54 protein-coding genes, 1 tRNA gene and 1 pseudogene (1 of these 56 cut by a window edge) are annotated in these 55,301 nt (G+C 59.3%); 46 read left to right on the top strand and 10 right to left on the bottom strand.

The window, feature by feature from the left end:
* Positions 1-1,327 precede the first annotated feature (1,327 nt).
* Positions 1,328-2,662 carry a tRNA (N(6)-L-threonylcarbamoyladenosine(37)-C(2))-methylthiotransferase MtaB gene (gene mtaB / locus RBT76_01025; protein MDX9856353.1) on the bottom strand — a complete coding sequence of 445 codons (1,335 nt, stop codon included), beginning with the start codon at positions 2,660-2,662 and terminating at the stop codon, positions 1,328-1,330.
* 158 nt (positions 2,663-2,820) lie between these two features.
* On the opposite strand from mtaB, the gene RBT76_01020 reads away from it, so the two are divergent.
* The 3 genes from RBT76_01020 to RBT76_01010 are packed head-to-tail and all read left to right on the top strand — an operon-like array spanning position 2,821 to position 4,712.
* Positions 2,821-3,861: a tetratricopeptide repeat protein gene (locus RBT76_01020; GenBank protein MDX9856352.1), complete on the top strand. Its 1,041-nt coding sequence runs from the start codon at positions 2,821-2,823 to the stop codon at positions 3,859-3,861.
* A gap of 35 nt (positions 3,862-3,896) precedes the next feature.
* Positions 3,897-4,184: a hypothetical protein gene (locus RBT76_01015; protein MDX9856351.1), complete on the top strand. Its 288-nt coding sequence runs from the start codon at positions 3,897-3,899 to the stop codon at positions 4,182-4,184.
* 51 nt (positions 4,185-4,235) lie between these two features.
* Complete coding sequence (locus RBT76_01010) at positions 4,236-4,712, top strand: TspO/MBR family protein (protein ID MDX9856350.1); 477 nt, start codon at positions 4,236-4,238, stop codon at positions 4,710-4,712.
* A gap of 193 nt (positions 4,713-4,905) precedes the next feature.
* Here RBT76_01010 and rpsA read toward each other — a convergent pair whose 3' ends face one another.
* The 4 genes from rpsA to cmk form a co-directional block, all read right to left on the bottom strand.
* Entirely contained in the window at positions 4,906-6,930 is a 2,025-nt protein-coding gene (gene rpsA, locus RBT76_01005; GenBank protein MDX9856349.1) for a 30S ribosomal protein S1, read from the bottom strand.
* Between the two features lie 202 nt (positions 6,931-7,132).
* A complete protein-coding gene (locus RBT76_01000; protein ID MDX9856348.1) occupies positions 7,133-7,756 on the bottom strand; it encodes a lysophospholipid acyltransferase family protein in 624 nt (207 codons plus the stop codon).
* A 352-nt stretch (positions 7,757-8,108) separates the two neighbouring features.
* The gene (locus RBT76_00995; protein MDX9856347.1) at positions 8,109-9,203 is read right to left on the bottom strand and encodes a hypothetical protein; all 1,095 of its coding nucleotides are present in this window, start codon (positions 9,201-9,203) and stop codon (positions 8,109-8,111) included.
* 77 nt (positions 9,204-9,280) lie between these two features.
* The gene (gene cmk, locus RBT76_00990; GenBank protein ID MDX9856346.1) at positions 9,281-9,970 is read right to left on the bottom strand and encodes a (d)CMP kinase; all 690 of its coding nucleotides are present in this window, start codon (positions 9,968-9,970) and stop codon (positions 9,281-9,283) included.
* Between the two features lie 261 nt (positions 9,971-10,231).
* Here cmk and RBT76_00985 point away from each other — a divergent pair, with 261 nt between their 5' ends.
* The 30 genes and pseudogenes from RBT76_00985 (at position 10,232) to RBT76_00840 (ending at position 35,688) form a co-directional block, all read left to right on the top strand.
* The gene (locus RBT76_00985) at positions 10,232-11,026 is read left to right on the top strand and encodes a hypothetical protein (GenBank protein ID MDX9856345.1); all 795 of its coding nucleotides are present in this window, start codon (positions 10,232-10,234) and stop codon (positions 11,024-11,026) included.
* Positions 11,027-11,028: 2 nt separating this feature from the next.
* On the top strand, positions 11,029-12,711 hold the full coding sequence (locus RBT76_00980; protein MDX9856344.1) for a flagellar hook-length control protein FliK: 1,683 nt from the start codon (positions 11,029-11,031) through the stop codon (positions 12,709-12,711).
* An 11-nt stretch (positions 12,712-12,722) separates the two neighbouring features.
* The gene (locus tag RBT76_00975) at positions 12,723-13,427 is read left to right on the top strand and encodes a flagellar hook capping FlgD N-terminal domain-containing protein (protein MDX9856343.1); all 705 of its coding nucleotides are present in this window, start codon (positions 12,723-12,725) and stop codon (positions 13,425-13,427) included.
* Positions 13,428-13,463: 36 nt separating this feature from the next.
* The gene (locus RBT76_00970; GenBank protein MDX9856342.1) at positions 13,464-13,859 is read left to right on the top strand and encodes a TIGR02530 family flagellar biosynthesis protein; all 396 of its coding nucleotides are present in this window, start codon (positions 13,464-13,466) and stop codon (positions 13,857-13,859) included.
* Positions 13,860-13,961: 102 nt separating this feature from the next.
* A complete protein-coding gene (locus tag RBT76_00965) occupies positions 13,962-15,971 on the top strand; it encodes a flagellar hook-basal body complex protein (protein MDX9856341.1) in 2,010 nt (669 codons plus the stop codon).
* A 134-nt stretch (positions 15,972-16,105) separates the two neighbouring features.
* Complete coding sequence (locus RBT76_00960; protein ID MDX9856340.1) at positions 16,106-16,666, top strand: flagellar basal body-associated FliL family protein; 561 nt, start codon at positions 16,106-16,108, stop codon at positions 16,664-16,666.
* Between the two features lie 12 nt (positions 16,667-16,678).
* Positions 16,679-17,701 carry a flagellar motor switch protein FliM gene (fliM, locus tag RBT76_00955; protein ID MDX9856339.1) on the top strand — a complete coding sequence of 341 codons (1,023 nt, stop codon included), beginning with the start codon at positions 16,679-16,681 and terminating at the stop codon, positions 17,699-17,701.
* Positions 17,702-18,047: 346 nt separating this feature from the next.
* Positions 18,048-18,308: pseudogene (gene fliN / locus RBT76_00950) on the top strand (flagellar motor switch protein FliN).
* Positions 18,295-18,855, top strand: coding sequence for a flagellar biosynthetic protein FliO (locus RBT76_00945; GenBank protein MDX9856338.1), 561 nt, complete (start codon positions 18,295-18,297; stop codon positions 18,853-18,855). The pseudogene fliN and the gene RBT76_00945 overlap by 14 nt, the downstream one beginning before the upstream one ends.
* A gap of 79 nt (positions 18,856-18,934) precedes the next feature.
* A complete protein-coding gene (fliP, locus tag RBT76_00940; protein ID MDX9856337.1) occupies positions 18,935-19,687 on the top strand; it encodes a flagellar type III secretion system pore protein FliP in 753 nt (250 codons plus the stop codon).
* 13 nt (positions 19,688-19,700) lie between these two features.
* Positions 19,701-19,970: a flagellar biosynthesis protein FliQ gene (gene fliQ / locus RBT76_00935; protein ID MDX9856336.1), complete on the top strand. Its 270-nt coding sequence runs from the start codon at positions 19,701-19,703 to the stop codon at positions 19,968-19,970.
* 214 nt (positions 19,971-20,184) lie between these two features.
* The gene (fliR, locus tag RBT76_00930; GenBank protein ID MDX9856335.1) at positions 20,185-20,973 is read left to right on the top strand and encodes a flagellar biosynthetic protein FliR; all 789 of its coding nucleotides are present in this window, start codon (positions 20,185-20,187) and stop codon (positions 20,971-20,973) included.
* 6 nt (positions 20,974-20,979) lie between these two features.
* Positions 20,980-22,053 carry a flagellar biosynthesis protein FlhB gene (gene flhB / locus RBT76_00925; GenBank protein MDX9856334.1) on the top strand — a complete coding sequence of 358 codons (1,074 nt, stop codon included), beginning with the start codon at positions 20,980-20,982 and terminating at the stop codon, positions 22,051-22,053.
* A 3-nt stretch (positions 22,054-22,056) separates the two neighbouring features.
* Entirely contained in the window at positions 22,057-24,141 is a 2,085-nt protein-coding gene (gene flhA / locus RBT76_00920; GenBank protein MDX9856333.1) for a flagellar biosynthesis protein FlhA, read from the top strand.
* Positions 24,131-25,318, top strand: a complete 1,188-nt coding sequence (locus RBT76_00915) for a hypothetical protein (GenBank protein ID MDX9856332.1) — start codon at positions 24,131-24,133, stop codon at positions 25,316-25,318. The genes flhA and RBT76_00915 overlap by 11 nt, the downstream gene beginning before the upstream one ends.
* The gene (locus RBT76_00910; GenBank protein ID MDX9856331.1) at positions 25,311-26,159 is read left to right on the top strand and encodes an AAA family ATPase; all 849 of its coding nucleotides are present in this window, start codon (positions 25,311-25,313) and stop codon (positions 26,157-26,159) included. Before RBT76_00915 ends, RBT76_00910 begins: the two co-directional genes overlap by 8 nt.
* Before the next feature lie 7 nt (positions 26,160-26,166).
* Complete coding sequence (locus RBT76_00905) at positions 26,167-27,033, top strand: FliA/WhiG family RNA polymerase sigma factor (protein MDX9856330.1); 867 nt, start codon at positions 26,167-26,169, stop codon at positions 27,031-27,033.
* Positions 27,034-27,060: 27 nt separating this feature from the next.
* Positions 27,061-27,390, top strand: a complete 330-nt coding sequence (locus RBT76_00900) for a hypothetical protein (protein MDX9856329.1) — start codon at positions 27,061-27,063, stop codon at positions 27,388-27,390.
* Between the two features lie 23 nt (positions 27,391-27,413).
* Positions 27,414-27,827 carry a hypothetical protein gene (locus RBT76_00895; protein ID MDX9856328.1) on the top strand — a complete coding sequence of 138 codons (414 nt, stop codon included), beginning with the start codon at positions 27,414-27,416 and terminating at the stop codon, positions 27,825-27,827.
* A 20-nt stretch (positions 27,828-27,847) separates the two neighbouring features.
* Positions 27,848-29,029, top strand: a complete 1,182-nt coding sequence (locus tag RBT76_00890; protein MDX9856327.1) for a DUF2225 domain-containing protein — start codon at positions 27,848-27,850, stop codon at positions 29,027-29,029.
* Between the two features lie 24 nt (positions 29,030-29,053).
* On the top strand, positions 29,054-29,806 hold the full coding sequence (locus RBT76_00885; GenBank protein MDX9856326.1) for a PilZ domain-containing protein: 753 nt from the start codon (positions 29,054-29,056) through the stop codon (positions 29,804-29,806).
* A 1-nt stretch (position 29,807) separates the two neighbouring features.
* On the top strand, positions 29,808-30,572 hold the full coding sequence (locus RBT76_00880) for a PilZ domain-containing protein (protein ID MDX9856325.1): 765 nt from the start codon (positions 29,808-29,810) through the stop codon (positions 30,570-30,572).
* A gap of 18 nt (positions 30,573-30,590) precedes the next feature.
* On the top strand, positions 30,591-31,112 hold the full coding sequence (locus RBT76_00875) for a PilZ domain-containing protein (protein MDX9856324.1): 522 nt from the start codon (positions 30,591-30,593) through the stop codon (positions 31,110-31,112).
* An 11-nt stretch (positions 31,113-31,123) separates the two neighbouring features.
* A complete protein-coding gene (locus tag RBT76_00870) occupies positions 31,124-31,723 on the top strand; it encodes a hypothetical protein (protein MDX9856323.1) in 600 nt (199 codons plus the stop codon).
* On the top strand, positions 31,724-32,629 hold the full coding sequence (locus tag RBT76_00865; GenBank protein MDX9856322.1) for a GAF domain-containing protein: 906 nt from the start codon (positions 31,724-31,726) through the stop codon (positions 32,627-32,629). It abuts the gene before it with no gap.
* Between the two features lies 1 nt (position 32,630).
* Positions 32,631-33,002: a hypothetical protein gene (locus tag RBT76_00860; protein ID MDX9856321.1), complete on the top strand. Its 372-nt coding sequence runs from the start codon at positions 32,631-32,633 to the stop codon at positions 33,000-33,002.
* Positions 33,003-33,126: 124 nt separating this feature from the next.
* The gene (locus tag RBT76_00855) at positions 33,127-33,543 is read left to right on the top strand and encodes a response regulator (GenBank protein MDX9856320.1); all 417 of its coding nucleotides are present in this window, start codon (positions 33,127-33,129) and stop codon (positions 33,541-33,543) included.
* 68 nt (positions 33,544-33,611) lie between these two features.
* A complete protein-coding gene (locus RBT76_00850) occupies positions 33,612-34,025 on the top strand; it encodes a response regulator (GenBank protein MDX9856319.1) in 414 nt (137 codons plus the stop codon).
* A gap of 7 nt (positions 34,026-34,032) precedes the next feature.
* The gene (locus tag RBT76_00845; protein ID MDX9856318.1) at positions 34,033-35,436 is read left to right on the top strand and encodes a FapA family protein; all 1,404 of its coding nucleotides are present in this window, start codon (positions 34,033-34,035) and stop codon (positions 35,434-35,436) included.
* A 162-nt stretch (positions 35,437-35,598) separates the two neighbouring features.
* A tRNA-Ser gene (locus RBT76_00840) sits at positions 35,599-35,688 on the top strand.
* Between the two features lie 169 nt (positions 35,689-35,857).
* Here the strand turns inward: RBT76_00840 and RBT76_00835 are convergent.
* Complete coding sequence (locus tag RBT76_00835) at positions 35,858-36,961, bottom strand: FlgD immunoglobulin-like domain containing protein (GenBank protein MDX9856317.1); 1,104 nt, start codon at positions 36,959-36,961, stop codon at positions 35,858-35,860.
* Between the two features lie 258 nt (positions 36,962-37,219).
* Between RBT76_00835 and RBT76_00830 the strand changes: the two genes are divergently transcribed.
* Together RBT76_00830 and RBT76_00825 are read left to right on the top strand one after the other, a co-directional pair.
* On the top strand, positions 37,220-37,657 hold the full coding sequence (locus RBT76_00830) for an RDD family protein (protein MDX9856316.1): 438 nt from the start codon (positions 37,220-37,222) through the stop codon (positions 37,655-37,657).
* Between the two features lie 90 nt (positions 37,658-37,747).
* The gene (locus RBT76_00825; protein MDX9856315.1) at positions 37,748-38,284 is read left to right on the top strand and encodes a DinB family protein; all 537 of its coding nucleotides are present in this window, start codon (positions 37,748-37,750) and stop codon (positions 38,282-38,284) included.
* Between the two features lie 136 nt (positions 38,285-38,420).
* Here RBT76_00825 and RBT76_00820 read toward each other — a convergent pair whose 3' ends face one another.
* Entirely contained in the window at positions 38,421-39,290 is an 870-nt protein-coding gene (locus RBT76_00820; protein ID MDX9856314.1) for a hypothetical protein, read from the bottom strand.
* A gap of 433 nt (positions 39,291-39,723) precedes the next feature.
* Here RBT76_00820 and RBT76_00815 point away from each other — a divergent pair, with 433 nt between their 5' ends.
* On the top strand, positions 39,724-40,578 hold the full coding sequence (locus tag RBT76_00815; GenBank protein ID MDX9856313.1) for an SPFH domain-containing protein: 855 nt from the start codon (positions 39,724-39,726) through the stop codon (positions 40,576-40,578).
* A 2-nt stretch (positions 40,579-40,580) separates the two neighbouring features.
* Positions 40,581-40,772, top strand: coding sequence for a hypothetical protein (locus tag RBT76_00810; GenBank protein MDX9856312.1), 192 nt, complete (start codon positions 40,581-40,583; stop codon positions 40,770-40,772).
* Between the two features lie 85 nt (positions 40,773-40,857).
* Here RBT76_00810 and RBT76_00805 read toward each other — a convergent pair whose 3' ends face one another.
* Positions 40,858-41,415 (bottom strand): hypothetical protein, encoded by a 558-nt coding sequence (locus tag RBT76_00805; protein ID MDX9856311.1) that lies wholly within the window; start codon positions 41,413-41,415, stop codon positions 40,858-40,860.
* A 187-nt stretch (positions 41,416-41,602) separates the two neighbouring features.
* Positions 41,603-45,898, bottom strand: a complete 4,296-nt coding sequence (locus RBT76_00800) for a LamG-like jellyroll fold domain-containing protein (protein ID MDX9856310.1) — start codon at positions 45,896-45,898, stop codon at positions 41,603-41,605.
* A gap of 408 nt (positions 45,899-46,306) precedes the next feature.
* Here RBT76_00800 and RBT76_00795 point away from each other — a divergent pair, with 408 nt between their 5' ends.
* Together RBT76_00795 and RBT76_00790 are read left to right on the top strand one after the other, a co-directional pair.
* The gene (locus RBT76_00795) at positions 46,307-46,948 is read left to right on the top strand and encodes a DUF2569 domain-containing protein (protein ID MDX9856309.1); all 642 of its coding nucleotides are present in this window, start codon (positions 46,307-46,309) and stop codon (positions 46,946-46,948) included.
* Between the two features lie 219 nt (positions 46,949-47,167).
* Positions 47,168-47,635: a hypothetical protein gene (locus RBT76_00790; protein ID MDX9856308.1), complete on the top strand. Its 468-nt coding sequence runs from the start codon at positions 47,168-47,170 to the stop codon at positions 47,633-47,635.
* A gap of 63 nt (positions 47,636-47,698) precedes the next feature.
* Here RBT76_00790 and RBT76_00785 read toward each other — a convergent pair whose 3' ends face one another.
* A complete protein-coding gene (locus RBT76_00785; GenBank protein ID MDX9856307.1) occupies positions 47,699-47,956 on the bottom strand; it encodes a hypothetical protein in 258 nt (85 codons plus the stop codon).
* A gap of 496 nt (positions 47,957-48,452) precedes the next feature.
* Between RBT76_00785 and RBT76_00780 the strand changes: the two genes are divergently transcribed.
* From RBT76_00780 to RBT76_00750, 7 genes are all read left to right on the top strand, one after another.
* Entirely contained in the window at positions 48,453-50,003 is a 1,551-nt protein-coding gene (locus RBT76_00780; protein ID MDX9856306.1) for an acyl-CoA carboxylase subunit beta, read from the top strand.
* A gap of 12 nt (positions 50,004-50,015) precedes the next feature.
* A complete protein-coding gene (locus RBT76_00775; GenBank protein ID MDX9856305.1) occupies positions 50,016-50,360 on the top strand; it encodes an OadG family protein in 345 nt (114 codons plus the stop codon).
* Positions 50,361-50,427: 67 nt separating this feature from the next.
* A complete protein-coding gene (locus RBT76_00770; protein ID MDX9856304.1) occupies positions 50,428-50,820 on the top strand; it encodes a biotin/lipoyl-containing protein in 393 nt (130 codons plus the stop codon).
* Positions 50,821-50,848: 28 nt separating this feature from the next.
* Positions 50,849-51,973, top strand: coding sequence for a sodium ion-translocating decarboxylase subunit beta (locus tag RBT76_00765; protein ID MDX9856303.1), 1,125 nt, complete (start codon positions 50,849-50,851; stop codon positions 51,971-51,973).
* 376 nt (positions 51,974-52,349) lie between these two features.
* A complete protein-coding gene (locus RBT76_00760) occupies positions 52,350-53,867 on the top strand; it encodes a hypothetical protein (protein ID MDX9856302.1) in 1,518 nt (505 codons plus the stop codon).
* A gap of 308 nt (positions 53,868-54,175) precedes the next feature.
* Positions 54,176-55,219 (top strand): hypothetical protein, encoded by a 1,044-nt coding sequence (locus RBT76_00755; protein MDX9856301.1) that lies wholly within the window; start codon positions 54,176-54,178, stop codon positions 55,217-55,219.
* A gap of 41 nt (positions 55,220-55,260) precedes the next feature.
* Positions 55,261-55,301, top strand: partial view of a hypothetical protein gene (locus RBT76_00750; protein MDX9856300.1) — the 5' portion only. Its footprint extends 622 nt past the window's final position; only the first 41 of its 663 coding nucleotides appear in the window; it begins with the start codon at positions 55,261-55,263; its stop codon lies off the right edge, out of view.

Raw genomic sequence — 55,301 nt, 5'->3', positions numbered from 1 at the left:
CGAACCGGCCCCACTGCACCTCGGGGCCGGTTTAATTTTTGGGAGGGGACTGCACGTACCATGTGCAATCGTGCGAGGACGATAGTGATAATCTTGTAGGGGTGTTGGGGGGAGTCGACCCCACCCCGGAGGGGGTGGGCTACTCGGTTGCCCGTGTGACCGGGTTGTATCTTTTCCGAAGTCCCACCCGACGTTCGCCGCCGGCGAACTCCGGGTGGGCCACAGGTGGGCAGGAGGTGATGGATGTCAGCACCGTTTGCGGGAGAGGTTTGTTTTGTTTGACGAGTTGGTGGATGTGCAAACGGAGCTGACCTACGGCTCACATGGCGGGTTCGAAGACGGAGCTGCCCTACAGCGCTTCTTTCAATGTTTTGGCTTGTCGCAGTCGACCGAGCATGGGGGAATGATTCTGAAAGACAATGAGATGCCGTCGGGTGTCGTTCGCCTTCGGCGGACTAGCACCCGACGGAACTTCTTTGCGGGATTACTCGGTTTGGGCGAGTCGATCCCACCCCAGAGGGGTGGGCTACTCGGCTGGGGCCTTATGCGGGTGGTGCACGGGGACGTACACCACGCACGGAAGTGGTTTCGCGGTGCGGGTGGATCCCACCCCAGAGGGGTGGGCTACTCGGTTACCCGTGTGACCGGGTTGTATCTTTTCCGAAGTCCCTCCCGACGTTCGCCGCCGGCGAACTCCGGGTGGGCCACAGGTGGGCAGGGGATGATGGATGTCAGCACCGTTTGCGGGAGAGGTTTGTTTAGTTTGACGAGTTGGTGGATGTGCAAACGGAGCTGACCTACGGCTCACATGGCGGGTTCGAAGACGGACCCGCTCTACTGCGCTTCTTTCAATGTTTTGGCTTGTCGCAGTCGTCCGAGCATGGGGGAATGATTCTGAAAGGCCATGAGATGCCGTCGGGTGTCGTTCGCCTTCGGCGGACTAGTACCCGACGGAACTTCTTTGCGGGATTACTCGGTTGGGGGGAGTCGATCCCACCCCGGAGGGGTGGGCTACTCGGTTGGGGCCTTATGCGCGTGGTGCACGGGGACGTACACCACGCACGGAAGTGGTTTCGCGGTGCGGGTGGATCCCACCCCGGAGGGGTGGGCTACTCAGTTACGGGTGTGACCGGGTTGTATCATTTCCGAAGTCCCTCCCGACGTTCGCCGCCGGCGAACTCTGGGTGGGCCACAGGTGGGCAGGGGGTGATGGATGTCAGCACCGTTTGCGGGAGAGGTTTGTTTAGTTTGACGAGTTGGTGGATGTGCAAACGGAGCTGACCTACGGCTCACATGGCGGGTTCGAAGACGGAGCTGCCCTACTGCGTTACGCGACGGATGCCGTCGAGTCTCGAGTAATCTCGCCGATGAGATGGTCTTCCCGTCGCTCGGTGATGCGGACATCGATGATCCGTTTGCCGGACTCGAAGTTGTCGGGGAGGCGAACTTTCATGTAGTTGTCGGAGACGCCAAAATGGAAGCGGTTTTTGACTTTGCGATACTCGGAGATAACGCCGAGTGTCCGGCCCACCTGACGTTGCATCGCCTCACGACGAATCCGTTTGGAGATACGCGTCAGGATGGTGTTGCGTTCTTTGATGACTTCGGGGTTGACTTTGTCCGGCATCTCAGTCGCGGTGGTGCCGGCGCGGTCGGAGTAGCTGAAGACATGCAGGTAGTCGATCAGTCCCGATTCGCACACGCCTCTGGTCTTTTCAAAATCCTCGTCGGATTCGCCGGGGAAACCAACGATAACGTCGGCGCCGATGATCGTCTCAGGCACGGCCCTTTTGACTTCTTCGAGCCGGCCGAGATACATCGCCTGATTGTACGGGCGACGCATCGCCTTGAGAATGCGTGATGAACCTGACTGCAGCGGAAGGTGCCAGTGTCGGCAGACACGGCCGCTGGAGGTTGCGTACAGCTCCAGCAGTTCATCGCGAACGGTCTGCGGTTCGATAGAGCTGACTCGGACGCGTTTGAGGTCGGTCTCGCGAAGGATCATCTTGATCAGGCCGGCGAGGTTTTTGACCTGCGGTTCAACCTTGCGGTTTTTGTAATGGCCGATATGAATTCCGGTCAGCACGACCTCTTCGTACCCCTTCGCGACCAGTCCGTTGATTTCATCGATAATCTCGATAGCCGGGCGGTTTGTCAGGCGGCCCCGGACGGTAGGGAGGATGCAGAACGAGCACCACTGGTTGCAGCCGTCGGAGATTTTGATCCAGGCCCGGTTGTGGTGGTAGAAATCGGCGATTGTACCTGAACAGCCCTTATCCGGCTCGTCACAGTCTTCGAATAACTCAGGGAGGTGACGGGGGAGGATGCGGGTGATGTCTTCTTTGTCGGTGTTGGGGATCAGGACGTCGACTCCCTCCATCCCGGCTACGGTTTCGGGGTCCGAGTCGACGTAGCATCCGGCCACCACGATCCGGCCGTCGGGGTTCTCCCGCGCCGCCCGGCTGATCAGGTTGCGGCTGGTGGAGTCGGCCCGGTGGGTGACGGTACAGGTGTTGATGAGGTAGAGGTCGGCTTTTTCGCCTTTTTCGGCACGGACAAAGCCGTAGCGATAGAGCTCGGCGGCCATGCGTTCGGACTCATACTGGTTGAGCCGGCAGCCGGTGGTAGCAACGGAGAGTTTTCTGATCTTCGATTGTGCCATAGACACAGAATATACGCGGAAAAGCGGGAAGGGGAAGGGGGAAAATGGGTAAGACTGGAGACATCACTAACTTGACAAACTGGTCTCTGGTTCGTCTTTATTGTAGAGTCTGGATGGCCGGGGAGACGGCTCTGCTCAATACAACGCGGGGGTGGCAAATGAGAACTTTTAACGACCTGATGAAACGCCTGATCATCACGGTTATTCTGCTGGTGGGGTGCGTTTCGAGCGCCGATGCGCAGGACGACACGACCGAGATAATCATCGATGGTACCATACATTACGGGAACGAACTCTACAGTCTCGTGGAGAGATCGAATATCACGTATCTGTGGGATATCACCGACTCGATCGATAGTATTCTCGGCAAACTGGAGCGACCAGTCCTTCCGCCCGCTCTGGGTACTTTCGAGACGGAGCGAGGCAGGGTTTTGGATCTCTACCCGTTTCCTGACACCGTGGTGTTCCTGATGGATGTAGCTCGGTTTGCATTCAAAAGGAATGAGTATCTCGGGGCGATACATTTCTATCGCAAGGCGGCCGAACTCGCTCCCGATATGTCCACCCCACTGGCGCAGCTGGGGAACTGCTACTACACGATACAAGAATTTGACAGCGCTCGGGCTGTTCTCCTTCGGGCTATCGACATCAATCCTCATGATTTCACGGCGTACTGGGTTTTGGCAGACACGTACCACCGGATGGACTCGTTGGATCGTGCGTGGGATCACCTGTTGATGACCCACCTTTTGAATCGGAATGAAGAGGACATTCGAAAGGCCTTGTTCCGCTATCGAGCCGACATGGGAATGAACTGGGACAACTGGGAGTTTATCCCGCGCTACCACGCTTATCGCGACTCAGCCGATTCGATGCTTGTACACGTCACTTCTCACCCTGTCTGCGCAGGCTACGCTCTTGCCAAAGCGTTTTGGGAGTTCGAGCCGGGGTATCGCGAAAACATGGCCCCCGGGGCGGACGTGATCGCCGGTGTAAACATGACGGAGGAAGTGGAGGCCTTTCATATGGCATACCCACTTCTTCGCGATTCACTGCCCATCGACGACATCCTGTTTGCCGGATATCTGCATGAGTTCATAGTTTATGAGATGATTGCGCCGAAGCACCCCGTGATCCTCCTCACGATTGATCCGGCATCTCGTCAACGAGTGGCCGAGTATGTGAACAGGTTCCATTGAGGGGGATGGTAGTTGTGGAGAAGAGCGAGAAGACAATGCGTAAGTGGTTTGCGGGGCTGATTGCATTCTTCTTCATTGGCAACGTACTGCTGTTCTATCTGTTTTACGGACTGGCAAGCCTTTGGCCACGGGCCGGGATGTGGCTGTTGACAACCGGAAAGCTGGTCCTGTTGATATTGCTCTTCTTGATACCTGCTGGGGGAGTTCTGATTGCCAGACGGGGATGCCTGCTCAAGGGAGAGTCATCCTTGAGGCCGCTCGCATGGGCTGTGATATTCATCTATCTCCTCGTTCCGGCGTCATTGCTGGTGGCTGTTCGATGAAGTGCAATCTTCTATCTTGCATACTTACTCAACACTGTCTTCCTTTCTCTCATGAAACCCCGCACCACATCACAGGCTGTGCTCGGTATTGTCGGGTGGCTGGTACTCACGTTCGCGGTGGCGCTGTTTGGCGCGCAGTTTGAACCGGGAGAGTGGTACGCGTCACTCGACAAGCCGTCGTGGACCCCGCCCAGCTGGTTGTTTGGGCCCGTCTGGACTCTTCTCTACGCCTTGATGGCTGTCGCCGCTTTTCTGGTCTGGCGGCAGTGCGGGTTTACGGGCGCCCGTGCCGCGCTGTCGCTGTTTATCGCACAGCTTGTGGTGAACGGGCTCTGGTCGTGGTTCTTTTTCGGAATGCATCGAATCGGTCTGGCGTTTTTCGATATCATCGTGCTGTGGTTTCTTATCGCCGCGACGATCATGGCCTTCTACAAGCTCAACAAGGTCGCAGGGTGGATGTTGATTCCGTATCTGATGTGGGTCAGTTATGCGGCCGGGCTCAATTTTGCGCTCTGGCGCATGAATTGACGCAATTGCACGGCGTTCGCACCGGGTGGGGCGCGGCGTTATAGCGCACGTGCAACCTGTGGCGGTTTCGAAGAGGGAACCGCCCTACAAGTTGCTACGAGTTTTGTTATCCATTACAGCCGATAAAAGAAGCGTGCTGTCGGGCGGGTCGCCTGACAGCACGCTGGTGTTTCGAGCTTAGCGAAATGCTCAGCTATTCCGACTTTGGTTCGTCGCCCGGATTCACTTCAGCCTGTGCCTCGGCGGCCGCTTGCTTCAGAGATTCCGGCATGGCGCTGGCCATGGCGCCGCCGGAGACGGCGGACGAGCGCTTTTCATGGTCGGCCATGAATTTGTCCAATTCGGCCCGTTCGCGCTGTTTGTAATAGGCAACGACCGACAGGACCACCTTGTGCTGGCCGCGGTCGAATTCGATTACCTGCAGCGGGATCGACTCGCCCTCGCTGAACATGCCGCTGGGATCGGCGACTTCCTTGGTCGTGAGCTGGTTGGTCGGCACGAAGCCTTCCACACCGTCGCCCAAATCGACCACCACGCCGCGGTCGAGCACTTTCGTGATCGTGCCGAGGCACTCCGAGCCGATCGAATATTTCCGGGCCAGCTCGGGCCACGGGTCATCGCTGAGCTGCTTGTAGCCGAGCGAGATGCGGCGGTTCTCGTGGTCGATCTTGAGCACTTTCACGTCGACCTTGTCGCCTTTTTTCATGACCTCGGAGGGATGCTGGATGCGGCGGGTCCAGGACATATCGGAGATATGCACCAGACCGTCGATACCTTCCTCGAGTTCCACGAAAGCGCCAAAGGCGGTGAGGTTACGCACGCGCCCGGCAACGATCTTGCCGACCGGGTACTTGTCCTCGATGGTCGTCCACGGATCCGGTTCGAGCTGTTTGATGCCAAGCGAGATTTTCTCGTTGTCCTTGTCGACCGACAGGACGATGGCGTCAACATGATCGCCCACCGACATGATTTTCGACGGGTGTTTGATATGCTGGGTCCAGGACATCTCGGAGATGTGAATCAATCCTTCGATGCCTTTTTCCAGTTCGACAAACGAGCCGTAATCGGTGATCGAGACCACCGTGCCGGTGATCTTTTTGCCGATGGGGTACTTGTGTTCGATGTTTTCCCACGGGTACGGCGTCATCTGTTTCAGGCCGAGCGAAATGCGGGAAGTATTGTCATCGTAGTCGAGAATCTTGACGTCGATATTCTCGCCGAGGCTGACCATTTCCGAGGGGTGGCGAATGCGGCCCCACGACATGTCGGTAATGTGCAACAGACCGTCGACGCCGCCGAGGTCGATGAACACACCGAAGTCGGTGATGTTTTTAACGACGCCCTGGCGGATCTGGCCGACCTCGATTTCGTTGAGCAGCGTGGCCCGCATGCGTTCCCGCTCTTCTTCGAGCACCACGCGCCGGGAGACGACGATGTTGCGGCGGCTCTTGTTGAGCTTGATGATCTTGACTTCGATCGCGTCGCCGATCAGGGCGTCGAAGTCCGGAACCTGGCGCAGTGAGATCTGCGAGCCGGGCAGGAAGGCGTCGACTCCCATGATGTCGACCACGACACCGCCCTTGATACGGCGGGCGATTTTGCCCTCGACCGTTTCACCGGCGTCGTGGATGTCGCGAATGCGATCCCAGACCCGCATGAAGTCGGCTTTCTGTTTGGACAGAAGCAGCTGGCCGTGCGAGTCCTCGATCTGCTCGAGGAAGACTTCGATCTCATCCCCGACCGCGACCGAACTGATGCCGGTGAATTCGTCCATCGGGATCAATCCCTCGGACTTGAAGCCGACGTCAACGATCACGTCGTCGAGCGTAACGCCGATGACGCGTCCCTGGACGATTTCGCCTTCCTTGATGTCCTTGATGGTCGAATCGTACATGTTGACCATCGCATCGTACTCGTCCTTGTCATAGACGACGCCGGAGATGTCGGTGATTTTGACCGCCTCGACTTCGGGTTTTTCGACCCTCATGGCGGGCGATTCGGTGCGGGCTTTGGCGCGTTCAACCAATCGCTGTCGGCGATTGGTCATCAGCATTTCCCGCTCGACCTCGTCCTGGACCTCGTCCTGAACATTCACCTCGACCACATCGGTCTTGGTGACTTTGGTTTTGGTGCGGCTGGTTTTTTTGCCGCCGACGGCTTTGCGCCTGGACGTACGCGCAGGTCCGCCTTTCTGACTTGTGCTTTTGGCAACTGCCATGGATTAAAAAAGACCTCCTGTTCCGCCGCACGGTTTGGATTTTTCCCGGGAGGGAAACCGCTCGGCGGCCACCCCATATCGGCAAAGCCGTCGGGGCGAGCATCTATGATACCGAACTTTCGCCGGATTCCAAGGACTTTCTGCAAGAATCCACAGGTTTCCAGTTTCGGTCCGGTAGGTATTCTGTTCGGCAGGAAGACGGTTATCTTGATGACGACGGGAGAGAATCCCGAAGTGCGACGATTCGTCGCATCACTTCGGCCGTGATCTCAAGGTAGCCTTCCTTGGAATCGGCCCGGGCGGCGATCCAGTCAGGGGGGATCGGTTCGCCATAGGACAGGCTCAGTCGGTCTCGTCGTAAGAAGCAGTCTTTCAGTCGGTTAGCCCCGTGAATATACGCCGGGACAACCGGACACGCCGCTTTTGCCGCAAGGAGTCCCAATCCCGGTTTCGGCGGGAGCAATTCACGGGTTTTAGAGCGAGTACCTTCGGGGAACATCGTGAGCCCGTATCCCTCGCGAAGAATCTGCAGCGAGGTTGCAAGGGCCTGGCGATCCATCTGGCCCCGTCGGACGGGGCGGGCGTTGGTTCGCCAGATAATCCAGCCCAAAATCTTGTTATCAAACAGCTCTTTTTTGGCGAAGAAGAACAACTCGCGAGGAATAAAGCTGCCGACCAAAGGGGGATCGAAGTAGGAGATATGATTGCTGGCGAGGATGAATGGGCCGGACTTCGGGATGTATTCGCGGCCGTACAGGCGGATGCCAAACACGAAACGGCCCGTAATATGGGTGATGGACCGGCCGATCCAGTAAAGTGGTTTCATGGCAGGGAGAATGTAGACGATTTCAACCGCCAGAGCAAGCGACCCGTTCGAATCGGCGCCGTCGACTGATGTGACAAGTATTGACTAACCACACTTGCGTGTGAAGGGAGAATGAGCGGCAGGGACGGCACAGCGCGGAGCAGATACGTTAGTGGAGACTTATTATCTTGACAGCATCTGCCGATAGTATATATTGCTAGTGCATCGGAAGACTCCGCCACTAGGGTGGTAATACGAGCCCGCCACGAAATGTGGCAGAATAGACGGAGCCTTTCAACAATTAAATCACAGTTCTACCCCTCGGCTATGCCGGGGGGTAGTGCTTTTAAGGGGGGATGCGCTCGGGGAGTGTTTACTCAGTGAACCGCCAGAAGGCGACCACAACCGTATCAAAGCCGGTCGCATATTCGTCCGAATCAAACCAGACGCGCGCGTGGGTCAGGCGATTGAAGTCCATGTTGTTTCCGACAACGTCTTCGGCGGCCTGTTCATCCCGTATCGGTATTCGGTAGGTCCGCCATCCGTTAATCTCAGAACCGTCGACATAAAACGTGTCGGGATCCTCGTCGAAGTCGATCAGGAACGAGTAGTAGTGGTTGTCGGTATCGAAAAATCCTATCAATCGCTCCTGATCCGGCTGACCGTAAGTAATGTCCGCGATGTTGCCCTCGGTGCCGTTGAGCCACTCATAATAGATGGGGTCGGAAGGATCATCCATTCGGCTCTGAAACGCCGGGTCGTCACAAATCTGCGCCGGATACGGGCATTTGCCCTCGTTACGGAAGTAAAAGTTGTCACGGTTGGGGTCAGGATTTCTCAAGGGATCGTACCCCGGCTCATCGGCGTCGGCCAGACCGTCGAGCCCGATATCTTCCTGTTGCGATACGGCGCCGTTCCCGTCGCCGTACGGCACGTCGTCTTCACCGAATGACTCGCCGTCGCCATCGACATCTTCGTCGATGCGTCCGAGTTCGATGTGCATGCGGCCGCCGCTCGCTTTGCAGCGAATTTCCAGATACTGCCATGCGGTATCAAACCGCTTGTTCGTTTCCAGCATAAGCCCGGCCCAGGATGGGAAGAAGATGGTGTCGATCGTGCCGCCGAATTCGAAGACCTGGTATGACGGTCGGTAGATAAGACGCAGAACGCGCAGTTCCGTCTGGGGCAAAACGGTTGTGTCGCCGTAGACCTCGGATCGGAGTGGCAAATCATACGGCAAATGCCACAGCATGCGGCCGTGGCTGTAGCCGTGCGGGATTGTATACGGACGACTCGATCGTTGCCAGTCGACGCGGCTCATCGGCAATTCCGTGAAGTATGGGTTGTCCTGGGGTTTGGTGGGAGGGTCATCGCCGCACGAAACAGCGAGGGCGGCAAGGGCGAGCGCACATACTACGACCAATGCGACCGACAATCGCGTCGGTAATTGGTGACTTGGTTTACCCATTCGTACCCCCTAGGTCATCACCAGTAAGATGAAGCAAGTACGCAGATTTGTAAAGCACTATTACGGTCGCATACATGTCAGGACAGGAGTTCAATAATGCGATCCACTTGTTGTTCTATGGTCAGATCGGTAGTGTCGATCTGGTGGGCGTCGCTAGCGCGTGTCAGGGGGGAGTGTTCGCGGTTCGAGTCATACCGGTCGCGGCGCTCAAGGTCGGCTACTTGTTCGTCTATGGAGCTTCGGACGCCCAGCCGCACCAGATCGTCCAGGCGGCGTTTTGCCCGTTCCCGTACGGATGCGACTAAATAGACCTTCAAATCAGCATTAGGGAAGACGACCGTTGTGGTATCGCGACCTTCGGCGACAATGCAGCCTTCTTTACCCATCGCTTTTTGCTTTTCCACCATTGCAGTCCGCACGCCACGGTGGGCGGAGACTTCGGATACGTGTTTCGTTACTTCGGGTGTACGGATTTCGCGGGTGACCTCTGTGCCATCGAGAAAGACGCGGTTGGTATCCTTGTGGGTTTCGAAATCGATGGTCATTCGGGCAGCCATGTCCGCGAGGGTCGCGCCGTCGGAAGGAGAAATCCCCCGCTGTAATGCCGCCCATGTCAGGGCGCGGTACATCGCGCCGGTGTCCAGGTATCGGTAGCCGAGGCGGGCGGCCACGAGTTTGGCGGTGGTCGACTTGCCTGACCCCGCGGGTCCGTCGATCGCCACCACGCGGCAGTCGTGCTTTGAATGGTCCGGGATACGTTGAGTCATGCGACCCAAAGTAACCGATGCACTCCGCACCCGCAATTGGAAAGCCATACCTTTGATACCGCAGACGGCGCCGTACGGGGCCGTTTTTTTTTCCGGGTGTGACGGAAAATTTTTCTGAAGGGGGATGCGGCCGCAGTTCCCGAGGGACCGTCACGGTTGGCGTAATCTATTGTGTGATAGCGTGATATCGTGTGATAACCACATTCGGCATGCGCCTTGCGATGAGACTCCTCGGAAAACTGCAACTATGTGGAGTATATCGTGAACGACGAGTTGCGCGAAATGTCAGAGCCTGCTACACCGGCGACGGCCGCTGCCGACAGCGGCGGAAAGCCGGGATTTCCGCGGATTTATCTGCTTTTCGGAGTAATCGGGATCCTGGTGATCGCGCTCGCGATTACCACCACCGCTCTATTAATGGGCGGCGAGCCGACGCCTTCCGAGTCCGCTTCGAGTGACTCTGCCGTGGTAGCCGAAGTCCCGCAGACTACCCAGACAGCCACACCCGGCCACGGAGAACAGGCCGTGAGCCCGGAGCCGTATACCGAACCGGATATACCCGATTTTGAGCCATTCGATCCGATTACCATCAAAGACGACTCCGGTGTACTTGGCGATATCATGGCGAACCTCGAATTCCTTGACTATGACCCGGAAGTCACCGCCGACGAGTTGTCGGGGGAATCCGAAGGAATGTCGAAGGAGGACTCGATCGAGGCGGCGCAGTGGATTCAGCAGGAAACGGACCGACTCGCGAAAAAGGAAGAGGAACTCAATGCCCGACAGCGCGAGCTTGAGATACTTGATAAGAAGGTCTCGCAGAAAATACTTCGAATCGAGCAAGCGGAGTCGGCCCGGGTGACGGATCTGGCCAAGCTTTATGACGGGATGGACCCGCGTTCGGTTGCGAAACTGGTGGCGAACCTCGATGACGAGACCGTGGTGTCGATTCTGCCGCGCATGAAGCAGAAGAATGCATCGCAGGTGCTGTCGCTGATGCCGGCGGTGCGGGCGGCAAAACTCTCCAAGCAGATGATAACTATCGCAGAGAACTGATCGTGATACAGAACAACGCTTCCATATTCGATTTGCTGCTGGGACCAATGAGTCCCGACTCAGCCGCGACGCGATCGTCCGATCCTATTCAAGGAGGACCGTTCGGCGCGCTGCTGCAGTTGATCATGAGCCGGCAGCAGGAGCCGGACGGGGGCGCCCCGGTCGATTGGCAGGCGTTGTTGCACAGTCAGGCGAATGAGGGACAGCGGGGGACGGAGGTTCTCCCAACGCCTCTCGGGCTGGGTATCGGGCTCACTCCGGCGACAGCTGTCGCTCAGCCGCAAATCCCGGTCGCGTCTTCATTGACGCCCGATTCCGAAAGGCTGTTCGATGCGACGGTGCAGAGTCTTTCGCCGGAACAAGTCCGAGTGCACGGCATGTCGGCAGCCGACGCTTTCGATGAAGATGTGCTCTTGTCCGTCCCGGAGGAGGTCCGGGGTGAGCTTTCGATGGAATCTATCGCGCGGCTGACGTCACGAGAGGTTGCGTCGCTTCTGGCATCGCGCGGCGGCGCGGTTGCGACGTCTCAGCAGGTGCCGGTCGAGGCGGGTGTTTATCGAGTGCTTGACACGACAGTCCTGGCGGATACGGTCGAGTTCACCGTGGTTTCCGAAGATGCTCCGCTCGAGGTCGTGAAGATATCGGCTCCGCTGGAGTTGCTGGACGATTTTGCCGTCGACGTAACCCGTCCGACCGAACAGCCCATGAAGCAGGCGGCGGCACGGGTGGCGCTCAACGACACACCAAACCAAACCGGCGACATTGCCCGCTTGCTGGCTCAACTGAACATCAGGGAACTGCGGATCTCGCGTAATGCCGATGACGGAACCAGCAATGTCAACAACGCAAAGACTGACTATGTGCAGACGGGGCGGGTGGACGACGGGAAGCTGGCGATTGTCGTCACAGGTGAACGCCAGTCGCAGATCGTCAGTGTGCGGCGTGAACTGCCGCAGGAGTCGGTCGGAGCCCGCAGGCTCGTCACGCAGCGCGCGTCGCAGCACTCCATGCCGCACAGTGAGCCGCCCGAAAATGAGTTTTTAACCCCAATGAATGTGGCCCGCTCAGTCGTTGCCGAGGATCAGTTCCGGGGTGCAGTGTTTGATCCGCTCACACGCAGGTTCAGCGAAAAGACCGGACGGATGGATCTGGTAGCGCTGGAATCGGACATCTCCGACGAGACAACGTTACCGGGCCAGCAGTCGATTCAGTCAGTCGACGCGGCTCGTGTCAACCCGGACCGGGTGCCGACCGGCGGCGTACGGTTTACGCTTCCTGACGACATTCGGACGGCGTTGAAGCCGGACGGGCGGGCCTTGACGATCATGATCGACCCCGAGCATCTCGGTCCGGCGCGGGTTCGATTGGCGATGCGCGAGGGTGCGTTGACGGCCCGTGTGACGGTTGATACACCGCAGGCGCGGACGGTGGTTGAGCAGTCGCTCGACCAGTTGACGGCGCAACTGCAGCGGGCCGGCATAAAGGTAGATCTGATCGAGGTAAACGTGGCCGGCGATCAGCCCCGGCACCAGTTCTTCGAGAGAAACTTCGGGATGCGCGGCAGGGTCCGCGCGCGATTTTTCGACGAAAACGACGTATCGGTCGTTGAGGGCTCGATGGCGGCTGACGCCACCAGGCGGATGCGCGGCACAATCGGACCGCGCGGAGTCAACGTGTACGCATAGGAGCATATGATATGGGTTTTATATCGCCAATCGCCACGGACGCATCGGGAAACGCGAAGATGACCGGCGCGACCCAGTCCCTCGGCAAGGATGACTTCCTGTCGCTGCTGGTTACGAAACTTCAGTACCAGGATCCGCTGGAGCCGATGGCCGACGAGGATTTCATCGCGCAGCTGGCGCAGTTTTCATCGCTCGAGCAGATGAACAATATTTCCGAGGGAATCGCGCAGGCCAACGAGTGGGACTTTCTCCAGATGCAGTCTCTGAACAACGCGCTGGCGACGAATCTGCTGGGGCGTGACGTGCAGACCGATCTCGACGGGGTTTACTTCGACGGCGAGAACGACGCCAAAATGAATTTCACCAACGATCGGTATGCGACCGAGATCGAGTTTCTCATACGCAACGACGCCGGGGACGTGATTCGCCGCATTACGGTGGAGAATGTCGCCGAGGGTCCGCAGACGGTGTCCTGGGACGGCAAGGACAACCAGGGCAACCGGGTGCCGGCGGGATATTATGAAGTTGAAGCGAGCGGTATGGACGCCGATGGCGTCAGCTACACGCCGCCGGTCAAGTTGATTGCCCGCGTGGACAGTATCACCTATCGCGACGGCGCCGCGTATCTCAACGCCGGCGGCATGGAGATTTCGCTGGGTGATATCGTCTCGGTTGGTGAGGCGGGCGCGCTGGCCGGTGACGAGGACGACGGATAGGACTACGATCGGGTGAGAGGCGACGAGGGAAAGAACATGGCAAACGCGCTGAAAATCTCGAACTACCAGCGTCCCGTGGATTTGCTGGAAATCTCGCGACGGGGCAAGCAGCCGACCGAGTCGGTATCCGGGAAGAACTCGTTCGAGCAGATGTTCTCGCAGGAACTGGCCGGGTCGCGCGGCGTGACGTTTTCGAAACACGCCAGCGAGCGGCTGTACTCACGGGGCATCGAAATCGGCAACGAGTTGATGGGTCGCATCGCGGGCGCCATCGACAAAGCGGAGCTGAAAGGGTCGAAGGAAACGCTGATCCTCACCGATGATGCCGCGCTGGTGGTTTCGGTGAAGAATCGCACGGTCATCACGGCGTTCGATCGCGAAAACCTTCGCGAAGGCGTGGTTACGTCGATCGATTCCGCAGTGATCCTGTAGGGAAACGAAGGAAGCAATGTCAATACGCGGAACCATTCATACCTGGCCGGACCCCATTGGAGATGGGGAAGCCACGTGTGACAGAAAGAAGGAAACTGGATCATGATGGCATCACTGTACGCAGGTGTCTCGGGCCTGAAGAATCATCAGGTCAAGATGAACGTGATCGGTAACAACATCGCGAACATCAACACTATCGGTTTCAAAGCCGGTCGTGTGAATTTTCAGGAAGCACTTGTGCAGACGACGCGGGGCGCGGGACGGCCCTCAACCGTATCCGGCGGTACCAATCCGGTTCAGCTCGGGCTGGGCATGCAGGTAGCCTCAGTGGACAACCTGTTCCAGCAGGGCGGTCTGGAGACGACGGGCCAGATTACCGATCTGGCGATTCAGGGAAGCGGATTTTTCATTCTTGGCGATAACAACAACAATCGTTTTTACACGCGCGCCGGTGCATTCGGTTTTGACGCCGACTCGACTCTGGTAGATCCGGCGACCGGTCTGTACGTACTCGGCCGCATGGCCGACGCGACCGGCCAGATACCGTCGCTGGCGACGACCGGCCCGATCCAGCTGCCGTTCGGGCAGCAGGACCCGGCCCAGGCGACCGAACTGGTGACGCTGGCCAACAATCTCGACGCATCGGCGACCGACGCCCGCACCACGCTCGAGTCGTCCGGCCTGTCCAGCGTCGTATCGGTATCCGGTATCGCTCTTGACGGTGTCGGCGGAACGCACTCGATTTCGATTACGGGCAACCAGGCGACCAACTCCGTCGCCACGGGTGCAAATGTCGCGACCGACGACGCCGGCGTCCCGATCGGCGGGCTGTCGCTGACCGATACGCTCGGTTCGCTGCATATCACCGATTTCTCGCTCGGTTTCCGGATCGACGGGGACTCAACGACGCAAAACGTCAGCGGGCTCTCGGCGACGTCAACCATCCAGGATGTCATCAACGCGATCACTGAAATTGAAGGTCTGACGGCTGACCTGGTTGGCGGCGAGCTGCAGATCACCCGCAACAAGGCGGGATTGTACAGCTTCGAATCGGGGACCGGCACGACGACGACCGACGCGGTGACCGGTGTGGTCAGCGGCAACATGATCGGCGTGTTGTTCGGCGCGAACGGTTCGACGTTCGGCGCCAGCAACGGTATTGCGCACACGTTCGTGGCGACCGATACCTTCACGCCGGACCGCGGGACCGGGGCGGCAGTGGGGCCGTTCACGACCAATCTCGATTATGTCATTGACGAGAATACCGGTATCGTCACCGGGCTGACGGGACTGGGCGGCGACGACAGCGTGGAAATCAAGGCGGGCAGCGACGGGATCACGACGACCCTGGCGAACCCGGCCGATCCGGCGAGCGATGATCCGCTCGTGATCAGCACGGAGCCGACCATCCACTCGACGTCGATCAACGTGTATGACTCGCAGGGAACGAAGCACACGCTGACGATTGAATTCTCGAAGTCCAATGTCCAGAGCCGCTGGGAGTGGACGGCAACGATGCTCGGCAACGAGACGATTACGGTCGGGGGCCGCGGCTACGTGCAGTTCAACGCCGACGGATCGCTGAACGCGTTCGAGTATTCGGCCGGGGCGAACGGTATGACGATCGAGCCGAACAACGGCGCGGAGACGATGCGAATCGCGTTCGATGCGGGCACGCCGTTCGAATTCAGCGGTCTCACGCAGTTCGGGTCGCCGCATACGGCGTCGATCATCGGCCAGGACGGATACGGTCTGGGTATCCTTGAGAAGATCTCGATCGATAAGGCCGGGAATATCTCGGGGATATTCTCGAACGGTGTCACCCGGGTTCTGGCGCAGATCATGCTGGCCGATTTCAACAACCAGGCCGGTCTGCGCAAGGCAGGGCGGTCACTGTACCAGGAGTCGGCGAACTCCGGGCAGGCGGTTCAGGGCGTCGCCGGGTCGACCGTCTCGGGCGAGATAACATCGGGCGCGCTGGAGGCGTCGTCGGTGGACATCTCGCAGGAGTTCACGACGATGATAACGACGCAGCGCGGATTCCAGGCGAATTCACGGATAATTACCACCTCGGACAGCATGCTGGACGAGCTGGTGAATCTGAAGAGATAATGAGATGACGGAGGCCGTTCGCACATACGGAAACGAAGCCGTACGCTTCGAGCGTGTGACCGGCCGCGTACAAACAACGGTCGACCGGCCGGGTTCATCCCGGCCGTCGGCCGACGCATAATCAGGAGGCAGCCATGCCGCCAGAAGAAGAGAAGACTACAGTTGAAGTGTCGGACGATGCGCATGAGGCGCCGAAGAAGAAGTCGAACCTGATGCTGTTCATCATTATCGGCGCCGTGGTCGTGCTGGGCGGCGCGGGTGGTGCGTTTTTCATGATGGGCGGAGACGATGCCCCCAGCGCACCGGTCTCCAGCGCCACTCACGAGGAGAAGGCCGAAGCCGCCGGCGAACACGGCGAGAAGTCGAAAGGCTCACATGCCACGAAGATGGGCAACGCCATCATGTATGCGATCGACGACATCGTGGTGAACCCCTCGGGAACGGGCGGCTCGCGCTTCCTGTCGGTATCGTTCGGATTCGAGCTTGCCAGTTCGGCGCTCGCGAGCGAATTCGAGGTGCGGGAACCGCTGGTGCGGGACGCGCTGATTACCATCCTGTCGTCCAAGTCGGTCGCCCAGCTGACCGATGCGCGGGAAAAAGAGATCATGCGCTACCAGGTGAAAAAACGGCTCGAGCAGCTGCTCAAGACCGATCAACTGGTCGGCGTGTACTATACGGATTTCGTGCTGCAATAGGAACGTGATACCGTGGCCAAGATTCTTTCACAGGACGAGATCGATGCCCTGTTGACGACGGTGACGTCGGGCGACTCAGAGGCGAGTGCGGCGGATTTCGACGACGAGAAACTTCGGTCGATCGTCGCCTACGACTTCAAGCACCCGAACCGGGTGTCCAAGGATCAGATCCGCACGCTCGAAAACATGCACGACAACTTCGCGGGCCATTTCGGCTCGTCGTTGTCAACCGTGCTGCGTTCGATCGTCGACGTCGATCTCGTCTCGGTGGACCAGATCACCTATTCGGAGTTCATCATGTCTTTGGTGAGCCCGTCGAGTACGTACACGTTTTCGGCGCGACCGCTGGAGGCCGTGTGTCTGGTCGACTTCAATCCGACGCTGACGTTTTCGCTGATCGACCGCATGTTCGGCGGTCACGGCAAGATTCTGGAGTCGGAGCGGGAGTTGACCGGTATCGAGCGATCGGTGATGGGCCGGCTCGTGCAGCGGCTGTACCGGGAGCTGGCCCGGTCGTGGGAGCACCTGGTGCAGATCGAGATCGAGCAGATCAGTTTCGAAACGAATCCGCAGTTCATTCAGATCGTGCCGCCGGGCGAGACGGTGGTGGTGATATCCCTGCAGATAAAGCTGTTTCAGTCGACGGGATTGCTGACGATCTGCTATCCGTACGTGTCGCTGGAGCCGGTCATTTCGAAGCTGTCGGCGCAGAACTGGATCGACGCCACCAAGAAGAAGAATCTGGCGGTCGACCGCGACGTCAATTCGGACAACCTGAAGGACGTCCAGGCCGATGTCGCCGCGGTATTGCTGCAGTCGCGAATCAAAATGCGCGATTTTCTCCGCTTGAAGCTGGGGGACGTGATTCCATCGGAGAAGAAGATATCGCAGCCGATCGATATCTGGGTGAACCGTCAGAAGAAGTACACGGCGCACCCGGGTCTGGCCGGCAAGAAACGCGCATTCCAGGTATTGGAAATCTACGATCAATATGCCGAGGAGAAGAGAAAGTATGCCGGACGAGAAGGATCTTGATCTGTCAACCGGGGCCGCGCAATCGGATGCGGGCGATCCCGGGGCAGCTGCGTCGGCGGACGGCGCCGCCGGTGACAATGCACAGAGCCCGCCGCAGGACATCAACGACGCGCTGAGTGAGATCGACGGTACGCTGGACGACGTCGAGGCGCCCGGATTCGACAAGGTGGTCAACAGCAACGACGTGCCGGAAGACGAGGCCGAGGCGGCCATGCTGGCGATGCTGCAGGATTTGCCGGAGGACGACTCGAAGCGGTCGCCCGATGACATCGATTTCGGCAGCGCCGACGTCTCGGCAGCCGAGTTCCAGCAGCTTCAGGAGCCGGCCGGCGGCAAATCACCACAGAACATCGATTTGCTGATGGATGTCGATCTGCCGGTGTCGATTGAACTAGGTCGCACCAAAATGTCTATCGCGGACATTCTGGCGCTTGGTCCGGGGTCGGTCGTCGAGTTGAACAAGCTGGCCGGGGAACCGGTGGACCTGATGGTAAACAACAAGATGGTGGCGCGCGGTGAGGTAGTTGTGGTTGACGAAAACTTCGGTCTTCGCATCACGCAATTGATGACGCCGGAAGAGAGGTTAAAGAGCCTTGGTCGCGATTAAACCACATAATCGGCGCGTGTACACGACCGTGGCGCTGGTCCTGGTGGTGGCGTTGTCGGGGCTGGTGATGCTGACGGTTGGCGACGCATCGGCTGACAACAGTTCGCTGGCGGCGTTGCAGCAGAAGGCCGACCACGGAGCAGCAACCATCTCGGCACAGCCGGTTTCGCCGTACGGCGCGCTCGTAAAGATGATCGCCGCGCTGGTGGTGGTGATCGCCAGCATCTACGGTGGTCTGTACCTGTTGAACCGGCAGATGAAGCGCCGGCAGTACGGTCGGACGGGCGGACGTTCGCTCGACGTACTCGAGACGGCGTTTGTGGGTCCCAAGAAGACCGTATCGCTGGTGCGCGTGGCCGACCGGGCGGTGCTGATCGGAGTGACGGACAACCAGATCTCCGTGCTGACGGAGTTGAGCGAGCCGGAAACGGCGCGCATTTTGGCCGAACAGCCGCAGCCGAGTCAGGAGACTTTCGGCTCGCTTTTGAACTCGGCCGTTGATCGTGTAAAGAAGCTTCGCGGTCGCGAAGCGCTGGCGCGGGCGTAAGGCCCGACGGAAACCGTCGCCAGGAGGCCGACGGTTGGTGACCGCACACGGATGGTGCGGCGAACAAGACGTATAGGATATGAAAAAACTGTTTCGCACTCTGGTCGCGGCCGGGCTCGCTCTCGGCATTCAGACGGGATCGTCGCTCGCCCAGTCGATACCGAAAATATCGATCGAAGTGGGCGAATCCGCCAATCCGTCGGAGTTGTCCACCACCCTTCAAATCGTCATCCTGATCACGGTACTGGCGCTCGCGCCGTCGATCCTGATCATGATCACGTCGTTCATCCGTATCGCGGTCGTGCTGTCGTTTCTGCGGCATGCGATCGGGACGCAGCAGATGCCGCCCAACCAGTTGCTGGTCGGCCTCGCGCTGATCGTGACCTTTTTCGTGATGTCGCCGGTGATCAATCAGTCGTACAACGAGGGGATCAAACCCTATCTCGACGAGCAGATCAAGGGGGAGGAGGCGTTCGAGAAGGCCGTGGGGCCGTTCCGCCATTTCATGCTTGCGCAGACGCGCGAACAGGATTTGGCCCTGTTTGTGGATATCGCCCAGCTGCCGGAGCCGGAGAAGCCCGAAGACATCCCGCTTCATGTGCTCATTCCGGGATTCGTGATCTCGGAACTTCGCACGGCATTTCAGATCGCGTTCGTGATTTTCATTCCGTTTCTGGTGATTGATATGGTGGTGGCATCGGTGCTGATGTCGATGGGTATGATGATGCTGCCGCCGATTATCGTCTCGCTGCCGTTCAAGCTTTTGTTGTTCGTGCTGGTGGACGGCTGGTACCTGTTAGTCAAGTCGCTTGTCGAGTCATTCAGAGTGTAAGGAAGACGTGCAGATGACGCCACAAATGGTAGTAACGATCGGACGGGAAGCGCTGATGGCGGTGTTGATGGTATCGGCGCCGATGCTGGGGTTCGCCCTGGTGGTTGGTCTGGCGATCGCCATCTTTCAGGCCGTGACGCAGATCAACGAGATGACGCTGACGTTCGTGCCGAAGATCCTGGCGGTGGCGGCAGCATTGCTGATTTTTCTGCCGTGGATGATCAATTACCTGACGGATTTTACGCGCCACATGTTCGAGCTTATCCCCACTCTAGTCGGCTGAACGGGGGGCGCGTCTTGAGCGCCCTTCTGAACTAATTTCCCACAACGCTGGTAATAATTTCCACAGCCGCCGGCTCCTTCGCTCCCCCGAAAAAACCGCCCGTTTTTATCCCATTGTCTCGCAGTGTGTTATAAGGTCGTCACGCGGTGTTTCACTCTGGCACACGGTTTGAAATAGGGATTGGGCGATTAACCCGAGGTGTAAGGATTTCCAGGTGTTTGACTTCGTTGCATTCGGAACGGCCCGGCTCGAATTGTTTCTGCTCGTGCTCGTACGGGCCTCCGGTCTGTTCATCCTCTCGCCGATTTTCTCCCACCGGGCGATCGCCAAGCCGATCAAGGCCGGGCTGGTCATTCTGTTGTCGCTGATCACCATGATGACCATCCCCACACCCGCCGTGCCGGTAACCGATTCGGTAGTTGTCCTGGCGGGGCTGGCGTTTCTGGAGCTGATGGTCGGCGCCATTATCGGGTTCGTTTTTCTTTTGATCTTTCTTGCGGTTCAGGGGGCCGGATCGATGATCGGATACCAGATCGGTTTTGCGCTCGCCGAAGTACTCGATCCCTCCACCGAAACGCAGTCATCGATAATCGGCACGTTCTGGCTGATGCTTGCGACGCTGATTTTTCTCACGCTCAACGGACACCACCTGATCATTCAGGCGTTCCGCGACAGCTATGCGGTCATGCCGCCGGGGCAGATCACGCTTGAGGGTGGAGTCGGCGAAGCAATCATGAAGCACAGCGCGTACGTGTTTGTGATCGCGCTCAAGATCGCCGCGCCCGTGATGGTGACGTTGTTTCTCGTGGACGTCACGCTCGGCACGGTGGCGAAAATGATGCCGCAGATGAACGTGTTTTTTATCGGGTTTCCGATCAAGGTGGCCGCCGGCATCGCGGTCATCGCGCTGTCGCTGCCGATTTTCGGCTACATCGTCGAAAAATCACTGACGCATCTGAATACCGAACTGGGTCGTCTCCTGCTCGCGATGGGAAAGGCGTAGGCGCATATGGCCGACGAACAGGGATTCCAGGAAAAAACGGAACAGGCAACTCCGCGACGGAGGCAGAAGGCCCGCGAAGAAGGTCGGGTGGCGAAGTCGATGGAGCTGAACTCGGCGCTGATAATCGTGCTGGGCTGCACCGCGATTTTTCTGCTGGGCCCGACCCTTTCCACGCAGCTTCGCCTGCTGATGTCCACGACGATGGCGAACGCACCCGGTATCGCCGCCCAGGATCCGACCTTCACGAAGTCATGGACCGACTCAATGTATGCGTTTTTCTCGGTTGTCGGGCCGGTCTTCGTCGTGATGATGGTGATCGGGCTCGGCTCCAACATCGCCCAGGTAGGATTTCACATCTCCAACAAGGCGCTGGAGCCGAAGTTCGACAAGCTGAATATCGTGAACGGGCTCAAGCGGCTGTTCGCGGTGCGCTCGCTGGTCACGCTGGTGCGCGATTCGGTCAAGCTGCTGATCGTGGGGGTGATCGGCTACTACGCGATCAAGTCGGAGTTCGACGAGTTTTTCCTGCTGCCGGATATGACGGTTGCCCAGATCGCCACGACGATGGGGACGATGGCGCTGGTGATCGCGTTGAAGATCGGCGCCGCGATGCTCGTACTGGCCGCACTCGACTACGCCTACCAGCGGTACGAATTCGAAAAGTCTATCAAGATGTCCAAGCAGGACATCCGCGATGAAATGAAGGACACCGAGGGCTCGCCGCAGGTGAAGGCGCGGGTGCGCCAGATACAGCGCGAGATGGCCCGCAATCGCATGATGAGCGAAGTCCCCACGGCCGATGTCGTAATCACCAACCCGACGCACATCGCGGTGGCGTTGAAGTACGACGTCGCAATCGGCGGCGCTCCGATCGTGATTGCCAAGGGCGAGCGCCTGATAGCGCAGAAGATCAAGGAAATCGCATACGCGCACGACATCCCGGTGATCGAAGACAAGCCGCTCGCGCGCGCCCTGTTCAAGCTGTGCGATATCGGGCAGGCGATCCCCGCGAACCTCTACCGCGCGGTTGCCGAGGTTCTGGCCTACGTGTACCGACTCAAGGGAAAGGCGGTGAAGTAAGCCATGGCTGTCGCCGCCCAGGATACCCTGCTGTCGCGCATCATGACGCGGTCCGATATCGTGCTCGCTTTCGGCGTCATCGGCATCATCGTGGTGCTGGTGATTCCGCTGCCGGCGGCGATGCTGGACTTCGCTCTCGCGTTCAATATCACTTTCTCGCTGGTGGTGCTCCTGACCACGCTGTACATCACCAAGCCGCTGGATCTGTCCGTGTTTCCCGGCATGCTGCTGATCGTCACGCTGATGCGACTGTCGCTCAACGTGGCGTCGACACGCCTGATCCTTGGGCAGGGGTACGCCGGCGAGGTGATCAACTCGTTCGGCAATTTTGTCGTGCAGGGCAACTACGTCGTCGGATTTATCGTCTTCGTCATCCTCGTCATTATTCAGTTCGTCGTCATCACCAAGGGCGCCGGGCGGATATCGGAAGTCGCGGCACGATTCACTCTCGATGCCATGCCCGGCAAGCAGATGGCGATCGACGCCGACTTGAACGCGGGCATTATCAACGACCAGGAAGCCCGGGAGCGTCGCGCGGAGATCGCCCGCGAGGCCGACTTCTACGGCGCCATGGACGGCGCGTCGAAATTCGTTCGCGGTGACGCCATCGCCGGCATTCTCATCACGCTTATCAACGTCATCGGCGGTTTCATTATCGGTATCGCTCTCAACGGCATGCCGCTCGCCGAGGCGCTTCGCACGTACTCGCTGCTGTCGATCGGCGACGGCCTGGTCACCCAGATTCCCGCGCTGCTGGTGTCCACGGCATCGGGCATTATCGTGACTCGCGCTGCGTCGGACTCCAACATGGGCACCGACCTGACCCGCCAGCTTTCGCGTCAGCCCCGGGCGATACTGATCACCGGTCTCGTGCTGATCCTGTTCGGGATCGTGCCGGGACTTCCCACGATGACTTTTGTGGCGATCGGCGCGGCGGTGAGCGGGATCGGGATGCTCACGCGCAAGGCCGCGAAGCAGCAGGCGCTTGCCGGCGAGCAGGAGGCGCGCGCGAAGCAACAGCAGCAGCCGCCGCCGAAAGAGCGCACCGAAGACCTGCTGAAAGTCGATACCATCGGCCTCGAGATCGGCTACGGATTGATCCCGATGGTCGACGCCAACCAGGGCGGCGATTTGCTCGACCGGGTCGGTACGATCCGCAAGCAACTGGCGGCCGAACTGGGGATCGTGGTGCCGCCGGTACGCATCCGCGACAACGTGCAGCTGAAACCGAATCAGTACCTGATCAAGATCAAAGGTATCGCGGTCGCGTCGTACGAACTGATGATCGACCATCTGCTGGCGATCAATCCGGGCTTCGTCGAAGAGAAGCTCGACGGATTCGAGACCAAAGACCCGGCCTACGCCCTGAATGCCAGCTGGATCATCCCGACCCTGAAAGAGGTCGCCGAGGCTCAGGGCTATACGGTCGTGGAGCCGTCGGCCGTGCTGGCTACGCATCTAACGGAGACCATCCGGGGCGCCGCGTCGGAGATTCTCACGCGTCAGGACGTGCAGCATTTGATCGACACCCTCAAGGAAGATTACCCGGCTCTCGTCGAATCCGTCATCCCCGAGCACGTTTCGCTCGGCATGCTCCAGAAGGTGCTGCAGTCGCTGCTCGGCGAGCGAATTCCCGTGCGCGACCTCGCGACGATCGTCGAGACGATGTCCGATTATGCGCCGGTCACGAAGGAAACCGACGTGCTCGCCGAGTACGTCCGCATGTCGCTCAAGCGACAGATCAGCGAGCTGTACAAGGACGGCGCCGGACGGATCAACGTCTTCACGATGGATCCGGCAATCGAGCATCAGCTGTCGGAGTCGGTCCAGAATACGAAACAGGGTTTGATGCTGGTCATGGACCCGTCGCTGACCGAGCTGTTGCTCGCGAGGATCGGCGCGCAGGTCGAACGGATGCAAAACGCCGGATTGACGCCGGTCTGTATTTGCTCTCCCAATATACGCCTGGCCCTTCGCCGGCTGGTCGAAGCCAGCTTCCCGGGCCTCGCGGTCATTTCCTACAACGAAGTGATGCCCAGTGCAGAAGTAGTCTCCACCGGAGTGGTGAGGTTAAACGATGATAATTAAGTCATTCACCGCCGAATCGGCTGCGGCCGCGCTCAAGCAGGTCCGCTCCCAGATGGGCGGCGACGCCGTGGTGCTCAAAACGCGCAAGGTCGTCGACGACCTGGGACGCCCGGGGATCGAGGTGACGGCCTGCATCGACCGGCCGTCGGTCGCCCAGACGTCGCGCATCCTGTCTGACCGTTCGAACCGGCTCGCGGATGCACTCGAGTCTGCACGGTCAACCGATGCACCCGCCGGGACGACGCCCGAGAGCGCGAAAGAAACTCACGGAGTACCGGCGGCCGACGCGAAGCTGGCCGAGCTGGAAGCCCGGCTGGCGCAGTTGATCGAAACGGCGAACAAGTCGACCGTGACGCAGATCAACGCCATGCTCGACTCGCTGGCGGGATCCTCCCGGCCGACCGACGCCGACGGGCAGTTGACTCGCCTGCACATGATGCTGGCGGATGCGGACGTCCTTGACACGTTTGTCACGGCGTTTTTGTCGTCGCTCGCGATGACCGATGACGGGGGCGAACCGATTGTGCAGCGGGCACGGCGCTCACTCACCGCGCTGCTTGCCGAGATGATGGAACCATCGGTGACGCTCACGCCCGGCGACACGGTTGTCGTCTGTGGACCGGCCGGTGCGGGCAAGACGGCGCTGGTGGGCAAACTGGCCGCGCATCTTGTCGGAACCGAAAAGAAGAAGGTCCGTCTGGTATCGCTTGACGACGTCAAGATCGGCGCGCACGACGAGATTCTCAGTTATGCCGCCATTCTCGGCGTCGAACTCACCGACCCGACCGGCACTAACGAAAAGCTGTCCCGGTACGCCGACTGCGTCACGCTGATCGACACGCCGGGGCTTCCGGTCGACGGTTCGAAGTTCGCTGAGTTCGCCGGGCGGGTTTCCGGGGTAAACGCCACGCACCGAATCTGCGTTTTCTCGAGCCTCATGCGTTCCAGCGACATTGTCGATATCGCCGAACGGCTTCGCACGATACAGCCGACCCATATCGCGTTGAGCATGCTCGACGTCACCACGCGGCGGGGGGCGATTGTCGCCGCTTGCGAAGCTTCCGGCGCCCGGCTCGCCTGGGTCGCTGAGTCACCGGCGGGCGTCGGTACGATCCACGCACCCGATCCCGCCCGCATTGCCGCCACGCTGATTTCGGAGGAGGCGACCAATGAATAGGCTGACACTGGTCCAGACAGCCGGCAGCCGCGTGATCTCGGTGTTGTCCGGCAAAGGGGGCGTGGGCAAGTCGGTCATTTCCTACAATCTTGCCGACCGCCTGGGTGCCCGCGGCAATCGCGTGCTCCTTGTCGACGCAGATTTTTCGTCGGGCAATCTGCACATACTGGCGAACGTGCGCTGTGATGTCGGCGTGCGCCAGTTTGCCGCAGGAGAGCTGTCGCTCGCGGAGGCCGTGACACCGGTGAGCGAGCATATCGACCTGCTCGCCTCGTCATGGGGCGGTTCGGTGGTCGACGACTTCGGGGTCATGCCGACGGCACACCTCGTGAGAATCATCCGCGAGCAAAGCGGCGGATACCATCATGTGATCATCGACCACGGCTCGGGTATTTCGAAGCCCGCGACCGTCATGGCTCATGCGTCGGACCTCACCCTGCTGGTGATCGTCCCCGAGTTAACCTCGATTGCCGACGCCTACGGTCTTTACAAGTACCTCGTCGAGACGAACAAGTCGATCGACTGCCGGTTGCTGGTCAATCGCTGCCAGTCCGATGAAGAGGCGGACTATATCGACCGGAAGTTTCGGGCGCTGGCTGAACGATTTTTGGGGCAATCGCCGTCGATGCTCGGATTCCTGCCGGAGGCGGACCAGGTTCGGGCCGCGCTGGCCCGGCAGGTGCCGATCTTCCGGATCGACGAACAATCTGCTGTCTGTCAGACACTTACCTCGATTGCCGGGATGCTGAGCGGGAGCGCTTCGGCAGCTGAAATCCGGCGATCTAATGCGGTCAAATTCGAAGATAAGGAAAACCCGGCCACGGCCGATACAAAGGGATAGCATTCATATGGTTAGCACGACAAAGGCAACGACCAGAGGACGGGCAAAACAAACCGTACCCGTCGACGCGAGCGATCTGTCGGTCACTCCACGCCGGGCCAAGAAGTGGGAAGTTTCGGCGCGTGATTGGGTCCGTTACCAGAAGAACCCGACGGATGAATCCCGCCAGCGCCTGCTGAACACGTATCTGCCGCTGGTGCGCAATGTTGCTGCCCGGATGGCGATGGGTTTTCCACGGTCGGTGGAGTTGTCCGATCTGATCAACACGGGCGTTATCGGGCTGATCGAGGCGTTCGGTCACTTTGACCCGGCCCGCGGTGTGAAGTTTGAGACCTATGCGGTGCCGCGAATCCGCGGCGCCATCCTGGACGAACTTCGCGCACTCGACTGGGTGCCCCGCTCGACCCGCGCCAAGTCGCGCGAGATCGACCGCGCCATGACGTCGCTGGAAAACGAACTGGGCCGTCCGCCGGAGAAATCCGAACTGGCCGCCCACCTGAACATAACCGTGGAGGAACTGCACGTGGCGCTCGACGACGTATCAAGCACCAACATGCTGTCGCTGGATGAAATCATCTATCCCGATGACGACAACCGGCAGGTACCGCGGATCGAAACCATCACCGACCAGAACGGGAATTCGGTTCTGGGCGAAATCGAAAAAGGCGAACTGCGATCGTTTCTGGTGGTCGCCATGGACCGCCTCACCGAACAGGAGAAGCTCGTGATCGCGCTGTACTATTACGAAGAGCTGACCCTGAAAGAGATCGGCGAGGTCATGTCGATCTCGGAATCGCGCGTCTCGCAGATCCATACCCGGGCCGTCAAGAAGCTTCGGAGCATGGTCCGCGAGAAGTTCGCCCTGACAGGGTAGCCGTCCACCCGGCAGGCGAGGAATGCCATGGATGATTCATTTGACGGCGTCGACCGGATCGACCCGTACCGGCGGTCCGATCGCGTGAAACCGAGCCAGCAGTCCTCTCCGGACCGTCGGCAGAAGTTCGCACAGGAATTGAAGGAGCGAATGGACGACGAGCAGCGGAGGCGACGGCAGCAGCAGAAGGATGAAATCATCATCGACCGGGCCGACCTGCCGCCGACCGAGGATGAGGATAGACAGTCGGCGGAGACCGTGCCGCCTCAAGGAGCCGAGCAGGAGACAACCGACGAGGACGTCGAAGAGGAAGATAAGTCGAGTCAATCGGGCGAGCACATCGACCTGACCGCCTGATCGAGCACATAGGAGTGAACGACATGGAAGCTTACCAGGAACAGCTGATTGATATCGCCCTGAACGTACTGGGCTATCTGGCGGGAGGCGCCTTCTGGCTGGTAGTGTACTCGGCCTGGCGCAATCGTATTGCGCGCGCACATGAGCGCGAGGTGGGTGCATCCGCCGCGCAGTCGCCGGTTACGCCGGCGGTCTCGGGTGCGCTGGCGGCGGCCGCCGCCGATGCGGAGTTTCTGGACCTGCGGTCCGTGCCGGCGGTAACCAACGCGGCCAACCCCGGCGGTCGCCGGCCGGTCGCCGCGGCGGGAGTTCGCCGCAATCACCGCGAAGTATTCGCGCTGGCTCGCACGATGCTGGAGAAAGGCGCCTCGACGGATGCGGTCAAGGCGGCGGTGCCGATCAGCGATGGTGAACTGGCCCTGTTAACCGGGAAATAAACAGAAGATCGGAGAGATATATGCCCACGCAGAGTCCCTTTCTGACATTCAAGATCGAATGTCCCATCTGCAAGACGGTTAACGAATTCGAGACCGTGCGGGTCGGCGCCTACACGGAACAGGGCAGAGATACCGATTTCTGTCCGGTCGACATCAAGTGGCGGTTCCCGCGATACGAAGGACACAACCCGCTGCTGTATTTCACGGCAACCTGCAGCAATTGTTTCTACACCCGCGAGATGAACAACCAGTTCCGCGACTGGAAGGACGACACTCACTTCAAGACATACCGGTTGAAGGCGATCAAAGACCAGCATCTCGAGCAACTGTCGCTGGCTGATTCGCCGGTGAAGCGTCTGGGCAACGCGATTCATCACGGCCGCCATCCCAACGAGACGGCGATCGTGAAGCTTCTGCTGGCGGTGTTCGACGAATCGCTTTCGGACCGTCCGCACGCGCTCGATCTGGGCCGCTTCTATCTGCGCATCGCGTGGGTATTCCGGGACTTGTCGCGCGGCGAAGACGCCGGCATCGCGCTTCTCCGGGGCATGATGCACGAGATCGACACGCGGTACGCCCAGATGAAGTCGACGGTGGAGTCACTGACGAGAGACGTTTCCGACTTCACGACGACAGTGGATTCGCACTTTGAGTCGCCGCACCTGTCGGCGCACATGCAGTCCGAAATGCTGTCGCACCGCGAGCTGTACAACGCGGAGATCAACGCTCTCAAAAACGATATTGCCGGATGCGAGGCACACCTTGCGGCCGTGCGCCAGCTCTTGTACGACCATCGGACCGCGCTGGTTGGCGGCGCCGACGGCGCCGGACCGGGGTTCGGCCAGTATCCGTCGTTCGAGAACTTCCTGGTGGATCTCAAGAGCATCTGGTCGGGCGCCGTGTGTAACGAACCCGACGCGCTTCGCAAGGCGGTGGCGTATTACCGAGAGGCGTTTGCGAAGGGTCGCGACATTTCGCCGGGCAACCAGCAGATACAGGCGTCGTATCTGATCGCGGAGCTGTCTCGTCGAGTGGGCGATCACGAAACCGCGAAGGAATACTTCGCCAGCACCATCAAGGCGGGCCAGGAGTTCATTTACCAGAATCGTCACGATCAATCGCGGACAATTCTGGCGCGCAAGATACTGGAACTTGCAATCGAACAGGGACGTTCGAATCTCGCCGTGTTGAAACCGGCATAAACAGGCACGAAAGCGAACAAAACGGTGGCGCAGACGATACCATTACCGCACAACCAGGAGCTGAAGATCTGGGAGAAGGTCACGCTCAAGGTTGGCGAGGAACGCGAGGCAGGCACGTACTCCGCCCGCATCGAGGACTTCATCAACGGGGGGATCGTCATCACGAATCCGGAGTACATCCAGGGTCGCACCCTGCTGCGCGACGGTGTCGTGGTGACGGTGCAGGTGACGCGAGACGACGCGGCGTACGAGTTCGAGTCGAAGATAACGCAGCGCAACGGCGGGGGAGCCTCCTATGCGATCCTTACCCCGCCCAGGAAGATCCGCCGCGTCCAGCGTCGCAGTTTTTGCCGGATCGACCTCAGCAGCGGCGTCAAATATGTCGTGCTGCAGAATGGCGCCGCACCGCGCGACGAGAACGATCAAATTCAATGGATACAGAGCCGCACGGTCGATGTCAGCGCCGGCGGCGCACTGATCACGACCAACGGCGAAATCCACCGCAACGACCTGATGCTTCTGCAGATGGAATTATTCGTGGAAATCGGTCTGCCCGACGCCGTCGCCGCGATCTGCCGCCGCGCATTAAAGACCGAGACCGGTCATACGGCCGGCGTCGAGTTCATTCGCACGTACGACTTGCCCGACCACCTCAACGATACGCAGGTGAAAGCACTGCCGGGTAGCGTGAAGCGGTTCTCGGACATGGTGCAGGAGCGTCTCTCGCGGCATTTGTTCGACCGGCAGATAGAATTGCGAAACAAGGGGTTATTGTAAGATGTCACGCCCCGCGCTCGAGTTGGCCGCTTTTGGGACGGAGATCGACGCATTGCGTCTCGATTTGTCTACCCTGGTCGGGCATGACGTAAAACTGTACTCGCAGCAGTTCCCCGGCAAACAGCTCGTCACCCGCGTCATGGCGTGCGCCGGTCGAGAGATCCGGATCAGCAACGCCGGGGGGGAAGGCCTGGTCGACAACCTGGTCAGCCGACAAACCCTGGTCGTGAAATTCAAATACAAGGGCCAGTATATCGCGGTCCGGGCGAAGCTCAAGCGCACGCAGGGCGGTCGATGTTTTCTCGAGCTCGATGAGCGCGTGGTCCCGCTGGCGCAGCGACGGTTCGCGCGCATGCCGATGATGCGGCCGGTCGATCTCGCCGCCTACCCGAGCCGCACCTTTTCGCCGGTCGATATCGCGCGCCTTCGGTGGATCAAGACCGACACGGTCAATTTCTCCAGCGGCGGAGCCCTCGTGCACTTCTCCAGTTTCGTTCAGCCGGACATTTTACTACTGATGCATTTCGATCTGCCGAAAAAGATTCTTCCGGACCTCGTTCTGGCGCGTGTCCGCCACTGTTTCCAACTGGACTATTCCCGATACAACGTCGGGGTGGAGTTTGTCGTCCGTGAGGCCGGCAACCGGCACGTCCCGCAGCAGCGGCTCAGCCACCTTCCGGACTCCGTATTCAGCTACACCGCCGCCGATCGCGAACGCAAAAATCACGAAATAGAAGCATGGATGCAATCCGATGTCTCCCGGTAGACGGGAAGGGGTACTAACATGGCAACAAAGGGCAAAGTGAAATTCATCCAGGAAGTGCCGACCAACGGGACCGCCGTGGCCGCGCGCCGTCCGTTCCGCGTAGAGAGCGACAACCGCCGCCGCTTCGTGCGAATCGAGATCGCATCGCCGGTTACGCTGAACAAGATCCGCGACGCGGGCGGGCACTTCTGGCCCGAAGGGGAGTGGCACGTTATCAACGGAACGATCCTCAATATTTCCGCCGGCGGTCTGTTGGTGGAGCTCGACCAGCAGGTGTTCGAAGGCGATGTGGTCGCCCTGCACTTCATCATGCAGGAGACCGAGGCGCTCAACGACGTACTCGGTCTGGTCAAGAGAGTCGAGATCGATCCCTCGGGCATCCTTGCCGGCATAGCGTTTATCACCCGTGACGACGTGACGGACCTGTTGTCGCAGGGGCAGGTCGACCTGTTGCCGGAGTCGCTCGACGATTTCGAACACACCGTTCGGCGTGTCTTGAACCGTTACCTCTTTGAAGAGAACGCGACAGTCACCGCGTAAGGTCGGTGGACATGATTCGTCTATTCACTGCAGTCGCCGCGCTCTGGCTGGCGGCGGGCGGACTTGCCGCCGGTGAGCGTGATTTCATCCTCCGCGTGCAATCCGTGCCCAACGCATGGACGACGGACGGTCTCGAGGACGCCCTGGTGACCCGTCTCACACGGGACCAGAGCATCCGCGTCATCGTAGTCGATCCCGGCGATCCGGCATACCCGCCGTTTCCGAACGCCTCGCTGGATCTGGACAGCCTGACCAACTGGGGAGTCGAACGAGGCGGCCGGTACCTCCTGAGCCTGGTGGTGAAAAGCCAGCGGATCGAGCGCCGCAAGTCGTTTCATTTGCCGCTGGTCTTCCACAAGTGGGAGACAGTGGGGGTGCTGGAAGGCGAGTACCGGTTTGTCGATCTGCGCCGCGGCCGGTTGCTGGCGGGTGATCGGTTCACGACAGAACTGCCCGCGAAGCGGGTGTTTCAGGCGACCATGGACGACAACAAGTACGATCCCGACATACACCTTCGCCCCGACGAGAAGGGCATGTTGTTCGCGAAGTTGTACGACGAAAGCGCGCGGCAGCTTCTCGAGCTGACGGCGCAGTTTACAGGAGGCCGCTGAGTGGCGACACAGCGCAAAATCCCGACGGATCCTGACCCCACGCGCTTCTGGCAGAAGATCGGCCTGGTTGCGGACATTGCCGCCTATTGCCGCGGCAAGGCGCCAACGCCGTCGACCTTCGTCGAAGTCCTCAAGATGATCAAGACGATACTGCCCTTCGACGGCGCGACGCTGTATCTCAAGAATGACCGCGCAGACAGGTACGACGAGGTCGCCTCGCTGGGCGAGCGAGTCGAGCCGATCAGTTTTCTCCGAATCGGCCAGGGGAAAGGGCTGACCGGATGGGCCGCGGCCAGCAAGAAACCGGTGCTGCTCGCGGACCGACCCGAGTCCACCGACTTCGAGGGCGACGTCCTGTTCCGCAGCTTCATGTCGCTTCCGCTCCTGATCGACGGCGATGTCCTGGGTGTGGTCAATCTTGGCTGCCGTCGTCCGAAAGCGTTCGAGCAGAAAGACGTCCGGCTCATGACGGTGGTTGCGGACCAGCTGGCGATATCGATCGAGCGGCAGTTGTTCCAGCAGGAAATCGAACGTAAGAACAATGCCCTCGCCGAGGCGCACAACCAACTGTTGCTGGCGCACTCACAGAAGGTCGCCGCCGAGAAACTCCGGGTCGTACTCAAGATGGCTGCCGTCATCAATCACCAGATCAATAATCCGCTGGCGGTGATTGTCGGTAATATCCAGTGCCTGTTCGCCGAGGGAGAGGTGCCGAATCAGAAGGTGCTGTCCCGGCTGCGGCGGATTGAAGCGGCTGCTCTGCATGTCGGTGCAATCAATCGCAAATTGCTCGAGATCGATCACCTGACGGCCGAGGACTTCTTGGATACGGCGTCAGACTGGTACCGGCACCCCGGCGCCGAGGTGGAATGGCTCACCCCGGTCTATCCCTCGATGGAGGACTAAGATGAAATCGACCGGCAAACAGGCGCCGCCGCAGGCGCGTGATCTGGTCTCCGAGGTCGATCAGCTCAACGAGCAGGTGAAAACACTGGCGCTGAACCTGGCCATTTACCTCGCCAAAGCGAAAAGCAACAATCCGTCGAGCAGGCTGGAGCGGCTCGAACCCGACTTCATCCGGCTCGTCAACGGTACGGTCAAGGTGGTTCAGGAGATGACGGTGCTTCTCAACGCCGCCAAAAACCGGGAGGTTATGGCGTACGACGTACCGTCGGACAGGCAGCTCGAGGACCATTTATCGGTGCGGCTTCAGGCGATTGCACGTCAGTGCGCCAAAATCCTTGAAGACCTGGGGGAAAACCGCGGAACGGTCGGTTAAAGGCACGGGTCCAAGGGTGAGAGACTGGAGAATCCACACATAATGACGATACCTTATATATGGTCGACTGCCCCTGGTTCCGGCGGTCGATGGATCACTTGGTTGAAACAAAGGGACGTATCTCATGACCACCGGTAACCTGCAGAAGCTTACGCAGCGAGCCCAGGAGCGGGGAAATCCGTTCAAGATTCTGATCGTTGACGACGAGAAGTGGGTGCGCGAGGTGTTCAGGGATTTCTGTGCCTTGACCAGTGCGTTCGATATCGATATAGCCAAGAGCGGCGCCGAGGCGTTGCAGAAGGTGACCGATACCGAGTACGATCTGATCACGCTGGACTTGATCATGCCCGAGATGTCGGGTCTCGATGCGTTGATCGACATCAAGAAGAAATCACCGCGCGTGCCAGTGATGGTGATAACGGGCAACGCCACCGACAAACTGGTTCGCGAGGCCGGCGTGCTGGGGGCGTGCCGGGTCATGTACAAGCCCGTGCAGCTGGACGAATTTATCGGAGAACTGACCCGGGCGTTGGTGCGATAACGGACTGCCCTTCGGCACGGCCGGCGAGTGCGGCTTGTGGGGCGAGTGAAGCGAGAGACGTACACACGATGAAGAACTCGATTACCATTCTCGTGGTTGACGACGAGCAGATGATGCGGGATCTGCTGGCGAAAATTCTGTCCCGCGACGGGTACAAGATTCTGATGGCTGAGGACGGCCAGGCCGCACTGGACATGCTCGACAAACACCAGGTCGACCTCATCATCTCCGACATGAAGATGCCCCGGATGAACGGTTTTGATCTGCTCAAAATCGTCAAGAAGGAGCATCCGTCGATCGGCATGATCATGATGACCGCCTACGGCGATACGTACACGGTGAAGGATGCTCTGCTTCTGGGCGCCGACGAGTATCTGACGAAGCCGTTCAAGAGCTTCGAGGTATCGCTGATAGTCGAACGAGCATACTGGCGAATCCTCTCCGCCTCAGGGCGGGCGATGGACGCCGAAATCCAGGAGTAGTCCAGTTATGGCCGGCTCGTCGGTCTCAACGCGCAAACGCGTCCGCATTACCGTCTCGGGAGACTCGATGTCGGCGACGATGGTGCTGTACAAGCCGGAACAGGCGGACCCGCCGGTAACGGTTGACGAGGTCAAGGAAGCGCTTGAGGCCGAAGGCGTCATTTACGGGATCGACGAAAAGGAAATCGCTCGCGGCGTGGAAGAGCAGATCTATGTCACGCCGATCAAAGTCGCCGGCGGCGACCTGCCCAACCCCGGTGTGTCCGCCCGGTTCGACTACCATTTCGACACGACCAATCAACGCACCCCGAAGGAAGACCAGGACGGCCGAATCGACTACAAAGACATCAGTTTCATTCAAAATACCCACGTGGGGGATGTCCTTGTCACGAAGATCCCGCCGACCCGCGGGACGCCGGGGAAAAACGTGTTCGGCAAGGAAATCCAGGGTCCGATGGGTCGTGACATCCCGTTCAAACGCGGCACAAACACCAGGGTCTCCGATGACGGCATGACCCTCATAGCGACCGCCTCCGGCGCTATCGTATTCCAGAAGGGGAAGGTATCCGTCAACGACGTGACGGTAATTCGGGGTGATGTAGACTTCAACGTCGGCAATATCGATTGCGCAGGATCGGTCAAAGTGTCCGGCAGCGTCAAGACCGGATTCACGATCAAAGTCGACGGGAATCTCGAGGTCGAGGGCAACGTGGAGGATTCTACGATCGAAGTCGCCGGCTCGGTCTACATAAAGGGCGGCTTTTTCGGTGAGGGCAAGGGAATCCTCAGAGCCGAAAACGACATTGTCGTCAAATATGCCGAAGGTCAGCGCCTGGAAGCCGGCGGTACCGTTACGGTCGGCGGAGAGATCATCAACTGCACGGTAACGGCAGCCCACAATATCGAGGTCAAAGGCAACCGCGGCAAGATTATCGGTGGAATGGTCCGTGCCGGGAAATCGGTTCGTGCCTCGGTATTCGGCTCCGATGCCGGCACCAAAACGGTGGTCATCGCCGGCTACAACCCCGAGCTCATCGCCCGCTACAACGACACGGTCAAAGAGATAATGCGCCTGGCCGAGGACGCCAAGCGTATCAAAGAGGCTTTGTACTCCCTGTACCGGCTGCAAATGGACGGCAAGCTTCCGGCCGACAAAAAGGCCGCCCTCGCCAAGCTCGAAACCGTCCAGAAGGCGATCCCCGGCAGCATTGAAGAACTCGGCAAGCAGAAAGCCGAACTCGAAGAGAAACTCAAGCAGTTTGAAAACGCGAATGTCATCGCCGATACCATCATTTACCCCGGAGTGAGGGTGCAGTTTGGCGTCGTCTACCGCGAGTTTGTGGAAGAGCGCGAGCGGGTGAAAGTGACCTGCGACAACGGCCAGGTGATGGTGTCCGCGATCCGCGAATGACGCCCGCGGGGCACTCCCGCCTTCCGGTCCTATCCCCAATTCCCAATTCAGTACTCCACCCCCGCCTTTGAGGCCGTGAGAAGTCGACGTGCAAGGGGATGGAAAAATCGCTTGGCGAAGTCCGGCCGACGGGCTATATTTTTGCCTCCAAAAGAGATCGACGGAGAGGTGGCCGAGAGGCTGAAGGCGGCGGATTGCTAATCCGTTATAGGGTGTTAAGCTCTATCCAGGGTTCGAATCCCTGCCTCTCCGCTTGATACGGGGCGGGAGGACTGATTCCGTATCAGCCGCATTCTGTCGCGATCAGGGCGTACGTCTCTATCTCGATCTCAAAGACTGACCGCAGCGGCGCTGCCGAAGCCACCGCGACGGCCCCTCACCCAGGTGCAGGGCGTTCGATTAGCTTGCCTATGCCCGGGCATTACTTCAGCAAGAGCATTTTTCTCGTGTCGCTGAACTGTGGTGTCTCGAATCGGTAGAAATAGACGCCCGATGCCACCCTGCGCCCCGAATGATCGGTGCCGTCCCAGTCGACCGTAAACGATCCGGCGGGCAGCGACTCGTCAGCAAGCACCGAGATTTCCTGCCCGAGCGAATTATAGACGACCAGCCTGACATGTGACGCTGCGGGCAGGCTGAATCCTATACTGGTGGTCGGATTGAACGGATTGGGATAGTTCTGGGCGATCGAGAAGGCATTCGGCAGTGTCCCCGTGTCGTTTTCGCGAATGTCGGTGGGCGCGTTCACAAACGAATGCAACACACTGCCGAAAAAGGAATCAAAACCGCTCGTGCTGATATAGCCGACCTGAACGGGAATGTCGAATCCGTGCGTGACAAACTCCGCCTTTTCGGTCGTGGCGAGCGTGGTCGAGAACGGCAGGCCGTTGAAATACATGACGCTCGTTATGCGTCGCGATGAGCGTATGCGAAGGCAGGGCAGGGAATTGCCGTGGTACACGACGTCGCCGTACGCATCGATATCATAATCTGTGGTGTCATAGTACCTGGTCCAAAACGTTTCCTCGGTGGAATCGACGCGGTCGCGAACAATCGTCCAGCTGTCCTGGTAGTCGAGCGGAAAGCTGTATTCAGGTACCGGCAGAGCGCGAACGTCGACATACTCGGGATTCATCGCAGAGTGAAGTACCGTGCCCAGATCGCCGAACTCCGACGATGTCGATCGCAGAAACGACCAGGTCGTGTCGTTCGCGAAGATATAGCGCAGCACGACGGTTGCTGTCGGGAACGAATCGGTCGCCGGCGCGGCGGCCGGATCGACCGACAACCCGCCGACCGGCGCAGAGTAGGCGAGAGCGGAGAAATCCCAGGTGAAGCCGCCACCGCTCCCTGAGGTGACGCTGTTGAACAGGGTCATGTTCACGCCGTTTGCGTCCGCATAGTCCACCACGGTGCCGACGGGCGGTTGAAAGTCGTTGGTTGCGACGGTAATCTGGGCGTTGGCGGCCGACACCATTATCATGGCGACGACCAGACAAAGAGGCCACGTGAACATTCTTGCCATACGAGCGCTCCGATTTGAGTTTGTACGTGAATGAGATGTCAACGACCGGATCCCGAAGACGCGCCCTGCAGTGAACGCCCCGGCCGGACTAATAAATACATTATAGGGCGTACTTGTCAATGATTATAATGGGGCGCGGCAGCCGGCGGGGAAAATTCGGTGGCGTCCGGCCGGGAACCGTCGTATGAATGTACCTTCGCCCGCAGTCCATTTACACCTTACCGGACCGGACGGTAAAACAGGGAGGTACAAGAGAGCTTGTTACGGCCTTTCGCTGGACTCGGGTCGCGCTGTGCGGCCCTGGTGATCGATTTCGCCGTGCTGAGCGCCGTCTTTTTTCCGGTCACGCGGGTCGTGAAAGGCGTCTGGCTCATGGAGCGTTCCGATCATCTCTGGGGATGGGGCCGGCTCGTCACCGATCCTCTCTGCATTATCTTCCTGGGTGCGATCTTTTTGTACTTCATTGTCGCCGAGGGCTTGTTTGGAGCTACCGTAGGGAAACGTGCGGTGCATATTCGGGTGGTGGGGGCCGACGGATCACCGATTGATTTCCGGCAGGCGGTCGTCCGCAATCTGCTTCGGCTGGTGGACGGGCTGCCGGCGCTGAATATTCTGGGAGTTGTGCTCATCCTGCGATCATCCGAGGGCGCGCGATTCGGCGACCGGGTCGCCGCTACAAGAGTGGTGAGGTATTGACGTGGGTACGCCGACGAGAACACGCGCGAGTGCACCGGACAGCAGCATACTCAAACATCGATCAACAGGAATCATTCGAAGGAGCGACACATGACCGAAAGCCCGTATTCCGGCAGCGATGCACAGGCCTATATGAGCGCCGTTGACGCCCTGGTGGGCGACCGCGATCCGCTCGAGATACTGGACCGCGTCTACGAGACACTCAGCTCGTTCTTCAGCGGCGTCGCGCCGGCCAGGCTGATGACGCCGGAGCGAGAGGGGAAGTGGTCGATGCGCGATGTGGTCGATCATATGTACGATGTCGAGCTGATCTACGGGTATCGGACCCGGATGATCGTGACATCAGACGCCCCGCAGTTTCTGAACATGGACCAAGATGCGTGGGTGGACCAGCACTGGTATCGCGGGGTATCCCTGACTGAGCTGTTGTCGGCGCTTGATGCGACACGGGCGATCAATGTCGCGTTTCTTCGCTCCCTCACCACGGATCAAAAACAGCGTTATGGCGTACACAGCAAACGCGGGAATGAGACGGTCGCGCAGTTAATGGTGCGCTGGGCCGGTCACGACCTGCTGCACTACCGGCAACTCGAGCGCATCTGGGAGACGGTGAAAGAGAAGCGATAGTGGTGTCAGGCCGTCGGCCTGACACCACCGTGCAGGATCAAAGTCCGCTCGTGTCATCCTTCGACATGCTCAGGGTGACGCCGGGGGCAATTCGACAGATCACCAAGGGTCGTCCGGAGTGACCCCTCAGAGCTTTTCACTTTGCGGCGTCGGCCGCCGCGCCGAGCGACGCTATGCCGGCATTGGCGTTCGAAGTTGCGCCCCAGCGGTTACCGTCGAAGTACAGGGTTGTATCCGGACGTCCGATCGGCAGACCGAAAAACTGACCGGTCGCCGCGAGGCGGTCGCCGGTACTCTCGACTTCCCTGACGATACCCTGAATCATGTAACCGTGACATGACCAGCGATGACCATCCCAGGCGATCACGCCTGAACATCCCATCCCGTACGTGGAGCCCAGCCCGTTGAGACCGGCGGCGATCAGAAGGTTCTGGTGGACAGCGAGCGCAAACACCGGAGCCTCGAGACCGCGGGACATGGGCGAAAAGTACTCACCGTCCCAGGACGCGATGTGGAAGATCCTGTCGTTCCCGGCCGACGAAAAGTCGCCTGCGACAATCAACCGATCGTGGAATACGGACAGCTCAAAAACGGTTCCGTTGGTGCCGAACCGCCCGAGAGACACCCACTGAGTGCCGTCCCAGGCGACGATATTGCAGGAGCGGGTGCCGGCAACCGGATCAAACGAACCGGCAAGCACGAGCATGTTGTCGAACAGCGCTGCCGCCAGTACGCGCGGTGAGCCGGTCACCGCCTGCATGGGCACGCTCGAGTGCGCGCGATGAAAGACAGGACCGAGGGCCGGATCGAGAGTAATCGCGTACTCGTCGATCGCTACGGGGCCGGTGTACGCGGAGCCGATCAGTGCAGGTGCGGAAACCGAACCATCCGGGTTCAACAGCGCCGCCGCCGAGGGAATGCGCCCGGCCTGGGCAGCGCCAGCCGCAAGCAGGACCAGCGCGGCGACGAGGACGATTCCGAGCGTATGTATAGACGGACGTGACATGGCAACCTCCGAGGTTAATGTCTCGTGTTCGGGTCAGGTGATCTTCGATGTTGTTGAGTATTGTGCCCGGTACAGAGGAGTATACGACGGGCCGGAGAAGATGTTTCTGAAGATAGTAATCGAAATCCATAAATAGGCGGGACTGCGTACAGTTGTTCGACTGTTGCGCATCGCTGTTCAGAGTTTGTTATTTCGACGTCGGTCGCCGGTCGACACAATCGTTCCACGCCGATCCATTCAATTCCGAAACACCTCTGCCGAATACAGAGCAGTCCATTGCCGGAAGCCCGGAGCAGGTTCTCGCGTCGATAGCCACGGGACTGGTCCTGGTAACCGGGGTAAAAGGAACTTTAAAAAAAAGGGTTGGCATTGAATCTTTGCTGTGGTATCATCGTAATATCAATATGATATCACTTATACGGAGGCTTGTATGATTAAAGAACGTGAACGGTCCGTGATGTCGGGCTGGGCGCCGCTGGTGTTGCTGGTGATCGGGATACTGGCGATGGTTGCGTTGATGATAATCGCGCCACCGGTTGTCAAAATCGCAGCGGCGGTGGGTATAATCCTGTTTTTCTTTCTGCTGGCGGGTTTGTTTATGGTCAACCCAAACGAGGCGCGGGTGCTGCAATTGTTCGGTAAGTACGTCGGCACCGCGAAAAACGAGGGGTTGCGGTGGGCGAATCCGTTCTACAGCAAGAGGAAGATTTCGCTGCGGGTTCGCAATTTCGAAACCGGCCGCATGAAGGTGAACGATATCGACGGCAACCCGATCGAGATTGCCTCGATCGTCGTCTGGAAAGTCGTCGACACCGCCGAGGCGAGCTTCCAGGTTGACAACTATGAGCAATTCGTCAAGATCCAGTCGGAGTCTGCGGTACGGAATCTCGCCACGCAATACCCCTATGATTCTCATTCCGACGAGATCACGTCCCTCCGCGGCAACACGCTCACCATCTCCGAGCAGCTCAAGGCCGAGATTCAGGACCGGCTTGACCAGGCGGGGGTGGAGGTAATCGAAGCGCGGATCAGTCATCTGGCGTACGCGCCGGAAATCGCCGAGGCGATGCTTCGTCGGCAGCAGGCGGGGGCGATCGTCGCGGCGAGGCAGTTGATCGTTGAGGGTGCGGTTGGCATGGTTGAGATGGCGCTCGATGAACTGCAGAAGAAGCAGATCATAGAATTCGACCATGAGCGAAAAGCCGCCATGGTATCCAACCTGCTGGTCGTATTGTGTGGTGAGTCGGCCACGCAACCGGTGATCAATACCGGGACGATCTACCAGTAATCGTGGCGGAACGGAAGTCTTTTCTCATACGGATCGATCCGAAAGTACTCGAGCAGCTGCAGCGATGGGCCGACGATGAGTTGCGAAGTCTGAACGGGCAAATTGAATTTCTGCTTCGCAAGGCGCTTCGTGATTCGGGACGATCCAAGAGCCCGGCTGAGGGAAGGGGAGGAACCAGGCGAGATTCTTCCTGATTCCTCGGTGACGTTCTCTCGCGGGGCAGCCGGGGCGGTTATTGTTGCCGAATGCCTCTTCCGGCGTTCGCCGCAGCGCGGGTCTCTACTTCTTGGCGTACGCGATGTCTGCGCAGCGGGTGATCAACTTGGCGGTGCGGAACTCATCGGGGGCGATACCGACCAGGTCGATCTTGAATTTCCTGCCGTTGCCGGCGGCTATGTTGCCCACCGCGATATCATGTACGCCGCCAGCAAGGAACAGGCGCATTTCCACTCCATCGAGAGGGATAGAGGCGCTGTTAACGATCTCGCCGGCTAACCGGTAGCCGTCCGAAGACTTCGTTACCGATGCGTCTCTCAGATAGAGGTGTTCGCCAACCGGCTGCAGGCCGCGTTCCTCGAAGTCCACCGTGGTCTTGGCGGAGAAACTCCTGGTATCAGCATCAACCATCAGATAGCTGTAGTAATTGTCCCAGAGCTGGAGGGTCATAACCCTGGCCTGTTCGCTCTGCCGAGAGGCCATCCATCCGAGACCAAACGCCGCGAGCGTAAGCGCCACGTGGAGGGTCTGGCCCAGAGTTACGGTGTTTTTGTACCACGGCCGTTTGATCGGCGCCGACTCGCTCGGCGAATTGTGAATGCCTTTATTTGTGGAATCCATGTTCATTGTACCCCTGTTCGTGCCGGGAGAAGACCGGCTATGTCATTGCCTTTTAGTACTCTATCGGCGGAGCAAGGCGAAAAATAAACACCCAACATTCTCCACTTTTCACCCGGAGAGAGACGAAAAAGCGGCCCGACGCTGCTTGTCAGCGCCGGGCCGCGACTCAGGGATATGGAAAGAGAGGTTACTTCAATAGCATCATCTTGCGGGTCTCGGCGAATTCCGAACTTTGGAGTCGGTAGAAGTAGACACCGCTTGACACCAAACTGCCGGACTGATCCCGTCCGTCCCAGGTCACAATATGACCGCCCGCTTCGACGCGGCCATCAACGAGCGTTGTCACGCGCTGTCCAAGGACATTGAATATGTCGAGCCGCACGTCCTGCGCCACCGGGACGGTGAACGAGATCTGCGTGCTCGGGTTGAACGGGTTCGGGTAGTTCTGGCTCAGTTCGAACTGCTCAGGCAAGCCATGGGCGCTCGACGCAGTCCTGACTATGGTGAAAAACACGTCCCGATTGTCGCCGGTAACGTCGATACCGGTCAAATCGCGCATGTCGGCGACTACAACCGGGCCGTCGGCGCCGATTCCCTCGCGCAATTCGTAGGTATCTTCGCCCATGAGCGAAACGTCCCACGCCAGGCTCGCGGTCACCGCACCGCGAAGCGGGTCGTTTCCATGCGGATTGATCGCAACAACCCAGGAGTCACCGTGGTCATCGAATGAACGAATGTCTCGGTAGTACGGCCGGGACATGTCGTCGCGATACAGGTTTAACCTGACGGCATACTCGGGCGCGGGGGGCGGGGCGATCAGCGAGGACGCGATGTTATCGGCGCCGAGTTCAACTGACGCGCGTGTAACCATTCCGTCGACCGCGCGTACGGCGTGCAGCACGAGCCTGCTTGCCGCCTGGGTGATCGCCGCCGCGGGCTGCGCCGGCGCCGATCCTCCTCCGCAGCTCATCTCCAGTTCTGCGTCGGGGCTGATCTCCACCCAGTAGCCGCTGCCGGCGGCCGTTTGAGTCGCCGGCTGATAGCTCGCGTCAAATCCAAACATCGCCTGCAGGGCGCCCAGCGGCAGTGTCGACGGTGTACTCGCGCAGTTCGGCGCACCAACGAGATGCCACCCGTCGCCAAGTATCATGTCACAATCCGGGACCGGCGTTCCGGACAACACGACATCGATCGCGGTCGGCACTTTGATCCAGTATCCAGTGCAGGGCTGCAACACGGTCGTTTCGACGTACGTGCCGTTGAACTCGAACGCCACTTCGGCAGTGGGGATGATCTGCTGCAGATCGGTTGATTGCGGCACGACCGGCAGCGAGACGAGGTTCCAGCCGGCCGACAGCGACAGCGTTGCCCATGCCTGCGATGCGCAGGCATCGGACTCCCAGTGGACCGTGTAGAAACGCGAGGTCTGAACGTCACAGACCTCATATGTCGTGACCGTACGCATATCGGCAACGACCACCGGCCCGTTCGGGTCGGCGCCTTCGCGAAGTACGTAGTGGTGATCGGGGCTGAACTCGAGCGGGTTCCAGCTCAACGTGGCGCAGCGCGATGTCACGGGTGAACCGGAATTGCCGTGAGGATCCAGTTCAAGCGTCCAGAAGTAGCACTGGTCGCCGACCTCTTGTATATCTCGGTAGAACGGTCCGCCGAGATCCGCGCCGCGCAACTGCAGGCTCGCCGTATATACGGGTGGCAGCGGGCTGGCCGACGTTGTCTGCGCAGCGAGGTTGACGCCGATGATGACCGATCCATTCGTCACCGCGGTGCCATCGGTTTCACCCTGCACGTGCATGGCCGCGGACCAAAGCGAATTCACCGGGATATCGGTGACCGTGATCATCACGTCGGCAGAATCGCCCGCCGACGAAGCATCAATCGCCCGGAACCGGACCGTGTACGAACCGGCCTGCAAATACGACGGGGTAAACGAAAAGCTCGCGGTATTGTTGCCGTTGTCCGTAAACAGCGCGTTTTCCGGCAGGTCGGCCGCAGACAGTGCCAGCGCATCGCCGTCGGGGTCATCGGCCGTGATGGTCAATTCCAGCAACTCGCCTTCAGCCACGAACTGATCGGCAACGGCTGCCATGACCGGGGAGCGATTGACGTTCGCAACCGTGATAGTCACCACTTCGTCATCGCTGTCGATGCCATCGCTGCAGACGAAGGTAATATCGTACGAGCCGGACTGATCGAACGACGGCGTGAAGCTGAAGGCGCCGGTGCCGTCACCGTTATCAACGAATGTCGCGTTTTCCGGGAGCGGGGCGGCCGACAGGGACGGTATCGTGAGGTCGGGGTCGGACGCCGACACGATGAAGGCGAGGTTGTCGTTCTCGTTGACGGCTCGCGGGCCGATGGTCGCCAGCGACGGCGGCTGGTTCGCGGCGCCGACAGTGATCGTAGCCGATTCGTAGGCGACGCTGGCTTCGGTGGACGAGAACCCGGTCACTTTTGCCTGCCAGTGCTCACCGTCGTGCGTCTCAGCGGCGACCACGATATCTTCTCCGCCGGCATACATCGACGCAATCTGTTCGGGGGAGAGCACGTGATTGTACACGCGGGCGTCGTCGATCCGTCCTTTCCACGCGTATTCGCCACGGGTGGCGCCGACCAGCACGCCGGCGTCCGTTACGTCGCGCATGTTCAGCGGGACCGTGGCGGTGTCGACGATGACGCCGTCCAGATAGAGCGTCATCATGCCGCTCACGTAATCGAATGTTACAGCGGCGAAATGCCAGGTGTTCAGGGTCGCCGCCCCCGCTTCGGACTGCACGATTCGCCAGTCACCGTTTTGCCCTGCACCGAGCCGGTCATCGAAACTGCACCGCAGGCCGTGCCCGCCGGTGCTGGCGTTATTGTGGTCCCATCCGGAGAGGATGTGCGTGAATTCGCGGCTGGCGGTCCGGTAGAACCAGGCGGTTTTGGTGTACGACGACAACGTGGGGAAGATGCTGCCGCAATTGAGGAAACTCGAACCGTCGAATTCGAACGCGCCGTTGCCGTCATGACCGCCACCGGCGACCCACACCGGGTTGCCGGAGACAATGGCGTCATGTTGATTGCCCGAGTAGTCCTCGAGAGCGAAGGTCGGCCCGCCTTCGAACGGCATGTACAGCGTCATCAACGGCTGGCCCTCTTTGTACCAGGCCGTCGACGCGGTTGTCGACGCGAGGGTCAAGTCGTACGACGCCTGCAGATCGCCGGTGCCGAGCTGCTGGAGCGCCACATTTGCCACGCCGACTGTCGGCGCAGCGACGGAAACGACGAAACTCTGCTCGCTGGTTCCTTCGCTGTTGGCTGCCGCTATCGTGACCGGAAACGAGCCGGTCGTCGCCGGGACCCAGAAGAGCAGTCCGGTCAGGGGATCAATCGTCATCCCCGCGGGTCCACTGACCAGATTGAAGGTCGGCCGGGGACCGCCGGTCGCGGCGGCATCGTAGAAGTACCGTTTGCCGGCAATGGCCGACGTCTCCGGAGTTGATGTAATAACCGGCGACGTGGCGAGAACGGACAGCGGCGATGACTCGTATGTCGTTCCTTTGGCCGTCGCCGAAAACGGCGTGACCCGGGCCTGCCAGGTGTCTCCAACTGACAGTTGCGCGGGAGCGATCGTATTCGGTCCGCTCGACTGGTATAGCGCGGCCATCTGTTCTTTCGTGAGTGCGCGCGAGTATACTCGAACGTCATCGATACGGCCGACGAGGTTGGTTCCGCCCTGCACGGCACCGACCTGAATCGTCGGATCCGTAACATTGGCTTCGTTGACAGCCACGAACGCCGTGTCCACGGGTTTACCGTTGAGATACAGCGTGAGTGCTCCCGAGTCGTAATCGTAGGTCACGCCTACAAAGTACCACGTGTTCGCGGCTATTTCCCTCGGGCGGTCGCTTTCGGTAATCCGCCAGTTGCCGTTGTGCCCGGCAGAGATGCGACCGTCGAAGGTCACGCGAAGTCCGTGGCCGCCGGTCGCCTGGTCACTTCCGACGATAAACGCGTATCCGCTGGTTGTCGACCGGTTGATCCAGGCGGACGCCGTGTACGACGACGAAGTCGGGAATCCGGTGGCGGCCCGGATATAGCTGGTACTGGAGAGGGTCATGGCACCGAAGCCGTCGCGACCGGAAGTAGCCGACCAGACCGGCGCGCCGACGGGAATGGCCGCGACGCCGTTGCCGGACAAGTCATCGTACGCGGCCGCCGCGCCGCCTTCAAACGGCATGTGAAAGGTCATGATCGGAAGACCGTTGTGGTACCACGCGGTGGCCGATGTTGTCGCGCTGCCGCTGAGTTGATAGGTCGCTGAAACGGTTTCGTCGATGCTGTTCGTTCCGCCCGACGAAGAAACTGACAGATTCGTAATCTCAGGAACCTGAGCCGATCCGGTTTGACTGATGCCAACCACCAGCGTTCCAAGCAGTGCAATGGTCAGCAGGATCGAACGTGAACAATTCCGTTTGGACATACCTCTCCTTCTGGTTTCTCGGTGCATTGCGAAAGTAAAGGCAGGTATGTAGCAAGTAGCGCTCCCACGCGCAACGATCGTCAGAAATTGATAATACGCGCTAACTCGTTGTATTCCTGTTTGATACGGTGCAGGATTGCACGCCCGTGCCCATTGGGCGATTGACCGACAGGTCATTATGCATCGGTATGCACAAACTGTGGCATGTACATGCCGCATACAGGGCTGCCATCCAGCGAAAAGGTGAAAGATGACCGCTCAACCGGCCGGGAATCATTGGGTTCAGAGAACGCCCGCCCCCGTCGATATAATGCCAGTGTATGCCGACTGATGGGGGAAACGACGGCCCGCTTAGTGCCTTCCCGTCCTTCGGACTGATTCAAATCGCGGCTGGAGGAGAAATCGACCATGCTTAATGACACTACGGGACCCAAAGGACTTGGCGGTTGGCTGATACTACCTGCGCTGGGTCTTTTTCTGACGCCGTTTCTGATCGGCTCGCGGCTTTTCAGCGATTTTCTGCCCTTGTTCACCGACGGAACGTGGACGGCCCTGACGAATCCCGGATCGGAGTACTACCTGCCGGGATGGGGAGCCCTCCTGCTGTTCGAAATCATGGGCAACGTCTTTCTGATAGTGCTCGATCTTGTGTTGGTGGGCCTGTTTTTCATGGAGTCGCCGCGATTCCCCATTCTGTTCATTTGCTTTCTCGCTTTTAACGCTCTCTTCACCGTTGTAGACCTCATGTGGGCGCGTGCGATTATCCCGCTTGACGCGCAGATGGGACTCGACGGACTTCATAAAGTGACGCGGGCCCTGGGCGGTGCGGTCGTGTGGATTCCGTACATGGTCAGATCGAGGCGGGTGAAAAACACATTCGCGCACAAACGTCCGGTGTTTGTCTATGGAACGGCCGGCGCGAGTGAGGGCGATCCTTCCGCTAAGCCGCCGGTCCCGCCGACCAGTCTGCCGCAGGTACCGGATACGAACCAGCCCGGGGTACCTGACCAGGATCAGCGGGTAATAGAACAGTACCGAGCGGGGCAGTAGCACCCCACAGCCCTCCGCAGTTGCCATTCGGTTCGGGATCGCCCGGCAGGGCAAGCCCCTGAATTGGCGCCGAATCCGGTTTTGAAGAGCGAGAGGCGTCCGCCTCCGCTCTTTTTCTAACATCTCCTGATTAAATCCATGATCGCCTCTGCGGACATCCTGCGCGTACTGGGCAGGAACAAAAAACAGACCCGACAAACTGAAAAAAAGGAGACGATCATGAAATCAATGACCCGAATCACCAGAACGGCCGCCCTCGTGCTCGGCCTGGCCGCAGTTTCGATGTTGTGCGTCTCGTGCAGCAGCGACGACGACAAAAACCCGGTTAATTCCGGCGGCGCCGCACAGATCAATCCCGCGGTTGCCAATACAGTCGACAGCTATGTAACCAATCACCGTTGGGGCGGCGCCAACGGCCTGTGGCGGTATGCTATCCCGATGGAAGTGACTCCCCACGGTGACGTCTACTATAACGGCAAGTTGATCAACAATCCCACGCTCGGATCGAAAGAGATCGGTTGGAGCATGGCCGATGGCAACGCCACCAACGTCTGGATGGCGTTCGCCGAAGGCAGCGACGCAGACTTCTTCTGGCGCGATTCGGTTCGTGTCGATGAGCGGTGCGCTATGGGGTGGATTCAGAATCCCGGTGAAGGGAAACTCGATTTCCGGGCGCTGGCCCGGTAAAAGCTGCCGAGACAGCTTCCTCAGAACGCGTGGTCGGACAGTCTGCCCGGCCGCGCGTTTTCTTCATATCCATCGGTCTCGCAGCCAGGCGATTCGGTCGGCCGGACCGGTGATCTGTTCGGGCCGAAACGGCTCGGCTTTGTCGAGGGATACCACTCGGCGAATCGTGACCACGTCGGCAATTGAATCGAACGATCGTACCGCATCGTACTGACGGTCAAATGCCCCGGTACGGGTGCGTGAGTCGGACGATGGAGCGATCAGGTATCGGGGCCGGCGTTTCGATCCGAGATTGAAGTTGCGAGTCAGGCTTCTGCACATCGAAAAAACCGGTCTCCTGCAGCGATAGGCGGACTTGTCGGCGCAGCTTCGCTGTCCGCCGAACGGCTACAACGAGCCCGGTCCGAATGCGGCGAAATCCACGACGGGTAGATGCGGTACCATGCGTTTGGTCTGAGCCGGCGGCGTTTTTCCACTGGCGGGTGTGAGGTGTATATCGGCTCAAACAATACGCCTCCTAATCAAACCTGAACCGCCATTTCGGCCGCTCGCTAAGGGGCTGTCGCTGAAGCACGTGCGCCTGGAGTATCGATGCGCTATCCCGCCGCCTGGAGAAGGCTCGCCGGCAGCTTTCCGTCTGCGAGAAAACACCGCCCGAGTGTTAATATGGCCTGTAATGGTCCATTTTGCGGTCGCACTTCAGAAAAAGAAAAAAAGCCTTCCGAATGTCGGCTGTTTATGCTATTCTCCGGCGAATTTTACAGCGAAAAGCCGTGGCGAATGGATTGGAGAATTCAGCCAGTAGGGTGATGCGCATATGACGAAGTCCAAAATAACCGATCTGAGAAAACGACGGGCGAAACTCAGCCAGGGCGGGGGGCCCGACCGCGTAGCCAAGCAGCACGAAATCGGCAAGCTGACGGCGAGGGAACGAATTGACCTGCTGTTCGAGGAAGGGACGTTTCGCGAGTCGCTGCTGTGGATAAAACACCGATGTACTGCATTCGGCATGGCCGACAAGGACTTCCCGGGAGAGGGCGTAGTGACCGGCCACGGAATCTGTGATGGTCGCCCCGTGTATGTGGCCAGTCAGGACTTCACTGTAGCGGGCGGATCGGTCGGTGAAATGACCGGGAGAAAGATTCGTGAGGCGATGGATGCCGCATTGAAGACGGGCGACCCGTTCGTGATGATCAACGACGGCGGGGGCGCGCGTATCCAGGAAGGGGTTGATTCGCTTTCCGGATACGGTCAAATCTTCTACCGCAACGTGCTGCTCTCGGGCGTGGTGCCGCAGATCAGCATTATCGCGGGCCCGTGCGCCGGCGGCGCTGCATATTCGCCCGCGCTCACTGACTTTATCATCCAGGTACGCAGCGTAGGGCAGATGTACATCACCGGTCCGCTGGTAATCAAACAGGTGACCGGCGAGGAGATTACCGCCGAGCAACTCGGCGGCGTCGAAAGTACCGCCCACTATTCGGGCGTCGTGCATTTCGTCGCCGAGGACGACGAAGATGCGATAAATCTGACTCGGCGCATTCTGTCGTTTTTGCCCAGCAACAACACCGAGGATCCCCCGTTCCGGGCGGACCTGCACGAGGAAGAGGTGTTTGCGGATGAGTCGCTCAACAGCGTCGTCCCGGAGGACTCGTCCGAGCCATACGACATGCATGACGTCATCACCCGCATCGTCGACCAGGGAGATTTCCTCGAAGTCCAGGAGCATTTCGCTCCGAACATCATTGTCGGGTTTGGTCGACTGACCGGGTACACGGTTGGCATCGTGGCGAACCAGCCCATGGTCAAGGCCGGGGTGCTTGACATCGACTCCTCCGACAAAGCATCGCGCTTTATCCGCTTCTGCAACGCGTTCAATATTCCGATCCTGACGTTTGTCGATGTACCGGGCTTCATGCCCGGCGTGCAGCAGGAGTACAGCGGCATCATCAGGCACGGCGCCAAGATGCTGTTCGCGTACGCATCGGCAACCGTACCGAAAATCACGACCGTGGTCCGCAAGGCGTACGGTGGTGCGTACCTCGCCATGTGCGCGAAAAGCATGGGAGCGGACACGCTGATCGCGTGGCCGTCGGCGGAAATCGCCGTCATGGGAGCGGAAGGCGCGGTCGGGGTGTTATATCGCAAGGAAATCGCCGACGCTGCCGATGCGGAGCAGGCGCGCAAGGACAAGATTCAGGAATACAAAGACATATTCGCCAACCCGTATGTGGCGGCCGGTCACGGGCTGGTCGACGAAATCGTCGAACCCGCCGAAACCCGTCCCTATGTCGCACAGGCGCTCGAAGTCCTGAAGGCCAAACGGGAACTCCGTCCGCAGAAGAAGCACGGGCTGATTCCGCTGTAGGGAAGACGACCAATGAGCGAGGAATTGAGATTCGGCCTTGAACTGACCGTGATCGGCGTGAGCATCGTCCTGGGCGTCCTGTGGATTATAACCGGCTCGGTGTCATTGATCCGGCTGGTCGATCAGCGCTGGCAGGCAAACGAAAAACGCGCCGAGGAAGAGGCGACCGAGCGGGAACCCACCATCGATAGCACGACCCTGGTGCTGATCGCTGCGGCATGCGCCACCATGATCCAGGGACGGTTCTATATTCGTCGCGTCCGCCGCCTCATGCCGAGCACCGCGCAGACGGGCGTTTGGTCGATGCAGGGGCGCGCCATTTTGCATGGTTCACACGTGATTCCCAAGAAACGGTGACGTTCATAGATAGATGGTATCGCTGAAAACAATTCGGTAAGATGTAGACTCGTCCAGGAGCGCAATCGTGAAACTCAGAATAACGGTTCATGGTGTGGCATACGAAGTCGATGTGGATGTACTGGACGCGGGCGAGGGATTCCCTGCTTCGGCTCCGGTCCCCCGGCCCCGCTCGAAATCCGCGCAGCCTCAGCCATCGGCTGATCCGGCCGCACGACCCGCCGCGCCGGACACCGCGTCGTCGAATCAGGGTGGTGTCGCCTCGCCGATCGCGGGCACCATTGTCGAGATCAAGTGCAAGGTTGGTGATTCGGTCGCAAAGGGACAGGTGCTGCTGATGATCGAAGCGATGAAGATGAAGACGTCAATCGCCGCGCCCGCCGCCGGAAAGGTGAAAAGCATTCCGATAGCCGTGGGTGATTCGGTGCGCGAAAACCAGATGCTGGTGGTATTCGAATAACGGCCCCGCGGCCGTATCGAGAGAATCTATGGAAACCTTCCTCGAATTCCTGCAGGCCGGCGCGATATACAACTTCACGTGGGGCAACCTGAGCATGCTCATCATCGGCTGCTGCTTCATCTACCTTGGTATCTCCAGGAACTATGAGCCGCTCCTGCTGGTCCCGATCGGGTTCGGCATGCTGGTGGGCAATATTCCGCTGCGGTGGGGGGAGCTTCTCAGCATCTACGAAGAAGGCAGCGTGCTGTCGATATTGTACCAGGGCGTCACACAGGGGTGGTATCCGCCGCTGATCTTTCTCGGGATCGGCGCGATGACCGACTTTTCGTGCATGCTCGCCAGTCCGCGGCTGATCCTGCTCGGCGCCGCCGCGCAGGCGGGCATATTCCTGACCATCATCGCGGCCGTGATGCTCGGCTTCTCGGTTACCGATGCGGCGGCAATCGGTATTATCGGCGGGGCGGACGGTCCGACTGCGATTTTCCTGGCGTCGAAACTTGCACCCCATCTGCTCGGGGCGATCGCCGTTTCGGCATACTCGTACATGGCGCTGGTGCCGGTGATCCAGCCGCCGATCATCATGCTGCTGACGACTAAGAAGGAGCGCCTCATCCGCATGCCGCCCGCAAAGCCGGTCAGCAAGCGGCTGCGGATACTTTTTCCGATTATCGCCTTTCTTATCACGGCGTTTGCCGCGCCCGGCGCGCTTAACCTGCTCGGCTTCCTGTTTTTCGGAAACTTGCTGAAGGAATCCGGCGTCACCGAGCGACTTGCCGCCACCGCGCGTACCGCTTTTATCGACATCATCACGATCCTGCTCGGTTTGACCGTCGGGGCTTCGACCGACGCCAGTCGGTTTCTGACGCCCGACTCGATCAAGATTTTCGGGCTTGGCGCGGCGTCGTTTGCCTTAGCGACGGCGTCGGGCGTGCTCTTCGCCAAGCTGATGAATCTGTTTCTGAAGAACAAGATCAACCCTATCATCGGTGCGGCGGGCGTCTCCGCTGTTCCACACTCGGCGCGGGTTTGCCAGGTGATCGGGGCCCGCGAAGATCCTTTCAACTACCTGATCATGCATGCCATGGCGCCCAATGTGGCGGGCGTGATCGGTTCGGCCGTCGCCGCCGGCGTCCTGCTGGCGACGTTTGGTTGAGCGAACTGATAAGACCGTCCTGACAAGACCGGCTCGCGCAGACTGCGAAGGCGCCTGGCCCGACCCACCGGGCCAGGGACGGTAGGTCTTATTTATGGACTAATACGGTATATTTACTTGTCTTTAGCCAGGCGTCCCGTATATTGATGGAGGTTCGCGCGGGCCGCCTGTGGTGTTAACCACAGGCGCCATCGAAGACTCTCATCCACTTTGCCGGGGGGCGACGGCAGACAGCCCACAGATCCACAAACGATGTCGTACTGCGCCGTGCTCGGGACTGACGGGCCGGATTTCTTCCGTGCAGTTCCGTCGAACGGCTGACCTCCGGCGTGTGCGTGCACAACGCCGGACACACCTCTGTACAGGAGTATCAGCTATGATCGTGAGTTGTCTGCGAAAAACGGCGTTCGCACTGCTTCTGGTCGTCGCCGCACTCGATTGGTCGAAAGCGGACGTGCCCAACCGGTTCAGCTATCAGGGACGACTGACGGACGCGACGGGGACGGCGCTGCCAGACGGTTCGAAGGGTGTTCGTTTTGTCATTTACAACGATCCGACCTCCTCGAACCCGGTCAACGTCCTCTGGGACAGCGGCCCCACCAGTGTGACGACGACTGACGGCCTTTTCTCGGTCACGCTCGGCGAAGCCCCTATGCCGTCCTTTCCGTCCGACCTGTTTGCGGATTCTATGACCTGGCTCGGCATCACCGTTGGTGCCGATCCTGAGCTAAGTCCGAGAACACGCGTTGCCGCGGTACCGTACGCCATGCATGCCGGGTCCGCGGAAGAACTGACCGACGATCAGTATGTCAATGATACCGGTGACGTGATAACCGGCGACTTACAGTTTGACGGTCCCGCGCACCTCGCGAACCTCCAGCTGCTGAACCAGGCCGACCACTCCAATATCGCAATGAGGTACCAGGGGAACATAAAGGCCTGGCTGTCCAGTTCGCAGTATGGCTCGATCTTCCTGTATGACATCTCGGATCAGAATACGGCGTTTTTAAGCTCCGGCGCGTCGCTCGGCGGGTCTCTTCAGCTCTACAATCCCACGACACTCGGTGGCGTTATCGCGCTCGGGGGATCACCGTCAGGAGTGAGTTCACTGCGGATGGTAGACACCGCGGGAACCTATACTCACCAGTTTCTGGGGGTTCTGTCTGGAGATGCGTCCACGGTGCTTCCGCCCAACGCTATCAACTCAAACGAACTGGTAAACGAGCCCGGCCTTGCCGCCAATCGGTCCGGCAATATTATCGAGCTTAACAGTTCGACCACCATGCAGGATTTGACAACCGTCACGATCACAACGCCGACGGAAGGGTACATTTTCCTGCAGGCACACTGCTGGGTCGTATCAAGTAACACGACGGCCAACCAGGGCGGCTATATTCAGATAGACGAAACGGCGGGAGGCAGCATCCAGTCGCCGTACTACTCATTCAGTGGGGCCGATGGTTTTTTTAGTACGCAAACCAACTACTATAGTAACTCCAATCAGCGGGTGTATTTCAAGAGCGCGGGCACGTACACCTTCCGTCTCGAGGGGAGGCGCTGGACGAACAATGGTGTGGTGGCGGTCTGGTTTCCCTCGCTTACGGCGATCTTCCTGCCGACGTCGTACGGTTCGGTGACGACACTGGCATCGTCGTCCGGGACGGGCGGGTTTGAGTCAGTCGTACTGCTTGGACCGTCGAATGTGCCGTCGGTCCACAAGGCGCCGAACGCGGACAACCTGTACGAAGTTGACCTTCGTGAATTGGAGCTCCGGGCAGCTCGCGCACGGGCGGAGCTGGAAAGAGCCCGGGCTGAGGCTGATCGTGCAGAGATGGACCTGCGAATGGAGCAGGAACGGCGGATGCGTGACGCGGGTGATAGCGACGACAAGTAAGGGAACCTTCCCCACCGTTTATGGACGCATTTGGTAGATTTTTAACTTGCCGGCAGCATCGGTGATATATATACTGTGTACTGAGAGGAACGACCGACGCACATCGCCGCCGGTCCGGCCTCGACACGGGGCGCGTGTCTTTCAGAGGATATCTCGGATTAATACTCACACCGGCCGCGAACGTACGCACGCCGACTCTGTGCGTATAGGCATGCCGCAGTACACGCACTCGCCGATGTGACTTTCATTCAGACGCAGTTTATTCAACCGGGCATTTTGGTTGGCGTTGATACATGGGAGTCGGAACCATGAAAGAAGCGACAGTCGTTCTTGCGGCAGTGTTTTTGTTTTGTTCGGCGGCCGTCTCCAACGAAGTGCCCAACGTAATTTCGTACCAGGGACGGCTGACCGACGCGGGCGGCAATCCGCTGCCGGACGGTCCGAAAGGGATGCGATTCATAATCTACAACGATTCAACCGCCAGCGCCCCGGCCAACGAGTTGTGGGACAGTGGACCGGTCACGGTAACGACAACCGACGGCCTGTTTTCGGTCCGTCTGGGCGCTCCTCCGATGAACCCGCTGAATCTCGGCATCTTCGGCGACGGTGACTTCATCTCGGACAGTCTTGCTTTTCTCGGCATTACGGTAGGGGCGGACCCGGAGATATCCCCCCGGACCCGCCTGACCACTGTCCCGTATGCATGGCAATCGGTGCTTTCCCTTCAGTCACAGGTCACCGATTTCGTCACCGATGATGGCGTGATCAGTTCCAGTATTCGGGATTCGGCGGTGACGGTCGATAAGCTCGCGCCCAACGCGGCAACCGCGATCGGGGAACTGGCGCCGAGCCCGGGGTATGCATTGACGGTCAGCACCTTGCCGGTTGCTCTTTACGGTGTTACTATCCAGGCGCCCGGTCCCGGTTACCTTCGGGTTACCGCCACCGGTCAATCCTACCTGAATGCGGATGCAACTTCGTCGTCCAGCCTCACAGTAACATACGGACTCGGCCTCTGCGATGCCCCTGGGACTTCCAGTCCAGCCAATTGCGGTACAACGTACGAGAGTGTATTTGCTCAGGACGCGGACAATGCCAGCTCCAATAATCCCACCCATTACTTCGCTCTCTCCAGAACGGTAGATATTCCGAGTGCGGGCTATTATACGTTTTGGCTTAATGGGAATACCAATAACGCCGCGTATGCGTTGGGTATCTGGGGCTATGTCGTCTTCAGCGCCACGTTCGCTCCACGCGAACTCCAGATGAGCGTGCCGCTGAAACTGCAGGAGCACCAGGACGACAAGGTGACCTACGGCATCCCGGAATCGCAAATGAATGAGACAGAATAGACAATGACGATATCAGGACGTTTGTTGAGGGAAATCACAATATGAGAACGCTAGCGCGGCTTCTGATGTATGCGGCGATCAC

The organism is Candidatus Zixiibacteriota bacterium (genome assembly GCA_034003725.1).
In the GTDB taxonomy this organism is placed as follows: Bacteria; Zixibacteria; MSB-5A5; order GN15; family FEB-12; genus WJMS01.
This window is presented reverse-complemented; position numbering and strand designations above follow the sequence as displayed.

Bases quoted from the DNA above. Each gene is read 5' to 3' on its own strand.
- RBT76_00755 (MDX9856301.1), top strand. From the start codon at position 54,176: ATGAAAGAAGCGACAGTCGTTCTTGCGGCAGTGTTTTTGTTTTGTTCG.
- RBT76_00855 (MDX9856320.1), top strand. From the start codon at position 33,127: ATGACCACCGGTAACCTGCAGAAGCTTACGCAGCGAGCCCAGGAGCGG.
- fliP (MDX9856337.1), top strand. From the start codon at position 18,935: ATGAAAAAACTGTTTCGCACTCTGGTCGCGGCCGGGCTCGCTCTCGGC.
- RBT76_01010 (MDX9856350.1), top strand. From the start codon at position 4,236: ATGAAACCCCGCACCACATCACAGGCTGTGCTCGGTATTGTCGGGTGG.
- RBT76_00820 (MDX9856314.1), bottom strand. From the start codon at position 39,290: ATGTCACGTCCGTCTATACATACGCTCGGAATCGTCCTCGTCGCCGCG.
- flhA (MDX9856333.1), top strand. From the start codon at position 22,057: ATGGCTGTCGCCGCCCAGGATACCCTGCTGTCGCGCATCATGACGCGG.
- RBT76_00915 (MDX9856332.1), top strand. From the start codon at position 24,131: ATGATAATTAAGTCATTCACCGCCGAATCGGCTGCGGCCGCGCTCAAG.
- RBT76_00995 (MDX9856347.1), bottom strand. From the start codon at position 9,203: ATGGGTAAACCAAGTCACCAATTACCGACGCGATTGTCGGTCGCATTG.
- RBT76_00880 (MDX9856325.1), top strand. From the start codon at position 29,808: ATGTCACGCCCCGCGCTCGAGTTGGCCGCTTTTGGGACGGAGATCGAC.
- RBT76_00875 (MDX9856324.1), top strand. From the start codon at position 30,591: ATGGCAACAAAGGGCAAAGTGAAATTCATCCAGGAAGTGCCGACCAAC.
- RBT76_00825 (MDX9856315.1), top strand. From the start codon at position 37,748: ATGACCGAAAGCCCGTATTCCGGCAGCGATGCACAGGCCTATATGAGC.
- rpsA (MDX9856349.1), bottom strand. From the start codon at position 6,930: ATGGCAGTTGCCAAAAGCACAAGTCAGAAAGGCGGACCTGCGCGTACG.
- RBT76_00910 (MDX9856331.1), top strand. From the start codon at position 25,311: ATGAATAGGCTGACACTGGTCCAGACAGCCGGCAGCCGCGTGATCTCG.
- mtaB (MDX9856353.1), bottom strand. From the start codon at position 2,662: ATGGCACAATCGAAGATCAGAAAACTCTCCGTTGCTACCACCGGCTGC.
- RBT76_00800 (MDX9856310.1), bottom strand. From the start codon at position 45,898: ATGTCCAAACGGAATTGTTCACGTTCGATCCTGCTGACCATTGCACTG.
- RBT76_00765 (MDX9856303.1), top strand. From the start codon at position 50,849: ATGGAAACCTTCCTCGAATTCCTGCAGGCCGGCGCGATATACAACTTC.
- RBT76_00870 (MDX9856323.1), top strand. From the start codon at position 31,124: ATGATTCGTCTATTCACTGCAGTCGCCGCGCTCTGGCTGGCGGCGGGC.
- RBT76_00960 (MDX9856340.1), top strand. From the start codon at position 16,106: ATGCCGCCAGAAGAAGAGAAGACTACAGTTGAAGTGTCGGACGATGCG.
- fliQ (MDX9856336.1), top strand. From the start codon at position 19,701: ATGACGCCACAAATGGTAGTAACGATCGGACGGGAAGCGCTGATGGCG.
- RBT76_00895 (MDX9856328.1), top strand. From the start codon at position 27,414: ATGGAAGCTTACCAGGAACAGCTGATTGATATCGCCCTGAACGTACTG.
- RBT76_01000 (MDX9856348.1), bottom strand. From the start codon at position 7,756: ATGAAACCACTTTACTGGATCGGCCGGTCCATCACCCATATTACGGGC.
- RBT76_00790 (MDX9856308.1), top strand. From the start codon at position 47,168: ATGAAATCAATGACCCGAATCACCAGAACGGCCGCCCTCGTGCTCGGC.
- RBT76_00860 (MDX9856321.1), top strand. From the start codon at position 32,631: ATGAAATCGACCGGCAAACAGGCGCCGCCGCAGGCGCGTGATCTGGTC.
- RBT76_00900 (MDX9856329.1), top strand. From the start codon at position 27,061: ATGGATGATTCATTTGACGGCGTCGACCGGATCGACCCGTACCGGCGG.
- RBT76_00835 (MDX9856317.1), bottom strand. From the start codon at position 36,961: ATGGCAAGAATGTTCACGTGGCCTCTTTGTCTGGTCGTCGCCATGATA.
- RBT76_01015 (MDX9856351.1), top strand. From the start codon at position 3,897: ATGCGTAAGTGGTTTGCGGGGCTGATTGCATTCTTCTTCATTGGCAAC.
- RBT76_00890 (MDX9856327.1), top strand. From the start codon at position 27,848: ATGCCCACGCAGAGTCCCTTTCTGACATTCAAGATCGAATGTCCCATC.
- RBT76_01020 (MDX9856352.1), top strand. From the start codon at position 2,821: ATGAGAACTTTTAACGACCTGATGAAACGCCTGATCATCACGGTTATT.
- RBT76_00975 (MDX9856343.1), top strand. From the start codon at position 12,723: ATGGGTTTTATATCGCCAATCGCCACGGACGCATCGGGAAACGCGAAG.
- RBT76_00785 (MDX9856307.1), bottom strand. From the start codon at position 47,956: ATGTGCAGAAGCCTGACTCGCAACTTCAATCTCGGATCGAAACGCCGG.
- RBT76_00795 (MDX9856309.1), top strand. From the start codon at position 46,307: ATGCTTAATGACACTACGGGACCCAAAGGACTTGGCGGTTGGCTGATA.
- cmk (MDX9856346.1), bottom strand. From the start codon at position 9,970: ATGACTCAACGTATCCCGGACCATTCAAAGCACGACTGCCGCGTGGTG.
- RBT76_00905 (MDX9856330.1), top strand. From the start codon at position 26,167: ATGGTTAGCACGACAAAGGCAACGACCAGAGGACGGGCAAAACAAACC.
- RBT76_00805 (MDX9856311.1), bottom strand. From the start codon at position 41,415: ATGGATTCCACAAATAAAGGCATTCACAATTCGCCGAGCGAGTCGGCG.
- RBT76_00760 (MDX9856302.1), top strand. From the start codon at position 52,350: ATGATCGTGAGTTGTCTGCGAAAAACGGCGTTCGCACTGCTTCTGGTC.
- RBT76_00970 (MDX9856342.1), top strand. From the start codon at position 13,464: ATGGCAAACGCGCTGAAAATCTCGAACTACCAGCGTCCCGTGGATTTG.
- RBT76_00850 (MDX9856319.1), top strand. From the start codon at position 33,612: ATGAAGAACTCGATTACCATTCTCGTGGTTGACGACGAGCAGATGATG.
- RBT76_00780 (MDX9856306.1), top strand. From the start codon at position 48,453: ATGACGAAGTCCAAAATAACCGATCTGAGAAAACGACGGGCGAAACTC.
- flhB (MDX9856334.1), top strand. From the start codon at position 20,980: ATGGCCGACGAACAGGGATTCCAGGAAAAAACGGAACAGGCAACTCCG.
- RBT76_00845 (MDX9856318.1), top strand. From the start codon at position 34,033: ATGGCCGGCTCGTCGGTCTCAACGCGCAAACGCGTCCGCATTACCGTC.
- RBT76_00775 (MDX9856305.1), top strand. From the start codon at position 50,016: ATGAGCGAGGAATTGAGATTCGGCCTTGAACTGACCGTGATCGGCGTG.
- RBT76_00965 (MDX9856341.1), top strand. From the start codon at position 13,962: ATGATGGCATCACTGTACGCAGGTGTCTCGGGCCTGAAGAATCATCAG.